Source organism: Staphylococcus sp. HMSC036D05 (genome assembly GCF_001836225.1).
In the GTDB taxonomy this organism is placed as follows: Bacteria; Bacillota; Bacilli; order Staphylococcales; family Staphylococcaceae; genus Staphylococcus; species Staphylococcus caprae.
This window is the reverse complement of sequence record NZ_KV827781.1, coordinates 292,825-350,495: the sequence shown is the minus strand read 5'-3', so window position 1 is coordinate 350,495 and position 57,671 is coordinate 292,825. Positions and strand designations below refer to the sequence as shown.

Annotated in this window: 55 protein-coding genes, 1 other RNA gene and 1 riboswitch (1 of these 57 running past the window's edge); of the genes, 7 read left to right on the top strand and 49 right to left on the bottom strand. The window is 34.1% G+C overall.

All coding sequences use genetic code 11. The features are described from left to right. The 9 genes from ebh to HMPREF2580_RS06380 all read right to left on the bottom strand — a co-directional run. On the bottom strand, positions 1-871 hold part of the coding region annotated (gene ebh / locus HMPREF2580_RS12455; RefSeq protein WP_083321674.1) for a hyperosmolarity resistance protein Ebh (this coding region is incomplete at its 3' end). Its footprint begins 12,459 nt before the window's first position; 871 of 13,330 annotated nt are visible. Between the two features lie 373 nt (positions 872-1,244). Further along, the gene (locus HMPREF2580_RS06415; RefSeq protein ID WP_002442914.1) at positions 1,245-2,123 is read right to left on the bottom strand and encodes a 5'-3' exonuclease; all 879 of its coding nucleotides are present in this window, start codon (positions 2,121-2,123) and stop codon (positions 1,245-1,247) included. A gap of 21 nt (positions 2,124-2,144) precedes the next feature. Further along, on the bottom strand, positions 2,145-5,585 hold the full coding sequence (locus HMPREF2580_RS06410) for a dynamin family protein (protein WP_070831313.1): 3,441 nt from the start codon (positions 5,583-5,585) through the stop codon (positions 2,145-2,147). 172 nt (positions 5,586-5,757) lie between these two features. Then, entirely contained in the window at positions 5,758-6,402 is a 645-nt protein-coding gene (locus HMPREF2580_RS06405; protein ID WP_256323980.1) for an SDR family oxidoreductase, read from the bottom strand. 152 nt (positions 6,403-6,554) lie between these two features. Further along, positions 6,555-7,691, bottom strand: coding sequence for a THUMP domain-containing class I SAM-dependent RNA methyltransferase (locus HMPREF2580_RS06400; protein ID WP_070831304.1), 1,137 nt, complete (start codon positions 7,689-7,691; stop codon positions 6,555-6,557). Between the two features lie 199 nt (positions 7,692-7,890). Then, positions 7,891-8,274: RNase P RNA component class B (rnpB, locus tag HMPREF2580_RS06395), an RNA gene on the bottom strand. Positions 8,275-8,325: 51 nt separating this feature from the next. Continuing rightward, the gene (gpsB, locus tag HMPREF2580_RS06390; RefSeq protein ID WP_037541446.1) at positions 8,326-8,664 is read right to left on the bottom strand and encodes a cell division regulator GpsB; all 339 of its coding nucleotides are present in this window, start codon (positions 8,662-8,664) and stop codon (positions 8,326-8,328) included. Positions 8,665-8,675: 11 nt separating this feature from the next. Further along, positions 8,676-9,242: an SLOG family protein gene (locus tag HMPREF2580_RS06385; RefSeq protein WP_070831301.1), complete on the bottom strand. Its 567-nt coding sequence runs from the start codon at positions 9,240-9,242 to the stop codon at positions 8,676-8,678. 11 nt (positions 9,243-9,253) lie between these two features. Then, entirely contained in the window at positions 9,254-9,586 is a 333-nt protein-coding gene (locus HMPREF2580_RS06380) for a DUF1798 family protein (protein WP_070831298.1), read from the bottom strand. A 708-nt stretch (positions 9,587-10,294) separates the two neighbouring features. Here HMPREF2580_RS06380 and recU point away from each other — a divergent pair. Beyond that, positions 10,295-10,921 carry a Holliday junction resolvase RecU gene (gene recU / locus HMPREF2580_RS06375; RefSeq protein ID WP_002442930.1) on the top strand — a complete coding sequence of 209 codons (627 nt, stop codon included), beginning with the start codon at positions 10,295-10,297 and terminating at the stop codon, positions 10,919-10,921. Then, the gene (locus tag HMPREF2580_RS06370; protein WP_070831295.1) at positions 10,918-13,164 is read left to right on the top strand and encodes a transglycosylase domain-containing protein; all 2,247 of its coding nucleotides are present in this window, start codon (positions 10,918-10,920) and stop codon (positions 13,162-13,164) included. Before recU ends, HMPREF2580_RS06370 begins: the two co-directional genes overlap by 4 nt. A gap of 310 nt (positions 13,165-13,474) precedes the next feature. On the opposite strand, the gene HMPREF2580_RS06365 is transcribed toward HMPREF2580_RS06370, so the two are convergent. From HMPREF2580_RS06365 to cmk, 25 genes are all read right to left on the bottom strand, one after another. Then, the gene (locus HMPREF2580_RS06365) at positions 13,475-13,810 is read right to left on the bottom strand and encodes a YpoC family protein (protein ID WP_070831292.1); all 336 of its coding nucleotides are present in this window, start codon (positions 13,808-13,810) and stop codon (positions 13,475-13,477) included. 4 nt (positions 13,811-13,814) lie between these two features. Then, the gene (nth, locus tag HMPREF2580_RS06360; protein WP_002442933.1) at positions 13,815-14,474 is read right to left on the bottom strand and encodes an endonuclease III; all 660 of its coding nucleotides are present in this window, start codon (positions 14,472-14,474) and stop codon (positions 13,815-13,817) included. Beyond that, entirely contained in the window at positions 14,464-15,156 is a 693-nt protein-coding gene (locus HMPREF2580_RS06355) for a DnaD domain-containing protein (protein ID WP_002442934.1), read from the bottom strand. Before HMPREF2580_RS06355 ends, nth begins: the two co-directional genes overlap by 11 nt. A gap of 97 nt (positions 15,157-15,253) precedes the next feature. Then, positions 15,254-16,546, bottom strand: coding sequence for an asparagine--tRNA ligase (gene asnS / locus HMPREF2580_RS06350; protein ID WP_070831289.1), 1,293 nt, complete (start codon positions 16,544-16,546; stop codon positions 15,254-15,256). Between the two features lie 126 nt (positions 16,547-16,672). Beyond that, positions 16,673-19,375, bottom strand: a complete 2,703-nt coding sequence (locus HMPREF2580_RS06345) for a helicase C-terminal domain-containing protein (RefSeq protein WP_070831286.1) — start codon at positions 19,373-19,375, stop codon at positions 16,673-16,675. Positions 19,376-19,400: 25 nt separating this feature from the next. After that, positions 19,401-20,372, bottom strand: a complete 972-nt coding sequence (locus tag HMPREF2580_RS06340) for a biotin--[acetyl-CoA-carboxylase] ligase (RefSeq protein ID WP_070831283.1) — start codon at positions 20,370-20,372, stop codon at positions 19,401-19,403. After that, on the bottom strand, positions 20,359-21,561 hold the full coding sequence (locus tag HMPREF2580_RS06335; protein WP_070831281.1) for a CCA tRNA nucleotidyltransferase: 1,203 nt from the start codon (positions 21,559-21,561) through the stop codon (positions 20,359-20,361). The genes HMPREF2580_RS06340 and HMPREF2580_RS06335 overlap by 14 nt, the downstream gene beginning before the upstream one ends. Position 21,562: 1 nt before the next feature. Beyond that, positions 21,563-22,693: an N-acetyl-alpha-D-glucosaminyl L-malate synthase BshA gene (gene bshA, locus HMPREF2580_RS06330; protein WP_037541450.1), complete on the bottom strand. Its 1,131-nt coding sequence runs from the start codon at positions 22,691-22,693 to the stop codon at positions 21,563-21,565. Positions 22,694-22,720: 27 nt separating this feature from the next. Beyond that, positions 22,721-23,038 (bottom strand): nucleotide pyrophosphohydrolase, encoded by a 318-nt coding sequence (locus tag HMPREF2580_RS06325; protein WP_002442946.1) that lies wholly within the window; start codon positions 23,036-23,038, stop codon positions 22,721-22,723. A 165-nt stretch (positions 23,039-23,203) separates the two neighbouring features. Then, positions 23,204-23,899, bottom strand: a complete 696-nt coding sequence (locus HMPREF2580_RS06320; RefSeq protein WP_002442948.1) for a zinc metallopeptidase — start codon at positions 23,897-23,899, stop codon at positions 23,204-23,206. Between the two features lie 44 nt (positions 23,900-23,943). Beyond that, positions 23,944-24,543, bottom strand: a complete 600-nt coding sequence (locus HMPREF2580_RS06315) for a DUF1405 domain-containing protein (protein ID WP_070831278.1) — start codon at positions 24,541-24,543, stop codon at positions 23,944-23,946. Next, the gene (locus HMPREF2580_RS06310) at positions 24,540-25,103 is read right to left on the bottom strand and encodes a YpiB family protein (RefSeq protein WP_070831275.1); all 564 of its coding nucleotides are present in this window, start codon (positions 25,101-25,103) and stop codon (positions 24,540-24,542) included. The genes HMPREF2580_RS06315 and HMPREF2580_RS06310 overlap by 4 nt, the downstream gene beginning before the upstream one ends. A 19-nt stretch (positions 25,104-25,122) precedes the next feature. Next, positions 25,123-26,367, bottom strand: coding sequence for a tetratricopeptide repeat protein (locus HMPREF2580_RS06305; protein WP_070831272.1), 1,245 nt, complete (start codon positions 26,365-26,367; stop codon positions 25,123-25,125). A 3-nt stretch (positions 26,368-26,370) separates the two neighbouring features. Next, a complete protein-coding gene (gene aroA, locus HMPREF2580_RS06300) occupies positions 26,371-27,672 on the bottom strand; it encodes a 3-phosphoshikimate 1-carboxyvinyltransferase (protein WP_070831267.1) in 1,302 nt (433 codons plus the stop codon). A 9-nt stretch (positions 27,673-27,681) separates the two neighbouring features. Beyond that, entirely contained in the window at positions 27,682-28,746 is a 1,065-nt protein-coding gene (gene aroB / locus HMPREF2580_RS06295; protein ID WP_070831252.1) for a 3-dehydroquinate synthase, read from the bottom strand. Positions 28,747-28,773: 27 nt separating this feature from the next. Beyond that, a complete protein-coding gene (aroC, locus tag HMPREF2580_RS06290; RefSeq protein WP_037541452.1) occupies positions 28,774-29,940 on the bottom strand; it encodes a chorismate synthase in 1,167 nt (388 codons plus the stop codon). A gap of 197 nt (positions 29,941-30,137) precedes the next feature. Next, entirely contained in the window at positions 30,138-30,587 is a 450-nt protein-coding gene (ndk, locus tag HMPREF2580_RS06285; RefSeq protein WP_037541453.1) for a nucleoside-diphosphate kinase, read from the bottom strand. Between the two features lie 145 nt (positions 30,588-30,732). Next, positions 30,733-31,692 (bottom strand): heptaprenyl diphosphate synthase component 1, encoded by a 960-nt coding sequence (locus tag HMPREF2580_RS06280; RefSeq protein ID WP_037541455.1) that lies wholly within the window; start codon positions 31,690-31,692, stop codon positions 30,733-30,735. 1 nt (position 31,693) lies between these two features. Next, entirely contained in the window at positions 31,694-32,419 is a 726-nt protein-coding gene (locus HMPREF2580_RS06275) for a demethylmenaquinone methyltransferase (protein WP_070831249.1), read from the bottom strand. Beyond that, positions 32,412-32,993 carry a heptaprenyl pyrophosphate synthase subunit A gene (locus HMPREF2580_RS06270; protein WP_070831246.1) on the bottom strand — a complete coding sequence of 194 codons (582 nt, stop codon included), beginning with the start codon at positions 32,991-32,993 and terminating at the stop codon, positions 32,412-32,414. Before HMPREF2580_RS06270 ends, HMPREF2580_RS06275 begins: the two co-directional genes overlap by 8 nt. 336 nt (positions 32,994-33,329) lie before the next feature. Then, entirely contained in the window at positions 33,330-33,602 is a 273-nt protein-coding gene (locus HMPREF2580_RS06265) for an HU family DNA-binding protein (protein ID WP_001043863.1), read from the bottom strand. 170 nt (positions 33,603-33,772) lie between these two features. Further along, positions 33,773-34,771 (bottom strand): NAD(P)H-dependent glycerol-3-phosphate dehydrogenase, encoded by a 999-nt coding sequence (locus HMPREF2580_RS06260; protein WP_070831243.1) that lies wholly within the window; start codon positions 34,769-34,771, stop codon positions 33,773-33,775. A gap of 20 nt (positions 34,772-34,791) precedes the next feature. Next, positions 34,792-36,102, bottom strand: a complete 1,311-nt coding sequence (der, locus tag HMPREF2580_RS06255; RefSeq protein WP_002442974.1) for a ribosome biogenesis GTPase Der — start codon at positions 36,100-36,102, stop codon at positions 34,792-34,794. Between the two features lie 218 nt (positions 36,103-36,320). Then, entirely contained in the window at positions 36,321-37,499 is a 1,179-nt protein-coding gene (rpsA, locus tag HMPREF2580_RS06250; RefSeq protein ID WP_037541457.1) for a 30S ribosomal protein S1, read from the bottom strand. A 409-nt stretch (positions 37,500-37,908) separates the two neighbouring features. Beyond that, positions 37,909-38,568: a (d)CMP kinase gene (gene cmk / locus HMPREF2580_RS06245; protein WP_070831240.1), complete on the bottom strand. Its 660-nt coding sequence runs from the start codon at positions 38,566-38,568 to the stop codon at positions 37,909-37,911. A gap of 77 nt (positions 38,569-38,645) precedes the next feature. On the opposite strand from cmk, the gene HMPREF2580_RS06240 reads away from it, so the two are divergent. Beyond that, on the top strand, positions 38,646-39,614 hold the full coding sequence (locus tag HMPREF2580_RS06240) for an asparaginase (RefSeq protein WP_070831238.1): 969 nt from the start codon (positions 38,646-38,648) through the stop codon (positions 39,612-39,614). A 145-nt stretch (positions 39,615-39,759) separates the two neighbouring features. On the opposite strand, the gene ypdA is transcribed toward HMPREF2580_RS06240, so the two are convergent. The 4 genes from ypdA to HMPREF2580_RS06220 form a co-directional block, all read right to left on the bottom strand. Then, positions 39,760-40,746, bottom strand: a complete 987-nt coding sequence (ypdA, locus tag HMPREF2580_RS06235; RefSeq protein WP_037541459.1) for a bacillithiol disulfide reductase YpdA — start codon at positions 40,744-40,746, stop codon at positions 39,760-39,762. Between the two features lie 155 nt (positions 40,747-40,901). Next, on the bottom strand, positions 40,902-42,473 hold the full coding sequence (gene ebpS, locus HMPREF2580_RS06230) for an elastin-binding protein EbpS (RefSeq protein WP_070831233.1): 1,572 nt from the start codon (positions 42,471-42,473) through the stop codon (positions 40,902-40,904). Positions 42,474-42,632: 159 nt separating this feature from the next. Next, on the bottom strand, positions 42,633-44,012 hold the full coding sequence (locus tag HMPREF2580_RS06225) for a RecQ family ATP-dependent DNA helicase (RefSeq protein WP_070831230.1): 1,380 nt from the start codon (positions 44,010-44,012) through the stop codon (positions 42,633-42,635). Continuing rightward, complete coding sequence (locus tag HMPREF2580_RS06220) at positions 43,999-44,961, bottom strand: YpbB family protein (RefSeq protein ID WP_070831227.1); 963 nt, start codon at positions 44,959-44,961, stop codon at positions 43,999-44,001. The genes HMPREF2580_RS06225 and HMPREF2580_RS06220 overlap by 14 nt, the downstream gene beginning before the upstream one ends. A 108-nt stretch (positions 44,962-45,069) precedes the next feature. Between HMPREF2580_RS06220 and HMPREF2580_RS06215 the strand changes: the two genes are divergently transcribed. After that, the gene (locus HMPREF2580_RS06215; RefSeq protein WP_002433578.1) at positions 45,070-45,318 is read left to right on the top strand and encodes a ferredoxin; all 249 of its coding nucleotides are present in this window, start codon (positions 45,070-45,072) and stop codon (positions 45,316-45,318) included. Positions 45,319-45,481: 163 nt separating this feature from the next. On the opposite strand, the gene HMPREF2580_RS06210 is transcribed toward HMPREF2580_RS06215, so the two are convergent. From HMPREF2580_RS06210 to HMPREF2580_RS06185, 6 genes are all read right to left on the bottom strand, one after another. Continuing rightward, positions 45,482-46,021: an ECF transporter S component gene (locus HMPREF2580_RS06210; protein WP_070831224.1), complete on the bottom strand. Its 540-nt coding sequence runs from the start codon at positions 46,019-46,021 to the stop codon at positions 45,482-45,484. A gap of 62 nt (positions 46,022-46,083) precedes the next feature. Continuing rightward, a riboswitch (FMN riboswitch) is annotated at positions 46,084-46,229 on the bottom strand. Positions 46,230-46,293: 64 nt separating this feature from the next. After that, positions 46,294-48,057, bottom strand: coding sequence for an ATP-binding protein (locus HMPREF2580_RS06205; RefSeq protein ID WP_070831217.1), 1,764 nt, complete (start codon positions 48,055-48,057; stop codon positions 46,294-46,296). Continuing rightward, a complete protein-coding gene (locus tag HMPREF2580_RS06200) occupies positions 48,041-48,766 on the bottom strand; it encodes a response regulator transcription factor (protein ID WP_002442993.1) in 726 nt (241 codons plus the stop codon). Before HMPREF2580_RS06200 ends, HMPREF2580_RS06205 begins: the two co-directional genes overlap by 17 nt. A 135-nt stretch (positions 48,767-48,901) precedes the next feature. Next, positions 48,902-49,639, bottom strand: coding sequence for a pseudouridine synthase (locus tag HMPREF2580_RS06195; protein WP_002442995.1), 738 nt, complete (start codon positions 49,637-49,639; stop codon positions 48,902-48,904). After that, positions 49,632-50,174 carry an SMC-Scp complex subunit ScpB gene (gene scpB / locus HMPREF2580_RS06190; protein ID WP_002442997.1) on the bottom strand — a complete coding sequence of 181 codons (543 nt, stop codon included), beginning with the start codon at positions 50,172-50,174 and terminating at the stop codon, positions 49,632-49,634. Before scpB ends, HMPREF2580_RS06195 begins: the two co-directional genes overlap by 8 nt. Further along, positions 50,167-50,898 carry a segregation and condensation protein A gene (locus tag HMPREF2580_RS06185; protein WP_037541465.1) on the bottom strand — a complete coding sequence of 244 codons (732 nt, stop codon included), beginning with the start codon at positions 50,896-50,898 and terminating at the stop codon, positions 50,167-50,169. Before HMPREF2580_RS06185 ends, scpB begins: the two co-directional genes overlap by 8 nt. Before the next feature lie 97 nt (positions 50,899-50,995). Between HMPREF2580_RS06185 and HMPREF2580_RS06180 the strand changes: the two genes are divergently transcribed. Continuing rightward, positions 50,996-51,529 carry a DUF309 domain-containing protein gene (locus HMPREF2580_RS06180; RefSeq protein WP_070831214.1) on the top strand — a complete coding sequence of 178 codons (534 nt, stop codon included), beginning with the start codon at positions 50,996-50,998 and terminating at the stop codon, positions 51,527-51,529. A gap of 52 nt (positions 51,530-51,581) precedes the next feature. Here the strand turns inward: HMPREF2580_RS06180 and xerD are convergent, their stop codons facing one another. The 3 genes from xerD to HMPREF2580_RS06165 form a co-directional block, all read right to left on the bottom strand. Further along, complete coding sequence (gene xerD, locus HMPREF2580_RS06175) at positions 51,582-52,469, bottom strand: site-specific tyrosine recombinase XerD (protein ID WP_070831211.1); 888 nt, start codon at positions 52,467-52,469, stop codon at positions 51,582-51,584. A 77-nt stretch (positions 52,470-52,546) separates the two neighbouring features. After that, positions 52,547-52,996 (bottom strand): ferric iron uptake transcriptional regulator, encoded by a 450-nt coding sequence (locus HMPREF2580_RS06170; protein WP_002433885.1) that lies wholly within the window; start codon positions 52,994-52,996, stop codon positions 52,547-52,549. A gap of 104 nt (positions 52,997-53,100) precedes the next feature. Beyond that, entirely contained in the window at positions 53,101-53,643 is a 543-nt protein-coding gene (locus HMPREF2580_RS06165; RefSeq protein WP_070831208.1) for an NUDIX domain-containing protein, read from the bottom strand. A gap of 82 nt (positions 53,644-53,725) precedes the next feature. Here HMPREF2580_RS06165 and HMPREF2580_RS06160 point away from each other — a divergent pair, with 82 nt between their 5' ends. After that, positions 53,726-54,634 (top strand): aldo/keto reductase, encoded by a 909-nt coding sequence (locus tag HMPREF2580_RS06160; protein ID WP_070831205.1) that lies wholly within the window; start codon positions 53,726-53,728, stop codon positions 54,632-54,634. A gap of 125 nt (positions 54,635-54,759) precedes the next feature. Here HMPREF2580_RS06160 and HMPREF2580_RS06155 read toward each other — a convergent pair whose 3' ends face one another. Beyond that, positions 54,760-55,515 (bottom strand): SDR family NAD(P)-dependent oxidoreductase, encoded by a 756-nt coding sequence (locus HMPREF2580_RS06155; RefSeq protein ID WP_070831202.1) that lies wholly within the window; start codon positions 55,513-55,515, stop codon positions 54,760-54,762. A gap of 181 nt (positions 55,516-55,696) precedes the next feature. Between HMPREF2580_RS06155 and proC the strand changes: the two genes are divergently transcribed. Then, the gene (gene proC, locus HMPREF2580_RS06150; RefSeq protein WP_070831199.1) at positions 55,697-56,512 is read left to right on the top strand and encodes a pyrroline-5-carboxylate reductase; all 816 of its coding nucleotides are present in this window, start codon (positions 55,697-55,699) and stop codon (positions 56,510-56,512) included. A gap of 54 nt (positions 56,513-56,566) precedes the next feature. On the opposite strand, the gene rnz is transcribed toward proC, so the two are convergent. Then, positions 56,567-57,487 carry a ribonuclease Z gene (gene rnz / locus HMPREF2580_RS06145; protein WP_070831195.1) on the bottom strand — a complete coding sequence of 307 codons (921 nt, stop codon included), beginning with the start codon at positions 57,485-57,487 and terminating at the stop codon, positions 56,567-56,569. Positions 57,488-57,671: the final 184 nt, after the last annotated feature.

Here is a 57,671-nt window from a genome sequence, read left to right as displayed (position 1 = left end):
CTCTTGCAGCTCTGTCAGAGTTGACACCTCGAGTTGAACGTTTAAGAGTATTACTATCTATAGAACGTTGTGGTAATGTACGTGCCAATTCTATTGCTTGTACTAACTCTTGATATACTAAAGTAAGCTCATCTGATGTAGCGTTATCTTCTTTACCTAATAATTCATTTACTTTATCAAATATAGCTTTCACTTTATTAAATTCAGTTGCGTTTGCTTTGTCTCTATCAATCATTTTGTATTCATGATATGAAGAGTCTAATAAAGCTTGGAGACTGTTTCTATCAATTGGTGATTGAGCTTGTCTATTTTTTGCTTTCTTTTTAACAGAATCTTTGTTTTTATCATCTTTATTAGCACGTTTTTCAGCTAATTGTTGCTTAATCATTTTATGGTTATCTTTTTTAGAAGAATCTTGATTTTCTTTTTCTTCTTCTTCTTGTTTCTTAGCATGAATCACGTCTTTGTTAATTCTTAAATCTTCTTGAGAAAGTAAAGATTGGTTATTGATATTGTTTTCATCGCTATTTGTCGATGCTTGCTCTGATTCAAGACTTTGTATTGCGTTTTGATTTTCGTCATTATTTGTTAATGTCGTTTTATTAAGTGCGTTTGGTTGATTGTTTTCGTTTGAACGACTTTGATTATTATCAACTTGTCTATTTAATTGATGAGCTTTAGAATTTGAATTGTCTTCATCAATTTGTGAATCTTCTTGTTGTTCGATTACCTTTTGACTTTGGCTCACTTCATTGGCATGTGCTTGTCCAGGATTGAAACCAACAAACACTAGTGTCGCAATGACTGTAGAAAATGTTCCAATTGCGTATTTGCGAATACTAAATTTTTGTAGTTTGTCTCGATTATTCAAAGCTATTGTCCACTCCTCTTCTTGATGTTTTGTCTTTGGTGTTTAATGTGACAGTCGAATCTGAGCAAATAAGTATTTCGAAGTTGTTTAAATGAAATGATATCGTTCAAATTGCACTCAATAAAAAAGAGCAATTGACGTCATTTCAAAATTAATTTGATATCGGTATGCCCTCTCATTTATCACAATAGCGTCTGGAACAATATTTTATTCGTTCTAAATAATAATATCATTTTAATATAGGATTGTGAAATTAATTAACATAACTTTTATAAAATAAAAGTGAATGTTGTTAGTGATTATCATTAAAATGTAAAAAAATAACCAAATGATACATCGGAAAGTTTTTCCGATGTATCATTTGGTTTATATTTTAAAAATTGCTTGCTAAATATTTTCCAGAAACGTATAACTCATGTTCGTTACAAATCGACAAGATATCATTTAATTCATGAGCGTATGTCATCTCTTCGAATAGCTTTTCTGTTTCAATAGGAACTTGTGTATGGATTTCTGCTAATGATTTAGATAGATGCAGATTATCAATGTTATCATTGATCTTTTTCTGTTGTGCAGGCGTTAACGTTGAAATATTTTCGATTACATTTTCAACTGTATGGTGATTCTGAATTAATTTGATCGCTGTTTTTTCTCCTATACCTTTAACACCTGGATACCCATCTGCTGTATCTCCCATGAATGCTTTAACATCTATTAATTGTTTCGGTTCTAATCCGTATTCTTCTCTAAAACGATTTAACGTATATCGATTGTAAATCGTGAACCCCTTTTTAGTAAGCCAAACTTCTACATTGTCATTAATACATTGAAGTATGTCTCTATCTCCAGTGATGATATAAACATTATTGTGTTCTGAGTATTCTTTGGCAAGGCTACCAATCACATCGTCCGCTTCATAATTAGAGACGCCTACATTAACGAATCCGAATTGTTGAGAGATTTCTTTGACATAATCGAATTGAGGGATGAGTTCGGCTGGTGGAGCTGGTCGATTCTGTTTATAACCTTCAAACATTTCATTTCGGAAGGTTTGTTGTCCCATATCCCAACATACTGCAACATGTGTAGGGTTGATTTCTTTAATCGCGCTAAAAATATGTCTAACGAACCCTTGAACGCCGTTTGTCGGTATCCCTTTAGAGTTGTACATAAATTGATTGTGTAAACTTGTCGCATAGAAATGTCTAAAGAGTAGCGCCATTCCATCTACAAGTAATACTCTTTGTTCCATTAAAGCGTCCTTCTTTCTTCTTTATAAGATTTCGTCTAGTTGTTTTGATTTTGTTTCGAGTTGTTGAATCAGTGAATCATCAAGTTTGAATGATAACAGTTCATCTATTTGTTCTTGAATATGTTGTTCTAATTCTTTAAATTGATCTTCGGCTTGTCGAGACATTTGATGTACATAACTATCAAGTTGTTGTTTAAACGCGCTCATGCCATTTTGCAATAATTTCAATGTCGTATCTGAAATTTGTTCTTGAATGTCACGTTGTGAATTTGGATTTAATAATTTACGTTTGGTTAATTGTTTCGGAAGTGCGTCGACCATCTCGTTTAAATCTATTCTTAAAAATGGTGCTTCTTCTACATCAGGTTCTATATTGAAATCCGCCTTAACTAACACGTGAATATTATTTAACTTCTTAATTATAGGAGCAACTTGTTCTTCTAATTGTGTATTAAAATATTTTTTAATTCTTTCAGTTATTAATGATTGTTCTAAATATAGACGTTGATGAATTTGGTCTAAGTACGTTTTAGATGAAATTTTCTTTTCTTCATTAAAGTCACTATTTTGAGTCATTTGACTGTTGTAAACCGATTTAACCTCATCTAGAAGTTGTAATTTTAAGCGACCATTTAAATGGTAAATTTGTTCTTCCACTTCATTAGATGTATGTTGTGACGTAGTGTTAATTAATTGTTGATTGAGTCTATCTTCATCTTTAATTTGTGATAATTTATTTTGTCTCGCTGCAATTTGATCTTTGTTGTTATGGAATTCTTCTATCATTTCTTTGTATGAATCATTCATTTGCTGAATTTGATGAACCATTTGTTGTTCTAAAATGGTTTTAGATTCTACATCAGCGAAACGTTGGATACTATTTCGTAAATCGTCTATGCCTTGATCGCCTTCTTTAAGCCCCTTACGACTTGAGACATTAAATATTTCAGAATGTAGATTCACTTGTCCTAGTGCATCAGCGACATAATCATGTACTGCGTTAAGGTCGTCCTCATTTTCAGCTAAATCAACCGCATTGATAACCATCTTAAAGGCTTGATTCTCATTTAATTGGTTCATATCTTTCATGTGTTCGATAAAGGCTTTGTCATTATCAGTGAATGAATGGTTGAAATAACTTACATATAGAATTAAATCTGATGATGTAAGAATTTGTTCAGTTTCATTAGTATGACGTTGGTTATTTGAATGTAAACCAAGCGAATCGACGACGATTTTACCTTTGAGCCATTCGAGTGGCAGATTAAGATGGACGGTCTTAACGAATGTCGCATATTCGTCTTCGGCACTCCATTTTTTAACATCATCTTGAGAAACGGTGTGAACTTCGCCTTCATTAAGCATATCTAGATACATATCGTAATGCTGCTCAACCGCATTTATAAATGCGAGTTGATTCTTCTCAAGTTGTGCTTTTAATTTCTTTAAATCACTATGAATGAAAGCTTCTAAAGAATCGAACGATGTATCATAATATTCTAGTACGTTGTTAATTTCTTCGAGTAATTGGTCGGCAGATTTTAGGGTAATTTGACTTTCATCGCCATATGACAATTCTGTAGTAGCGGCTGTTGTTGGATTAGGTGAACTTACTAAGTATTGTCCACCGAGTAATGCATTGATTAAGCTACTTTTACCTGCGCTAAATGTGCCAAACACACCAATTTTAGTGATTTGGTGATTGAGGCGATGCATCGTATCTTTAATATCTTTTTTAGTTCGATCAAAGAATGGAACGTCTTCGACAACTTCAAGTGCATTTTGAATATCAACTTGATTAGCTGTTTCTGCCTCAACTTGTTCTTTTTTTTCATGCTTTTGATGATAAGCTGTCGAGTTTTCTTCTTTAAGTTCGAAATTCGCTTCAGTTCTTCCGATTAATTTATCAAGAGAATCATCTAAATGAATGTAATAATGCTGATAGTTCTTCGTTGTCAGCGACTCTCTTAAGTTTTTGAATTCGATGAACTTTTCATATTCTTGTTTATCTTCATTGTCATCAGTAGTGAGCTCGCTAGCGTGTGCATGGTTCACTGCTTCTTTAAAGATTGGGTTGGATTCGTTTTCAATGAATTTATTTAAAGCTTTTACCACTTCATCTGAGAATGTTAAGACGTAAGTGTTACTAATACTTGTTTGCGGTTGGTATAAATCAGAAATAAGCGTGGGTTGAATACGATAATCCTGATTTAAAATATGTTCATTGACGTCGCTACTATTAATGAATCGCGTTAAGAACGACATATCTTCGCGAAGAGGCTGACGAATTTGTTGATCGACTTTATCTTGTAATTCTTCAGTCGCTTTATTTAAACGCTGTTCTTGTTCTTCTTCTTTTTTCTTTTTCTTATTGAACAGTCCACCAACTTTAAAATCATCAGACTTACTTTCTAAGTAGGATCTCAATGATTCGCGCATGTCATGCGTCATAATATATGCATTTTCTAAAATATCTTTACGCTTTTGTTTCAAATAATTGAGCAATTTATCGTCATCATTTAAAAGTTGTGCTTCTTCGCTCACTTCTTGATTCTGTTGGAACTTAATGTAGGCTTGCTCGAAGCCCTCTTCTTCGATGTCCAATGTGTCGAGAATATCTTGGATTTCATTTTGAATATAAGCGAGTTGCGCATCAGTAATGAATTCGACTGTACGATGAACATAATCTTCTACAGATTCACGGTTATTGTCCATTTCAACGAGATAGTTGGATAATTCATCAATTTGATTCTCCGGATGATCAAATTTAGAGACGTAGTATGTATCAGTAAGATGAATATCCCAATCATTGATTGATTTCTCAACACGTGCTTTAAATGTGTCGAATGTAATTTCTTCCTCATTGTGTTTATCAATCTGATTGATGACGAAAACGACAGGAATCCCTACTTCGTTAATGCGTTTCATAAATTTGAAATTTAATGCAGATTGCACGTGATTATAGTCAACTGTGTAAAATAAAATATTACTTGTGTACATAAATTGTTCTGTACTAGATTGGTGTGTTGCGACGTTGGAATCTACACCTGGTGTATCTTGAAGCGTGAATCCATTGTTAAATTTGTCGGATGGGAAATTAATCTCAACAGACTCCACATCGACATTTTGACGGTTCATTTGTTTCACTTCGTCATACGTTTTTAATTTTGTGTATTGTTGATGCGGTAGATTTGCGATGATGCCTGGCTTGTCAGCAACTGAAACAATCGCCGTGTTACTTGTCGTTGGCACAGGTGAACTTGGTAATATATTTTGTTCAAGTAATAAATTGATTAATGTTGATTTACCCGCTGAAAAGTGCCCCACAAACGAAGCGGTAAATTGATTGAGATATACCTTTTTTATAACTTGATTAATTGTATTAACTAATGCATCATTATTTGATTTCTCTACTTCTTTTTTTAATTTATATAAAATGTCTAATTGTTCAGTATTATCCATGTGTTTGAATCCCCTTTAGTTCCATCAATAAAAGATAACGCTTGGTTTATTATGTGAAAAAAATTAAAAAAATTAGGTTAGTCTCAATGACAAACCCTAATTTTCAAAAGTTATGATATTTTAAATTTTATCACATAGGCTGAATAAAACCTATGTTAAAATGCTAGAATTATTATTCAAACCATGCGGGTTTATCGCCTTCAGTACCAGGTTTATTCACACCGATGTTTTCTTTTGAGTGAAGTTCTGGATTTTTAGCGATTTGAACAGCTAATGATGCGATACTTTTTCTTGAAACTTCCGTACCTCTAAATGTTTCGTCTTTTGTTGTAATTTCAAAGACATTTTCATTTTTATCAGTTAACCAACCTGGACGAATAATTGTGTAGTCTAAATCTGAGCTTTCAATAATATCAGAAGCTTTACGGTAGAGACTTAATTTTTCTCCAAATTGTTGTTTATTCCATTCATTAAATGACTCTGGTAATTCATCATAGATGCCAGGAGCCGCAACGAAGATTAAACGTTTAACGTTTTTACTATCCATAGCTTGGACAATTGTTTCAGCTTGTTTATCTAAAGAGCCAGATAAACTTGCAAATACAACATCAACTTCATTTAAAGCTTTTTCGAGATCTTCTTTATTTTTGGCATCTCCTTCATACACTGTCACTCTATTAGAAGCATAGTCAGGGATACGATGTGCATTTCTTAAGAATAAGTCTACGTTAAAGCTAGAGTTTTCAAGAAAAATTTTAGTAGCTTCGATAGAAACTCTACCGTTAGCGCCGATAATTAATACAGTTTTCATATTGATATTCCCCTTTCTGGTCGTCTTATTTATTTTATATTATTATTTTTTAAAAAATTAAAACACTCTTATTCAACTGTACTACAGTAGCGATAAGAGTGCGAATGAATTGATTTACAAGGTTATTACTATTACACGAAAAGAACAAAAAGTAAACCTTATGATTTAGATTCAGGTTTTTTACCCCAATATTGATAATACGTACATTCAATATATCCATTAAATAATTTACGGCGTTTCGTCGCTTTACGATTGACTAAATACTCGAATTCCTTATTACTTGTCAAAATATAAGTAGATAAGTAAGGATGTTCTTTCATTAACGTTCCGATATAGCGATACATTTCTTCAACCTCTTCACGGTCGCCGATACGTTCACCATAAGGTGGATTTCCTACTAGGGCTACAGGTCCTTCAGAATCAATGGTTAACGTATTCACATCTTTAACTGAAAATTGAATAATGTCACTGAGTCCTACTTCTTCAGCGTTACGTCTCGCAATTTCAATCATTTCTGGATCGATATCAGAAGCATAGACTTCTATTTCTTTATCATAGTCAGCCATTTGATCAGCTTCGTCACGTAGTTTATCGTAAATATTTGGTGGCATCATATTCCACTCTTCTGATACAAAGTCTCTATTAAATCCTGGCGCAATGTTTTGAGCAATTAAACATGCTTCAATTGCGATGGTACCTGAACCGCAGAAAGGATCGATAAGTGGCGTATCTCCCTTCCAATTTGCTAAACGAATTAAACTCGCAGCTAATGTTTCTTTAATCGGAGCTTCACCTTGTGCCAAGCGGTAGCCACGTTTATTGAGTCCAGATCCTGAAGTATCAATTGTTAATAACACATTGTCTTTGAGTATCGCTACTTCAACTGGATATTTGGCGCCGGTTTCATTAAGCCAACCTTTTTCTTGATAAGCTTTCTTAAGGCGTTCAACAATTGCCTTCTTAGTAATGGCTTGGCAATCAGGTACACTGTGTAATGTTGATTTAACGCTACGTCCTTGCACTGGGAAGTTACCTTCTTTGTCGATAATTGTTTCCCAAGGTAACGCCTTAGTTTGTTCGAATAAGTCGTCAAATGTTTTCGCATCAAAACGGCCCATGACAATTTTGATACGGTCAGCCGTACGTAACCACAAGTTGCACTTGACGATTGCTGTTTCGTCTCCCTCGAAGAAGATGCGTCCATTTTCGACTTGTGTATCATATCCAAGCTCTTGTATTTCTTTAGCTACAACTGCTTCAAGTCCCATTGGGCACACTGCTAATAATTGAAACATGTCTTTACTCCTTTATACGTGTTGTCTGTATTTTATCAAATTTATATATCAATTTTAATACTTTCAATTTATTGTAATCATTTTACTGTTATTTAGGAAAATGTCTGCGTTGATTGATGTCGTTGAGATGTTTAATGGTAATTTTTAGAATTAAAAAAGCTCTCCATCACAATGGGGAGAGCTAAACTAGTCGTAATATTTCTGTAAGCCATGTTCTGTACCGTTGTACTCATAACGTGTACTAGTTACACTGGTACGTCGGTGGTAACCATCTGTCTACATACTTTCACGTTCGTATGAAAGTCGTCTCGTTTATACGTTGAATTCCGCTAAACAAGTGCTCCTACCAAATTTGGATTGCTCACTCGAGGGGTTTACCGCGTTCCACCTTTTATATTTCTATAAAAGCTACGTCACTGTGGCACTTTCAAACTATTCTAACCATATCAAATGACTTAGGTTATTTCGTTGCCGTCAAATTAATGCCTTGATTTATTGTTTCATCAAGCACGAACACTACAGTCATCTCAGACTGTGTGAGCATGGACTTTCCTCTATATTGCTATAGCGATTACCCGAAATATCACTTTTGCGATTATAACACAATTTTAAGTCGATAAGTAAATAAATTTGATTATTTACCGAATACCGCTTTTTCTAAATTAGAAATACGTTTTAAAATATCTACATTGTTTGATGAGTTATTGGCACCGTTAGAAGAAAAGTTTTTATTTTCTTGTGGTCTTGTTGTAGCAACACGAAGTCTTAATTCTTCAAGTTCTTTTTTTAGTTTATGATTTTCTTCTGATAGTTTAACAACTTCATTATTCATGTCTGCCATTTTTTGATAATCTGTAATAATATCATCTAAAAAAGCGTCTACTTCTTCTCTTCTATAGCCACGAGCCATAGTTTTTTCGAAGTCTTTCTCATAAATATCTTTTGCTGATAATTTTAATGAAACATCTGACATCTTTTTCCACCTCATTCGAAACTTTGATCTTGAGACCACTGCAAGTCGTTGATGAAGTCAGTGAGTTCATCAAACGTCACAATATCACAAGTATAGTTTGTTTTTTCGATAAATTCAACTAACATCCTTTTGAAGAACTTTGGGCTGGCCTCTTGTTCTTCGTCATAAATTAGAATGGTATAGTCTGTATGGTCTAGCATAAATTGATCAGCTTGTTTGAACTGATATGGACCTTGGTATTCTGAATGATGAATGCTTTCCGTAAAATCAGCTTGCTGTACTATGGATGTGTACTTGGCCTGATTCTGTTCATTCCATCTATTCGTATGGCCGAGAAAAGGAGTAATAATTCCTAACTTTAATTCTGGATAACTCTCTTTAAGTTCAATTACAACTTCAGCAGTCCATAATTCAATACCCATTTGTCCTTGAATCAGAACCCATTCTAGACCTTCATCTATTAATTGTTCTAATTTATGTGCTATGAATTTCTTTAAATATGAAACTTCTGGAGCATCATCTTTGAATATATTTAATTCAAAAGATTTGTATCCAGTAACATAAACAGTTTTAACCATATTCACCCTCATTAAACATGATGCGTTAAAATATTTTTTAAATCGTACTGTACACTTTTGATTTTCTCAGTGAAAAGTTTTCGACTTGTACGTTTAAAATGACATTCTACAGATAAAGATTGAATATTAGATATGAGTAAATTGAATTTTGTTGGTGTCATATACGGCATATTAATTATCTGTTTATCATAATTTTTTAAATCATCGAGTTTGCTATCGATTGATTCGGTGTAAGGTTGTACGACGTCGTAAAAATCGTAATCTATCTCTGATGATTTAACTCTTTCAAAACGATGATTCATTTCAGTGATTTCTATGATGAGTTGTTCTATTAAATGTTGCATAAGGATGCCTCCTACAAAATTAATTTAACACAATATGAAAGCGTAAGTCATGTAAATATATATTCTAATACTGTAGATTATCTTTTTTGTCGACTAAGCTGAGACAACAATACTGCGTATTGCTTAGCTCCCTTGCCGCGGGAATGGCTTGGGAGTGATACAGAATTCTAGAATTTAAGAATTCGTATTATCACCCCCGCAAGGATGATTAGATGTTGAGCCATTTTATGAGCTCAATATCAATCAGCTACTGCGGTAGCCTGTCTTTTAAAAATCAACTGACTAACAAGTTGTCTCAAGACGCATGCTATTCCTGCAGGCGTGTCGCCGTCAATACTCCGTTAAGCAATGGCGAATTCTTGTTTGATAAGGTTCTCTATCAGTCCATTTAATTATTTTTATTATGTCGACAAACTCATTTATAATTTCATTGAATGTTTTCTTTTGCGAGAGGATGTTAATAGATGTTGGAAAATGATAATTGAAAAATTATTGAGAGCGTCATTTAAATTATAAAAATTGAATAACTTAAAGGTTACATTTATCTTTCATTTGTGAAAGAAACCGTGACAGAATAACTTAATCACGTTAAAATAGTGAATGATGTATGTTTGTTTAATGACATATACATTCAAAAACTAGAGTTTGATTGAATCTTTTCTTATTATATAGCAGTTATTTTTTAATCAAACTTGTGTGGTGAATATAATGAATTATCCTAATGGTAAACCATACTCTAAAAATAAGTCTTTGGACGGACGCAACCCATCGCCATTTTCAAGTAACATTGAATACGGTGGACGCGGGATGTCACTGGAGAAAGATATTGAGCACTCTAATGCTTATTATCTTAAGAGTGGCATAGCAGTCATTCACAAAAAGCCTACCCCCGTTCAAATAGTGAATGTTCACTATCCTAAACGAAGTAAGGCTGTGATAAATGAAGCTTATTTTCGTACACCTTCAACAACCGATTATAACGGTGTTTATAATGGTTATTATATCGATTTTGAGGCAAAGGAAACGAAGAATAAAACTTCTTTTCCATTAAATAATATTCACTCGCATCAAGTTGAACATATGAAAAATACATATCTTCAAAAGGGAATTGTTTTTCTTATGATACGTTTTAAAACGCTTGATGAAGTCTATATTTTGCCTTATTCAAAATTTGAATTTTATTGGGAAAGATACATCCAAGAAATTAAAAAATCGATTACTGTTGAAGAAATTCGGAAAAATGGTTACCATATTCCTTATCAATATCAACCAAGATTGGATTACCTCAAAGCAGTTGATAAGTTGATATTAGATGAAAGTGAGGACCGCGTATGACGGAAAATAAAGGGTCTTCTCAACCTAAAAAGAATAATAGTAAAACTGGTGGGAAGTCCGACGGAAAAAAGAATAGGAATGTTAAGAGAACGATCATCAAGATCATTGGCTTTATGATTATCGCCTTTTTCGTTCTGTTGCTACTTGGTATTTTGTTGTTTGCTTACTATGCATGGAAAGCACCTGCTTTTACCGAGTCCAAATTAGAAGATCCAATTCCAGCTAAGATTTACGATAAAAATGGAGATCTGGTTAAAACATTGGATAACGGCCAACGTCATGAACACGTCAATATTAAAGACGTGCCTAAAAATATGAAATACGCCGTTTTAGCTACAGAAGATAATCGATTCTATCATCATGGTGCGCTAGATTATAAACGTTTATTTGGTGCTGTTGGGAAAAACTTAACTGGTGGATTCGGTGCTCAAGGTGCGTCAACATTAACACAACAAGTTGTTAAAGACTCATTCTTAACGCAACAAAAATCTATCGGTCGTAAAGCTCAAGAAGCTTACCTTTCCTACCGTCTTGAACAAGAATATAGTAAAGATGAAATTTTCCAAGTTTACTTGAATAAAATTTACTATTCTGACGGTGTAACAGGTGTTAAAGCTGCTGCTAAGTATTACTTCAACAAGGACTTGAAGGACTTAAACTTAGCTGAAGAAGCTTATCTTGCAGGTTTACCACAGGTTCCAAACCTTTATAACATCTATAACAATCCAAAAGAAGCTAACGATCGTAAAGATACAGTTCTTTACTTAATGCATAAACATCATAGAATTAGTGACAAGCAATATGCTGATGCTAAGAAGATCAATCTTAAAGCGAACTTAGTTGAACGTACTAAGAAAGAACGTCAAGTTAACGGTAATGAAAAAGATACAGAGTATGATTCATATGTTAACTTTGTTCAATCAGAATTAATGAACAACAAATACTTCAAAGACAAAAACTTAGGTAATGTCTTACAAAGTGGTATTAAGATTTACACTAACATGGACAAAGATGTTCAAAAAACGCTTCAAGATCGTATTGATAATGGTGGTTCTAACTACTATAAAAATGATGACCAACAAGTCGGTGCAACTATCTTAGATAGTAAAACTGGTGGACTCGTAGCTATATCTGGTGGACGTAATTACAAAAACGTAGTTGAACGTAACCAAGCTACTGATGCACACCCTACTGGTTCTTCATTAAAACCTTTCTTAGCTTATGGACCAGCTATTGAAAACATGCAATGGGCTACAAACCATGCGATTCAAGACGAATCATCATATTGGGTTGATGGCTCAGAATTTAGAAACTATGACACTAAGAGTCATGGTAATGTATCTGCTTATGATGCTTTACGTCAAAGTTTCAACATTCCTGCCCTTAAAACTTGGCAACAAGTTAAAAAATCAGCAGGAAACGATGCACCTAAGAAATTCGCTTCAAAAGTTGGCTTAGATTATAGTGGTAAAATAGGTCCATCAGAAGTACTCGGTGGTTCATCTTCTGAATTCTCACCTACTCAATTAGCTTCTGCATTCGCTGCAATTGCTAATGGTGGTACTTATAACAATGCCCACTCTATTCAAAAAGTTGTTACTCACGATGGTGACACGATTGAATATGATCATTCTAGTCACAAAGCGATGAAAGATTATACAGCTTACATGTTAGCTGAAATCTTAAAAGGTACATTTAAAGCATACGGTTCAGCGTATGGACACGGTGTTTCTGGAGTTAATTTAGGTGCGAAAACTGGTACTGGTACGTATGGTGCTGAAATTTATCAACAATATAACCTACCAGATAGTGCAGCTAAAGACGTATGGATTAACGGATTTAGTCCTCAATACACAATGTCAGTATGGATGGGCTTCAATAAAGTTAAACAATACGGTACTAACTCATTTGTCGGCCACTCTCAACAAGAATATCCACAATATCTTTTCCAAGATGTAATGTCAGATATTTCTTCTAAAGATGGCGAAGACTTCAAGAAACCTAAAGATGTTAATGGTAGCGATGGTGATAACTTATCTGTTGCAGGACATCCTGACAATAACACTACTAACCGCAGTGTTCACGGAGATAGCGATACTTCTTCATCAAGTTCAAGCAACGGTTCATCATCAAGCTCTAACAGTAGTTCAGGCAATACTAACGGCTCATCTCAAAGTAGCTCAGGTAATGCACTGACACGACTATTTAACTTAAATACAATTTTTGATGATAAAGCATCATAATTCATTTAAAAAGGAGGCTGGGACATAATTAATTGTCTTAGCCTTCTTTAACATATTGGCAGTAGATGTCTGAATTGAAAGTGCGCTTAAATTAAGCTTCTCTCAATCCTAGTCATCCTTGCCGGCGGGGCCCCAACATAGAGAATTTCTTTTTAAGAAATTCTACAAACAATGCAAGTTGGGTGAGGGACAACGAAAATAATTTAGCTAAATTATATTTCTGTCCCTCTCCCTCTTTTTGTATACAAAAACCCTCACTTATGCACTTTATAGGTCTAATGCCTTTTAGTCATAAGTGAGGGTTTATTTACTATTTATTGTTTTGTCGTTTCTTTCTTATTTGATAAGATGCATTCATTTTAATCAACTCAGATTTTAACGTTTTCATCTGGCGATACCCCATAAAATGATATTTTCTTGCGACCATATAATGATAACGTTCGTCAAAATTCATTGGTACTACAGGATATTCGCTAAGCTTATCAAAGTTGATGTGGTTAATTTCGTTAATTTGTTTAAAGTAATTCAGTATCATTTCAAAGTAATCATCAATAACTGGCTGAGCTTCTTGTGATTTTAATTTTTTCTGACTTGCATATACATCTAATTGTGTTTCAAGTTGTTCGAAATCACTTTTTTCAATCATGGAATCACGCTTCTTTCAAACTTGCTTTATAACGTTTCTGCCCTTCGCGACAATCATCTAACAAAGGACAAATATCACATTTTGGCTTTCTGGCTAAGCAATGATATCTTCCAAAGAATATGAGTTGATGATGACTTTTATTCCATCGTTCGCGAGGAATGATGTCACATAAACGATCTTCAACTTGTCTTACATTGTCTTTCCAGCGGTTAATACCTAGACGTTTAGATACTCTTTCTACGTGTGTATCGACAGCTAAAGAGGGTTCGCCAAATGCGACGCTCATCACTACATTCGCAGTTTTACGTCCTACACCAGCTAAACTTTCCAATTCTTTATGTGTTTGAGGAATTTCTCCGTCAAATTGATCTAGTAAAGAACGGCATAACTTTTTAATATTTTTAGCTTTATTGCGATATAAACCTATGGAACGAATATCATTTTGTAATTCTTCATCACTGACGTTTAAATAATCTTCCGGTGTTTTATACTTTTCAAAAAGCGTGCGCGTTACACGATTGACTAGATTATCCGTACATTGAGCAGATAATAATACAGCAATGGTGAGTTCAAATGCATTATCGTGTTTTAATTCGCATTCAGCATCAGGAAACATATCAGCGATGACATCTATCATTTCTAAACCTTTTTTCTTACTTATCATCTGGCTTCTCTCCATTTAACCAATCAAATTTGGGTACTTTTTTTACAACATGTTTCATTTTGGGTTGATTTTGATTAAATTGTTCTCTTATTTTTTTTGAGTCATCTACTGTTTTGACATTGTTCTTTTTCCAGTTTAATAGGATACGATCAATGTATTTAAAGCTTAGTTTATTCTGACTAAGTGCTTCGTCTAACGCTGCTTGAATCACAGATAAATCGTGTTGGTCTACATCAATCCATTGATTTAAAGTTTCTATTTCATATGGCGAAAGCGGTCTGCCGAAAGATTGTTCCATCAATTGAAATAATTGTTTAAATTGTTCTACACTATCCGATTCTTGATGATCTAAATTTTGCTTTTTCAGTATTTGACTTAACTTTTCATAAAATGGGTCCAAATTCATATATTCTGTGAATTTACCTTCCTCATCTTTCCTCACATTTAATTCCAACAGTTCGCGCTGAATTAAATTCTGGATGACGGAAGTGATTTGACGCGGTTGCATCGAAGACCCTTGTTGAAGTGTTTCTATAGAGGGTTGTTTATTAGACGTCTCTGAAGCATAAATGAGTTTGATTAAGATGACTAAATCTTGTTCGTCCATACCTAATTCTGCATAGTGATCCAACAATTCTCTTCGAATAACGACAGGACGCGTTTTAAGTTGAAACAAATCCAAGTGCGTTTCCCTCCTATTTAAAATGAACGCCCAGCCGTATGAATTGACTGGACGTTTCTGCTAATCCTTCTAAAATAAAGCGCAAAATTCGCTTCTATTATGGGTATAAACGATTTAATAATCGTGGGAATGGTGACGTTTCACGTACATGTTCGACACCTGAAATCCAAGCGACTGTTCTTTCTAAACCAAGACCAAAGCCACTATGAGGTACACTACCATAACGACGAAGATCTAAGTAATAGCTATAACTTTCTTCGTCTAATTCGTGTTCTTTAATACGTTCTTCTAGTAAATCTAAGTCATTAATACGTTCAGAACCACCAATAATTTCGCCATAACCTTCTGGTGCGATTAAATCTGCACATAGTACAGTGTCTTCGTTATCTGGGTTTGGTTGCATGTAGAATGGTTTAATACGCGTTGGATAGTTCGTAATAAATACCGGTAAATCGTAATGATTTGCGATAGCTGTTTCATGAGGTGCGCCAAAGTCTTCGCCCCACTCAATATCGTCAAAGCCTTCTTGTTTTAAGAATTCAATCGCATCATCATAAGAAATTCTTGGGAATGGTATTGCTACCTTTTCCAATTTAGTTGTATCACGATCTAATGCTTTAAGTTCTAAAACACAATTTTTAAGTACAGATTGTACGACATGTGTCACATATTGTTCTTGAATTTCAAGACTTTCAGCATGATTTGTAAATGCCATTTCTGGTTCAATCATCCAGAATTCGATTAAGTGACGACGTGTTTTGGACTTCTCAGCACGGAAAGTTGGACCAAACGAGAAGACACGTCCATGAGCCATGGCTGCTGCTTCCATATATAATTGACCACTTTGAGATAAGAATGCATCTTGATCAAAGTATTTAGTATGGAATAGTTCGCTCGTACCTTCAGGTGCGCTTGCTGTTAAGATAGGTGGATCAATTTTAGTAAAGCCATTTTCATTAAAGAATTCATAAGTAGCACGAATAATTTCGTTTCTAATTTTCATCACGGCGTGTTGTTTCTTAGAACGTAACCATAAATGACGATGATCCATTAAGAATTCAGTACCATGATTTTTAGGCGTGATTGGATAGTCATGTGCTTCATGAATCACTTCAATTGATTTCACTTGCATTTCATATCCTAAATCTGAACGATTATCTTCAGTAATTGTACCTGTCACATAGAGTGAAGATTCTTGCGTAATATCTTTAGCTAATTGGAATGTTTCTTCATCCACTTCAGATTTCACTACTACGCCTTGCATAAATCCAGTGCCATCACGTAATTGTAAGAACGCGATTTTACCACTAGAGCGTTTATTTGTTAACCAAGCACCAATTGTCACTTCTTGGTTAAGATGTTGTTTTGCTTGTTTAATCGTAGTCTTCATAACTAAACTCCTATTTTTCTATTCTTTTTTAATACTCATTTATTTTAACAAAATCTCCGTTTAACTTCTACATGTTGACTTTTTGAATCTTTTGCTGAAAATGTATGCCTCTGTAGAAATTCGAATTTATTTTTTCTTTTTCATGGACTTTTGGATTTGTCCGACTAATTTATTAAATTGTTTGATATTCCCTTTTTTCTGGCGATAATTCTCCAAGGTTTGGGCAAAGAAATTCTTGAAATTACTATTTACGAGTCGATCATCAAATGACACAATCAGTCCTTTGTCATCTTCATGGCGAATCAGACGTCCTAAGCCTTGTCTAAAGCGAGTCACAGCATCTGGAAGCACATATTCTTTGAATGTCGACGTGAATTCAGTGTCCATAAGCCAATATTTCGTATTATGTTTATTCATAAATGGTAATTTCGCAATCATGACACATTTGATACCATTTGCTTGAAAATCAAAGCCTTCGAAAAATGTTGAAGTACCTAACAATATCGATTTATCAAAGTTGTTAAATTGCTGAACAATTTTATAATTTTGATTTTGTTGTTGTGTAAGCACCACGTAGTCTTCAAATGGCGGTAATTCATTTAACATGTCTTGTACCATATGCATCATTTTATAACTTGTAAATAAGACAAGACATTTTGAATTGGTGATGGATACATATTCCACTAGATAATCCACAATTGAAGCAACATAGTCCTCGATATTCTTATAATTGTATGATGCAACATCAGTAGGAATGAATACGTTGGTATTCTTCGCTGCTGTCATCGAAGTTGAAACTTCGTAAGTGTTAAATTCTGTATGATCATTAAACCAATTTTTGAAGGCATCAAATGAATGATTAAACGTTAACGTACCTGAGATAAATGTAAGTGAATTAAATTTATCAAGCACTTGCTTTGTTAAAATATCTTTAACTTCATAGTCTTTGACTAATAAGCGAATGGTAGACTTTTGAGACAAGTTTTTAATTGAAATATAACTGGTATGATTATCTTTTAAACTTTGTTCAATTTGTTTAAATCGGTCATTGAGATATAGCAATTGCTTACGAATAGATTTGATTGTTTTATGACTAATACCGTTAAAAATTTCAAGCGTCTTATTCAGTTTATCAATAATCGCATGTAAATCTTTTAAAATATTGTCAGTTTCAAATTGATAGACATAATGGTATTTATGAACATCGTCATCGTAGACTTCAGAAGACTGAATGATTTCATAGATCGTATTGAATAATTGTTCGTTTAAATCATGAATTTCAGTGATATTTGTCTTTAATCCGAAGACGTCAATTGGTGCGATATCAAGTTTCTCTAATATACGTTGTTGTTCTAGTTTATCAACAGCTTTAAGAAGTTTTTCATTTTCATTTTTACCAATTAAACCTAATTGATACTTAATATCTGAATAATTCAACTCGTTTGTAACTTGGTTAAGTGCATAATCAGGTAAGCGATGAGCTTCATCAATAATACAATCATCAAAAAGTTGATAAATAGAATTTTCAGCGTCTGAATGTATTAAATGCGCATGGTTTGTAATACCAATTTGTATATTCTGAGCATTGCGCTTAATAAAGTTATAATAATGAATGTCATGACGAACTGGAACATACGTTTCAATCTTCTGATCAAAGTACATTTTTTGTCCGCCTTTTAAGTTTAATTCTTGAATATCGCCTGTCGCTGTTTCCGTGATCCAAATCAATAATTGCATTTTTAAAATACTTACTTCGTAATTACTTGTTTCGTCTTTAAGTATTTGACTAATTAGGCCTAATGAAATGTAATCATTTTTACTTTTGATTAGTGATGCATTAATTTTAAAGTTAAGTGCGTCATTAAGTGCAGGAATATCCTTTTCAAGTAATTGGCTTTGTAGCAACTTGGTATTGGTAGATATCATGACATGTCTGCCTGTCTCTATATTGTACATGAGTGCTGCAAGAAGATATGCCAGTGATTTACCGCTGCCTAGTGGTGCTTCAATCATTGCTTTATCACTATGCATCAGTTGATCAAGAATAATCTCAGATAAGTAAAGTTGTTGAGGTCTGTATGTCATACCGAGTGCTTTTATGGCTTTAGTGTAGAGCGTCTTAAGTGAACCGTCGAAACGTGTGACTGGCCCTTTCAAGTCAACTTGTTTACGATAAATAATTTGTTCAAATTGCCCAAATTTCTCATCTAGGGGTTTAGATTGATTGTTTCTTACCATTTCAAACAAAATATTGTATAAATCATACTTCAGATCTTTACTTAGATAGTAGAGTTGTTTTTGCGTATCTAAAGGTAGGTTTTCAAATTTTTCAAATGCTTTAATCATCAGTTTAGCTGTCGTCGTTGCATCTTCATCAGCTCGATGTGCATTGGTTAATGGAATATTGTGAGATTGTGCGAGTTCGCTCAATTGGTAACTTTTATCTGTTGGGAATGCAATTTTAAACAATTCAAGCGTGTCCATGACCTTTTTAGGTCTGAATTGAATGTTGCAATTGTCGAACGCATTTTTAATAAAATTAAGGTCGAACGAAATGTTATGAGCAACGAAAATGCAATCTTTAATTTGGTTGTATATATCCTCAGCCACTTCATTGAAATATGGTGCTTGCGCAAGCATTTCCTCTTCAATCGATGTTAAGGCTTGGATAAATGGTGGGATTTCCAGATCAGTGCGAATCATTGAATGATACGTATCAATAATTTGATTATTACGTACGAAAGTAATACCGATTTGAATGATTTCATCATAATCTAACTGATTACCAGTCGTTTCTAAATCTACAACTGCATATGTTGCTATTCCCATAGCGCTCTCTCCTTGTCTTTATCGTTTATAAATCTATATCTGCACTCATTAACCTATGTAAGTTACCTTCATCATCTTTCACAAGTAAAAATCCGTCTTGGTCTATATCAAAGGCTTCACCTATAAATTGATGGTCATTTTCCGTGAAGCGCAATTGACGGTTCCACATATTTGTCGCAGCAATGTATTCTTCTCGAATCGTCTCAAATGGTTGATTTAGGAATTGATTGTAACGTTTATTAATCTCATAAAGTAACGTTTTAAGAAAATCATATCGATTTATTTTATCGTCAGCATGCATTCTCATACTTGTGGCTCTATGACGAATCTCTTCATTAAAGTCGTCCTCAACATGATTCATATTAATACCTATACCACAAATAATGGCCTCTATAGCATCGTAATTAGCAACCATTTCAGTTAAGAAACCACAAATTTTCTTATTGTCTATGTAAATATCATTTGGCCATTTAATTGCCACACGGTCATTAGAGAATTGTTGAATCGCATCTCTAATGCCTAATGCAATAAAGAGATTGAATTTAGGTATGAGTGCAAATGGAACATTAGGTCGTAATACTAGGGACATCCACAGTCCTTTTCCTTTTGAAGAACTCCAATTGCGATTAAAGCGTCCTCGCCCTTCTGTTTGTTCATCACTTAAGATTAAAAATGAATTTTTGTTCCCAACGAGTGCTTGTTTCGCTTTTAATTGTGTAGAATCTACTGTGCTATACACTTCAATTTGATCGAAGGTATCTAATTCTTCAATAATTGGTTTAACAATACCGCTGTACCATTGATCAGGTAAGGCATTCAATTGGTGTCCTTTATGATTCACCGATTGAATATCGCAACCGTCATTTTTTAATTGATCGATAATCTTCTTAACGCCAGCTCTAGATATATGAAGCTGATCGGCGATAAATTGTCCGGAAATATGATTTGGTTGATTCTCATATAACATTCTTACAACATCTTGGCTATACTTTGACATTCGCATCCACCCATTCCAGTATTTCTAATTTAGTGTTATTCATTTGTTGTGTAATAATCGCAAGTTCTATTTGTCTCAATACATCTTTTAACCAAGGTCCTGATTTGACTTGGAGGTGTTTGATGATATCTCCCCCATTGACGTCCATTTCCTTTCGAGTGTGGATTGGTAATTGTGCATCGGTTTCCTTGATTGATGTCGCATTGATTATTAAAGGATTGGCAATTTCTAAACCGTTTTCCTTTAATGTGTCATTTGCTGTTAATACGCATTCTATGTCACTCAGATTGTAATCATAGACGACTGTAATTAAATCTTGTTTAGATTTTACCTTTGGCAAGATTTTGATGAGATTGACAAAATTTTGGATATTAGATTTTTCTTGATTACTAATTTTAAGTGCTTTGAGTGAGTCTTCAATTGGTTGTTGTGCTAACATCAATGCAATCCATATTTCAAAGGAAAGTGGTTCGTTTATGAATACTTTATTCATATTGAACGCCTTGAAAAACGGAATATAATTAAATGCCTGAATCTCTTTCATATTTTTAAAACTTTCAGAAACATTGATTCCGTTGATTAATTTTTTTAATTCAACAACAATTCGCTCGATTGATAAATATTGAATATCTGAGATTTGAGTGGCCATTGCTTCAAACGTTTCATTAACTATTTGAAAATTAAGCTGAGATTGAAAGCGAAGACCTCGAATAATACGAAGTGCATCTTCTTCAAAGCGTTCTCGGGCTACCCCTACAGTACGAATCTGTTTTGCTTTGATATCGTCTTCCCCATCAAAGTAATCATATGTGTTGTAATTCGTGTCCATGGCGATGGCATTGATTGTGAAGTCGCGACGTTGAACATCTTGATATAAATCACGTACGAAATGTACTTCACTTGGTCTACGATGATCGACATAGTCTTCTTCGGCACGGAACGTGGTTACTTCATAATTTTCATCGTTATAAACGACATTAATTGTGCCATGTTCTTTCCCGATAGGTATCGTCTTATCAAATATGTCTTCAATTTCATCTGGCGTAGCACTTGTCGTGATATCTATGTCATGAATTTCACGTCCCATTAAATAATCGCGCACAGATCCACCAACATAGTAAGCTTCAAAGCCGTGTTGTTGTATTTGATTTAAGATAGGTTTAGCACGTTCAAATAACTCGTATCTCATCTCAGTTTTCACCTTGTTCTAACATTTTTTGATAATAGTGCTCGTATTGATCTGTAATTAGTTCTGAAGCGAAGCGGTCACGTATATCATCAAGCATACGTGATTGCATCTCTGTATAAAGTGCCTCATCTTCTAATAATCGTATTGCATATTGTGCTGCTTGCTCACTATCGCCAATATCCACGATGTAACCTGTTTCTTCATGTTTAATCACTTCTTTAATGCCACCTGCATTTGTACCAATCGGTAATACACCTGTTTTCATTGCTTCTAATAATGTGAGACCAAAGCTTTCCTTTTCACTTAAAAGTAGCACAAGGTCAGATAATTGGTAGAATGCGCTGACATCATTTTGTTTGCCTAAGAATAACACATGTTCTTCTACATCGAGCTCACGCGCTTTTTGACGCATATCTAATAATTCTGGACCATCACCCAGTAATATTAATTTACTTGGTATACGTTCACGTACTTTCGCAAACGTTTCAATAATGGTATCGATACGTTTGACCTTTCGGAAATTTGAAACATGGATTAAGACCTTTTCTTCAGGTGCGATACCATAACTTTCTTTTAATTCTTCGTTATGACATGTTGGAAATTCATTTTCACGAACGAAATTATATATCGGTACAATTTCTTTATCTGTATCTATAATTTCATAGGTTTGTTGTGCGAGCGAACGACTTACACTTGTTACAATATCACTTTCTTCAATACCGAATTTAATGGCATTCTTCAAGGAATGATCGTAACCGAGAACAGTAATGTCGGTACCATGAAGTGTCGTCATTATTTTGACATCTTTTCCTGACATTTGTTTCGCTAAAATACCACAAACTGCATGTGGTACAGCATAATGCATATGTAAGATGTCTAAATCATACTCTTGGATAACATCTGATATTTTCGTGCTTAATGTAATATCATAAGGTGGATATTGGAAAACAGCGTACTGATTTACTTCAACCTGGTGGAAAGTAATATTTGGCAATGGCTTGCGGATTCTAAAAGGAATATTTGAAGTAATAAAATGAATGTCGTGACCGCGTTCTGCCAATTTGATGCCTAGCTCTGTAGCAATAATTCCAGAGCCTCCCATGGACGGGTAACAAGTAATACCAATTTTCATTTGCGCCCATCCTTTCTTTAACTTAACTTATTTTCTTTCGAAACGATTCTTATCACGTGTATTAAATTTATCCATTGTTTCATTAAAGCTCTCGGTCATGTCTATACCTAGTGAATTGGCGATACATAATAATACAAATAAGTTATCGCCTAATTCTGCTTTAATTGAATTGTCAGCTTCGGAATCTTTCTTTTTCTTTTCACCGTAATAATGATTAATTTCTCTCGCTAATTCTCCAACTTCTTCTGTCATTCTTGCAAGATTTGCGAGTGGCGAGAAATAACCAGCTTTAAATTGACTAATATATTCGTCGACTTCCCTTTGCATTTGCTCCATCGATTTCATAAATGACAATCTCCTTTAATGCGTTTCTCATATAGTATATTACAATTTAGTGGCTGATGCATTTCAAGTGCAATTTAGAATCATTTGTTATTTTGAAAAATAAAAAAACCTGGCAAGTGTTACATCGGAATGTAAACTCAACCAGGTTGAAGTGTTCGTATTTAATTAGTCGCTTGATCTTGCAAGTAAAATAATACGTGCAAGTTCAGCTAATGCTACTGCTGTAGAAGCTACATAAGTCATTGCAGCGGCAGATAGCACTTTCTTAGCATGTTTGTATTCTTTCTCATTTACGATATTTAACGCAGTAATTTGCTTCATAGCTCGAGAACTTGCGTTAAACTCTACAGGTAATGTCACGATTGAGAATAATACTGCAAGTGACATTAGCCCAGCACCAATCCAAAGTGCAGTTGAACCAAATACACTACCGAATGCAGTTAACACGATACCTAACATAATAACAATGTAGCTTAATGAACTACCGATATTTGCTAGAGGTACTAATGCACTTCTAAATCTTAATGGTGCATAACCTTGCTGATGTTGAATTGCGTGTCCAACTTCGTGGGCTGCAATTGCTGTACCAGCAACTGAAGGTCTATCGTAGTTTGCAGGAGATAAACAAACAACTTTTTTACTAGGGTCATAGTGGTCTGTTAAGAATCCGTCACCTTTAACTACATCGACATCGTAAATGCCATTAGCATGTAGAATTTCCTCAGCAACTTCTCGTCCAGTTTTACCACTTGTGGATCTCACTTGTGAGTACTTTTCATAATTAGATTTAACTTTGTGTTGAGCCCACATTGGGATGACCATTAATATTACGAAATATATAATCATAGATATTAAAGACAATAAACTCACTCTCCTTTAGTATTATTTTACTGTCAAATTAATGTTTAATCAAATGTTTTAACTTTCAAAAATCGCTTTAAAAATAAATATAAAATTAAAGCAATGAAACTGAGACATACTGATAATACCCCGATTTGTGCTGTATGTGAAGCAATAAAATCATAGTATGGGAATTGTCCGTAACCATAGTCTATGACATCGTTGATGCACACCCATATAAAACTAACAATAAAACCCAAAATAGTCACTTTAAATCTCGGATAAAAATAGATTGCCTCGCACGCCATTATGCCATGTGAAAGTATCAGCATCACACCATTGATTGTAGCTTCGCCTTGTTCTGCAATCATTAAAATATTCATAATCACAGCCCATACACCATACTTAAACAGTGTCACAAATGCTAAAGCATCAATGATAGCTATATTTCTATTAAATAGCATGAATAGGATGGATATACACAAGAATAGTGAAGCTGTAGGACTATCTGGTACAAATGGTTTGAAATAGTTTGGTGTGATAAATAGTTGTCCGCTATACCAATCATATCCATAGATGGTTCCTAATATATTACATATGAGCAGTATGATGAGTATCCATCTTTGGTAAAGGCTTGTCTCCCATATCCACTTGTACGTATTCATCGCTCTTCCTCATAAGTTGAATCCACATGTCTTGCTTTTAAGGCATTTAGTATTTGTGTGAGCTGATAAAACCGCTCAGGTTCATTCATTTGTAAACTTAAATCGATATTATCTTGAATATTCTCAATTAGTGACGTTTGCTTTCTTTGATTCATAGAAATGGCGTATAAATCTTGCACATAAGAAGAATAACTAGGCGAATGCATGAGTTGCGCTAATATTAAATCATCGAGACGTGGTTCTTGGTGGTTTTTTGCAAAATGAATCTGAATATCTAAACGAATAGTATGGTTTGCGATATAATCAAAGATTTCATTTGTATTAATATACGTTTCATCTTCTGTCGTAAATTGAATTGCAGAAGCGTGTGTGTTCACTTCTGCAATTTCTAATGTATGATGCTGTTTAATTTTGTCATTTACAAAATGTACCAAATTGAGTTTATCATGATTGGCTTTCAAATAGTTTAACACCCAAACGGTAATTCTCGATTTGAATCGATAATGAAACAACAGGTATTCTAGAAAGCTTTGTTTCATTCGTATGAGCGATTCATTCATTTATATTCACCCACTCCACTTACGATTGCATTCTCATAGCTTCATCATGCCAAGTTTCATTACTAGGATCAATGTCTAATAATTGATTTAAAATCGCTTTCGCTTCGTCTTTGTGACCGATTTCTAATAAGTAGAAGTAATAGTCACCTAAGAATTCCGATTGTGTCTGTAATGTCGGATATGCGAGTTCAAAGAAATGTTGTGCTTCTTTGTCTCTTTCTTCTTGACCATATGCATACGCTAAATGCCACATAAATACAGGGTCTAAATCTTCTTCATCCACGAAAGTGAGAAGTTCAATAATCGCTTCGTAATCTTCTTCGCTACGATATAAATCACTTAAGATTAATAACGGTTCATGGTACGCATTGTCAACTTCTAATGCTTGTTTTAATAATTCGACACCTTCATTGGCATCGCCATGTTCAATTTCCAAGCTCCCTGTAGAAACCATCAGTTCTTTATAGAATTGGCTAAGTCGAAGCCCTTCTTTACCAGTTTCGATCGCATCAGGGTAATTTTTTTCATTTTCGTAGAGAGATTGAAGATAGAAATACCCTTGTATAAAGTCTGGATCTTTAGAAAGTAAAGTCTTCATAATTTTAATTGCTTCTTGTGTGAGGTCATTCTTCTCATATGCAATAGCTTTCTTGAAATAATCTTCTGAAACCATTTCCTCTTCACTGATTTCATCGAATAAACCAATGGCATCCGTGTAGTTACCACTTTGTAAACTGCAATCAGCCATTCTTGAAAATAAATTCACACCATTGACTTGATATTCACCAGTTTCTAAAACAGTTTCATATTCTGTTGTAGCTCGTAAATATTGGCCATCGTAGTAAAGTAATTCCGCTAACGCAAAATGAATAATCGGATCGTTTGGTTCAAGTTCTAATGCATCTTGAAGTTTATCAATCGCGACTTCCAACATATTGATTTGTTGGTATAAATCAGCTTCGAGCATTAATTTCTCTGTAGAAGTTTCTACTTCAGCTAAGTATTCTAATGCTTCATCTGTTTGATTCTCAGACATGAGTCCTTCGATAAAGTAAATGAGTAACTCACTTTCGTCTGGATATTTATGATACAACGTTCTAAAAACTTCTAAACCTTGAGGTGTTAACCCGAAATTGTAGAGGGTTTCACCAAGAATGAATAATGCATCGTCATTGTTAGAACTTAATGCTTCATTCACACGAGAGTCTAAATTGTCTAATTTTTGTAGATTGATATCGTCTATTAATTTATAGATATCTTCCATGGTTTATTTTCCCTCATTTTCTAAAAGCTTTAATTTTGGTAAGAAACCTGGGAATGAGACATTGACAGCATCAAATTGCTCAATGGTTAAAGGCTCGGAACTTAAAAGTGAAGCAACTGCCAACATCATGCCAATACGGTGATCTGTTTGACTATCAACTGTTGCACTCGCTTTAAATTCAGATGGATGTATAATCAAACCATCATTTGTAGGTTGCAAACGAAATCCTAACATACCTAGCATATCTGCAGTCGTATCGATACGATTCGTTTCTTTGACCTTTAATTCTTCTGCATCTTTGATGATACATGTACCTGAAGCTTGTGTACACAATAACGCAATTACAGGTAGTTCGTCGATCGCTCTTGGAACGATATCGCCTTCAATCGTCAATGGCTTTAAATTCGGTGTATATTTCACGCGAATCGATGCTGTGGGTTCAGCTTCTTCAGTGACATGACTGAGTTCAATGTTTCCTCCCATTTGTTCAACGATGTCTATGATACCTGAACGTGTAGGGTTAATGCCAACATTATGAATTGTGATATCACTACCTGGAGTAATGAGTGCTGCAACAATAAAGAATGCCGCTGATGAGATATCTCCAGGGACGTGGAAATCCTTTGCTTTAATATGTTGGATAGCGTTTGGACATGTTTGTATTGTTTTGCCGTCGACTTTGATTGGTATATTGAAATGCTCGAACATTGTTTCAGTATGGTTTCTACTTACATCAATTTCAGTTACTGTGGTTGCTTCTTTTGAAAAGATACTCGCAAATAGAATCGCACTTTTTACTTGAGCACTCGCAACTTCCATTTGGTAATCGATACCTTTAATGGTTGATGGCTTAATAATTAACGGTGTGTAATTATCCTCTACTCCTGATATACGTGCATTCATTTTTAATAGTGGTTTAAGCACCCGATCCATTGGACGTTTACCAATTGAAACATCACCTGAAAGTACGCTCTCGATACCCAATCCGCTGAGTAACCCAGCGAGTAGACGCGTAGTTGTACCAGAATTACCAGTATATAACACTTGATGTGGCGTATGAAAATGTTGATAACCAGGTGAATCGATAACGATTGTGTCCTCATTTTCAGTGATAGAAACGCCTAATAATTTAAAAATTTCCATGGTTCTGCGACAATCTTCGCCTAACAAAGGTTTAAAAATTGTTGTTTGCCCAGTGGCTAGAGAGGCGAGCATTATCGCGCGGTGTGTCATAGATTTATCGCCGGGAACTTCAATTTCACCTTTCAGTGGGCCGTGAATATCAATGATTTCGCTTGTGGACATGTTGTTCACCTACCTTATATATGATTGTAATACATGAAATGCTTTAATATGTGTTGCCTTATTAACATGAACAACAATGGGTTTACCCCAATCTTGAAGTAAAACCATTTGGATACCTTCTTTATTGTTCTTTTTATCTAGTAACATGAAGCGATACGTGTCATCAAAATTAAGTTGAGATATGATGTCTAAAGGATAATTCAAACGTTGCATGTAATGGATAAAGTGTTGAACATCATAATTTGTACCCAATATCTCATTTGCAACGATAAATTGATATAAAATACCAATCATTACAGCATGACCGTGTGGTATTTTATGTTCATATTCAACTGCGTGACCAAAGGTATGTCCTAAATTAAGGAATTTTCTTGTACCTTTTTCTTTTTCATCTTCAACGACAATGTTTAATTTCGTTTGAATGCCTTTGAATAGGTAGTCATCTAAGTTCTTCAAAGATGATAAATCGTCGTGGGTATTGAAGTTGTGCTCGATGTGAGTGGTTGCTTCCTTACCATTCAGTAAGGCGTGCTTATAAACTTCTGCATATCCACTCAATATTTCGCTATAAGGCAAAGTTTCTAAGAAATCTAAATCATAGATGACGGCATTTGGACGATAAAATGCACCTATCAAATTTTTACCGTGCTGCGAGTTAATGCCTACCTTTCCTCCGACGCTTGAATCGTGCGCTAATATTGTCGTCGGAACTTGGATAAATCCAACACCTCTCAATAATGTAGCTGCAACAAATCCGGCGAAATCCCCTGTTGCACCGCCGCCTAATGCGATGATACATGTGTTACGTGTGAGCTGTTTGCTTAATAATGATTCAATCGTTTGTTGATATTGTGCAAATGTTTTTGATTGTTCACCAGCAGGTATGATGATGTGTTCAGCGTGATGTTTAGAAATCAGGCTATTGATTTTTTCGGAAAATTGATGATACACATTGTCATCAATAATAAAGAATACTTTGTCATAATCTTTAATATATGTGTTCAAATATTTAATAGCATGATGTTCTACTATAATTGGATAGTTGTTACTTTCATAAGTTGTTTCAAGTTTCATCTTATCACCTCTATTAGCATGATGGGGTTAAAATTCAATGTTCAATTGGCGACGTTCTTCAATTTGAGCTTTTAATTGGTCGATATGATTAGATTGGAATTCTTCCAGTAAAGCTTTCGCTAATTCGAAAGCAACCACATGTTCACAAACTACACTTGCAGCAGGGACAGCGCAGCTATCAGATCGTTCTATAGTCGCTTTGAAATCTTCTTTTGTGTTAATGTCAACTGAATTTAAAGGTTTATATAGTGTAGGAATTGGTTTCATTACCCCATTTACGATAATAGGCATTCCGTTACTCATGCCGCCTTCAAATCCTCCGAGATGATTAGAGCCTCTATGGTAACCTTTCTCGCTATCATAATGTATTTCATCTTGTATTTCGCTACCAGGTTTTTCAGCTGCTTTAAATCCTTCACCAAAACTGACCCCTTTAAAGGCATTAATACTGACGACACCCTGTGCGATTCGGCCATCTAGTTTACGATCATAATGAACGTAACTTCCCACACCTACAGGCATATTCTCTGCCATGACTTGGACTACGCCACCGATGGAGTCTCCTTCTTTCTTCGCTTCATCGATTTTGTCGCGCATGTGTTGTGCTATGTCTTCATTAATCACACGTACATCATTTTTGTCTATATTTGCTTTGAACGTCTCAGTATCATATAGCCCTTCGTCTTTAATACCACCGATTTCTACAACACGACTGTACATATGAATATCTAGTTGTTCTAGTAAAATTTTAGACACAGCGCCGACTGCAACACGTGCTGCAGTTTCTCTTGCGGATGAACGTTCTAAAACATTTCTTAAATCACGGTGATTATACTTCATTCCCCCAACAAGATCGGCATGGCCAGGTCTTGGTTTCGTGATTGTACGCTTCATGTTTTCTCGTTCTTCATCGCTGATTGGTGCGGCGCCCATTATTTTTCTCCAATGCGTAAAATCATCATTAGTGACGACCAAAGTGATTGGACTACCAAGTGTAAAACCGTTTCTTACACCAGATACAATTTCGACTGCATCTTTTTCGATTTGCATGCGTCGTCCTCGTCCGTATCCGCCTTGACGTTTAAACATTTCCTTATTAATATCTTCAGCTTTAATTTCTAAATTAGCTGGTACACCTTCAATGATGACTGTAAGTTGTGGACCATGTGATTCACCAGAAGTGAGGTATCTCATGAGCGCACACTCCTTTCTATTCTTTATTGCATTAAATTGTAATATGTTTAATATATTATCATATTCATTCACACAACATAAGTCTTGGAAGTTCTCATCGTCAATTATATTTTCCAAAAGAAAACACAAAAAGAACTGACTTAACATAAGTTAAATCAGTTCTATGTGGATAAAATGAAATTCATTTATATAAATTTTTATTCGTATAACCAATCTTCTCTTGGTGAAGTGTAGTCAGCAATTTCATTACTGCTAAACCATAATTTAATTTCACGTTGTGCAGATTCAACAGAATCAGAACCGTGAATAATATTTCTTCCTACTGTTAAACCAAGGTCACCTCTAATAGTGCCTGGTGCTGCTTCAGAAGGGTTTGTACTACCGATAATGTGACGAGATACTGCAACAGCGTCTTCACCTTCTACAACCATTGCAAATACAGGAGCTGAAGTAATAAATGAAATTAACTTTTCATAGAAAGGTTTTCCTTCATGTTCACTGTAATGTTTTTCAGCTAATTCTTTAGGAACTTGCATTAGTTTACCGCCTACAAGTTTTAGCCCTTTGTTTTCAATTCTAGAAACAATTTCTCCAATTAAATTTCTTTGTACTGCATCTGGTTTAATCATTAAAAATGTACGTTCCACTTTGTGCTTCCCCCTGTGAATATGTTTCATTCATTTACCGAAATATGTATAGGTAATAAATCCTATTTAACAAGATAAGCAATTTATCCTGCCACCTTTCCATAGTAACAGGATAGTAAAACGCTTTCAACTCTTGTCACAGAACTTACTTATTTCTACTGCCCATTTTTTTAATTAATTTTCTAAATAGTGCTTTATTTGGGTTGTCCTCTAACTCGTCAATAAGCTTAATTGCTTTATTTAAATATTTTTCGCTTATAACTTTTGACTCTTCAATGCTTTGTGATGTTCTGATCGTTTCGATACATTCATCAAATGCTGATTGTGGGCTTTCAGGGTTTAAATCAGCAACTTTTTGTTTGAACGCTTGATCTTTTCTCATTTCTAAAAGTACAGGCAAAGTAATATGACCATTCATGAGGTCACTCCCTACAGGTTTGCCTAATTTCTTTTCAGAACTTGTGAAATCTAATACGTCATCAATGATTTGGAAACTCATTCCAATATAATGGCCAATCATTTTTAATTTACGAACCACTTCGTCTGAAGCATTAGAAGTTAGAGCGCCAACTTCAGTGGCTAGTTGAATCAACAACGCAGTTTTACGGTTGATACGTCGCAAATAATTAGTGATATTTTGGTCGCTATTAAATTGATCTTGGAATTGGAACAATTCGCCCTTACATACATCAACGATAGATTTAGAGATGATGTTATGTACACGGCTATCTTTAATTTCAGATAAATGTTGAAGACCTAAAGCAAGTAAAAAGTTACCTGTCAAAATGGCTGTCGTTTGATCCCATTTCTTAGAAATCGTAGGACGTCCACGTCTCTTGTCGCTCTTATCTATAACATCGTCGTGAACTAAAGTCGCCATATGAATAAGTTCTAAAGCTACGGCAACGCGATACGTATTCTCTGAAGTGTCTTTACTATCACCGAATTGACTGCTTAAAATAACAAAAACAGGTCTTACCCTTTTACCACCTGAAGATAATAAATGGAAAGCAGCATCCTCTAAAGTTTGGTCAGAACTTTTAATCGCATGTTGTAGACGGTCTTCAACCTTTTTAATTTCGTTATTAATGTTTAACTTTGCCACGTTAATCACCTTTGGTAGAATCTTTTTCTTTATAGCCAAGGTGCATTGCAGCAACGCCACCTGTAAAGCTACGTACTTTGATATCGTTGAATCCTGCTTCAAAGAATAAACGTTTCAACGTTTGTTTATCAGGAAAATTAAATGTCGATTGTTGTAACCATTCATACTCTTCTTTTGATTTTGCGAACATTTTTCCGAAAATAGGCATAACAAATTTAAAGTAAAGACTGTAAACTTGTTTAAATACTGGTAATGTTGGTTGACTTGTTTCAAGACATACGACCTTACCGCCTGGTTTAAGCACACGGTGCATTTCCTTTAATGCGCCTAAATAATCAGGGACGTTTCTAAGTCCAAATCCTACAGTCACGTAATCGAATGTATTGTCTTCAAATGGTAAATTCATCGCATCACCATGTACAAGTTCAACGTTATTTAATGAAGCCGTTTTTTCCTTACCAACTTCGAGCATATTTTCACTGAAGTCTAAACCAGTCACTTGACCGCTGTCACCTACTGCTTTACTTAGCGCAATTGTCCAGTCTGCTGTGCCGCAACATACGTCTAGGGCTTTACTACCTTCTTCGACACGCATGTCTTTCATCACATGTTTTCTCCAAACTTTGTGCTGTTCAAAGCTAATAATATTATTTAATCTATCGTATTTTTGCGAAATATTTTGAAATACTGTATGTACTTGTTCTTTTTTTGCTTGATTTTCAGCCATGTTCATTACCTCTTCTTTTTGTATAGCTTTGATTAATATCTTTGAAAAATTGATCAATTGCATCTTTCGTATATTGTTTTAAATATGATGGATAATAACCCTCATATTTTGAAGTTAAGTCTTCAAATAAAACGAATTTATCAACGTCATCTTTGAAATGAGAAATTGTAATATATGGGAATAGCACTTCAATATCGATGATAGCTTCATTTATGTCTTGTTTAGGCAGAGCGTGTTGATGAAGCGAAGATTTAAGCTCATTCACTTTTACTATGGCTTTACTCATATTTAATTGATATGAAGGGTCATCCATTTCCGCTAGCAAGGTATAATAATGAGCACTTAATAAATCACCTATTAAAATTGCGTTCTTTGATAAGTTATTTTTAGTAATATCATCTAAATGACGCATTGAAGTGTCAATAGTGAGGCAAGCAAGTTTAGCTATCTCAGGAATTTGATATGAATCTAATAAAGCACTTAAAGATGAATTAATATGTATTGATTCATAATCATTAATCCCTTTAAGCTTATGTTCTATTTGTCTGTTTAGTTTGCTTATTGTCGTTTCCATGTTCACACCTCACGATATTATCATAACTAATAGTAACATTATATGTATGAAAATAAAATCTATAGGAGTTGTTCTTTTGTAGTAATTACGCATCTATTTATATGTTAGGTTGTAAAAAGCACATTTATCTTTAGTTATGTAAAAAAATGAACCTATTACATTGTGGGGCCTCATAGGTTCAGATTAAATGTTATATAATTGGAACGCCTATATAAAGAATGTAAAAAGGATTACATTAGTCTGATGACTAATGCATAAGAACGCCTATAATTTTTAAAAATTAGGCGTTCTAAAATAATTAAAAAAGCCCCTGAGGGGCTTTTTTAGTAAGTAAAATTATTTAACAGCATCTTTTAATGCTTTACCAGCTTTGAATGCTGGTACTTTACTTGCAGGGATGTCAATTTCTTTACCTGTTTGAGGGTTACGGCCTTTACGAGCAGCACGTTCACGTACCTCGAAGTTACCGAAACCGATTAATTGTACTTTTTCACCTTTAGCAAGTGAGTTTTGGATTGATTCGAAAACAGCGTCAACTGCTGAACCAGCTTCTTTTTTAGTTAAGTCTGCTTGTTCTGCAACTGCATTAATTAAATCAGTTTTATTCATTATGAATTCACCTCCTGAGGTTTTATAATGATATGCTTGATATCATTATGCTATGACTTTAACACACTGATTACTGTCATCGCAACGATTTATACAACAGAAACGTTGATTTTACGCGATTTGCAATTAAATTTATAAATATTCGCTCAAAAATAGTAATAATACACTAATTATTCAGCTTTTTTATCTCTTCCCATCAATTCTTTAACACTATCTTTAACAGGTATATCTTCGAATAATACTCGATACAATGCACTTGTAATTGGCATATCTACATTTTCTTCTTTAGCTAAGTGATAAACAGATTTTGTAGTGTAAACCCCTTCAACAACCATGTTCATTTCTTTTAATGCATCGTCCATTGTTTTACCTTGGCCTAATTTATAACCAAGTGTGAAATTTCGAGAATGTGTTGACGTACATGTAACTATTAAATCGCCTATACCACCTAAACCTAAGAAAGTCATAGGGTCAGCGCCTAACTTTTCGCCTAAGCGACTAATTTCTGCTAATCCACGTGTCATTAATGCAGCCTTAGCATTGTCTCCAAAGCCCATACCTGCAACAATACCACTTGCAACAGCAATAATATTTTTTAGTGCACCACCTAGTTCTACGCCGACAAGGTCGTTGTTTGTGTAGACTCTAAGATAGTCATTCATAAATAAATCTTGAATTAAAGCACTAATCTTCTCATCTTTAGAAGATGCAGCCACCGTTGTTGGTTGTTTAATTACAACTTCTTCAGCGTGACTTGGACCAGAAAGCACTCCAATACCAGCATTATGTTCTGGTGAAATAGAATCTTCTAACATCTCAGATACACGTTTGAACGTCCCATTCTCAATACCTTTAGCAACATGGATAAATGTTTTCTTCGATTCAAGCATTTCATCTATGTTTGAAGCGACTTCTCTCATTGCTTTTGTAGGTAAAGCCATAAGAAAAATATCTGAGAATTGAGTAGCTTGTTTAAGATCTGTCGTCGCTTGAATAGACTCTTCTAATTTCGCTTCTTTTAAATAGTTCTTATTCATGTGGTGTGTATTTAATTCTTCTACACTATCGTTATTTTTACCCCACATTAATACATCGTGACCATTTTGTGCTAAGACATTAGCTAGTGCAGTACCAAAACTACCCATACCAAATACTGTAATCTTTGTCATCTTTAAATCCCCTTTGTTGATTAATTTCTTTTTCTAGGAATAATATGGATTGGTGTTCCTTCAAATCCAAATGCATCTCTAATTTGGTTCTCTAAGTAACGTTTGTAAGAGAAGTGCATTAATTCTACATCGTTGACGAACACGACAAATGTAGGAGGTTCGATCGCAACTTGCGTCGTGTAAAATACATTTAATCTTCTACCTTTATCAGTAGGTGTTGGATTCATTGAGATTGCATCGGTTACCACTTCGTTAAGTGTTGAGCTTTGTACACGTTTCTTATGATTTTCACTTGCTTCCTTGATATATGGGAAAAGTGTTCTCAAACGTAAGCTCTCTTTAGCAGAAACAAATGCAATTTGAGCATAATCTAAGAATTGAAATTCATTTCTAACGTCTTCAGTAAACTTCTTCATCGTTTTACTATCTTTTTCAACTGTATCCCATTTATTTACAACAATGACGATAGCTTTACCTTCTTCGTGCGCATATCCTGCTACACGTTTGTCTTGTTCGATAATCCCTTGTTCAGCATCTATAACAACGAGGACTACATTTGATCGTTCGATTGCTTTTAATGCACGTAAGACGGAGTACTTTTCAGTTGATTCGTAAACTTTACCTTTCTTACGCATACCAGCAGTATCAATTAATACATAATCTTGATCTTCATATGTATATTCTGTATCGACTGCATCTCTCGTCGTACCTGCAACATTAGAAACGATAACACGTTCTTCACCTAAAATTGCATTAACTAGACTAGATTTTCCCACATTAGGTCTACCAATAATAGACAATCTAATTGTATCTTCGTCATATGGATCTTCAGTTTCTTCGCCAAAGTTCTCCACCACAGCATCTAATAAATCCCCAAGGCCTAGGCCGTGTGAACCAGAAATTGGATACGGATCTCCGAAACCTAATGAATAGAAATCATAAATATCATTTCGCATTTCTGGATTGTCGACTTTATTCACTGCTAGAACTACAGGTTTCTTAGATTTATACAACATTTGTGCAACCATTTCATCACTTTGAGTCAGACCTTCCCTTACGTTTACCATAAAAATGATAACATCCGCTTCATCAATCGCAATTTCTGCTTGTGCACGTATTTGTGTTTGGAAAGGTGCATCTCCAATTTCAATACCACCTGTATCGATGATATTAAATTCATGAGTTAACCATTCACCTGACGAGTAAATTCGGTCTCGTGTTACGCCTGGCGTATCTTCAACGATTGATACACGCTCACCGACTACTCTATTAAAAATTGTAGATTTCCCAACGTTTGGTTTACCCACAATTGCCACTATAGGTTTAGTCATAAGGTAACTTCCTCTCTTTCTTAATCTCTATAATTTTATCACATGAATGCGCGTATTCAAAACTGTAGTAAGTCGCATTGATGATATGTGAATATGTATAGTTGTTTTTTAATTTAAAAAAATAAAAACCCCAATTAATGTTCAAAGAACGCATTCATTGTTCTAAGACTTAATTGGAGTTTGTAACATACATTAGACAAGAAATTTAATTATTACTATTAGAATTTAAGGTCTTTAAATTTATCTCCGAAAACATCACCTAAAGTTGGATTGTCTTCATCGTTATCGTTGTCTAGATAAGATTGAGTTGTGGATTCATCACTTTCAATCACATCTTCTTTAGGTAATGTTGCTTTGATAGATAATGAAATTCGTTCATTTTCTTCATCAATACCTAAAATTTTAACATTTACTTGTTGACCTGGTTCTAATTTTTCACTTGGTGAACCGATATGTTTATGATCGATTTCAGAAATGTGAACTAAGCCTTGTACTGCAGGTGCAATCTCTACAAATGCACCAAAGTTAGCTAGACGTACTACAGTACCTTCAATCACGTCATCTTCGTGGAATTTACCTTTAATATTTTCAAAAGGTGTTGGTAAAGTATCTTTAATAGATAAAGAAATACGTTCAGAATCTTTCTCAACAGATTTAACTTTAACTTTTACTTCGTCACCAACTGATACCACTTCTTCTGGTGATTGAACATGTTCATGAGATAATTCGGATACGTGAACTAAACCATCCACACCACCAATATCAATGAAAGCACCGAAGTTAGTTAGGCGAGCCACTTTACCATCAATCACATCGCCTTCGCTAAGTGAATCTAATAGCGATGCTTTTTTAACATCGTTTTCAGCTTGTTCTACAGCTTTACGGCTTAAAATGACTCTATTGTTCTCAGGATCTAATTCTTCCACTTTAATGCGGATAGTTTGTCCATCAAATACAGAGAAATCTTCAATGAAATCAGTTGAAATTAGTGAAGCTGGTACGAATCCTCTTTGACCAACATCTACGACTAAGCCGCCTTTAACTACTTCAGTAACTTCAGCTTCAATCACTTCATCATTATCAAGTTTTTCTTGTAAGTATTCATATGATTTTTCAGTTTCAAGTTGTCTTTTAGATAAAATGTATGCACCTGAGTCATTTTCTTCATCGAACTCAATTTTAGTGACGTAAGCTTCAACTTCATCGCCGACTTTCACTACTTCACTTGGGCTCTCGATGTGGTGAGTAGAAAGCTGGCTAATTGGGATGATACCGTTAAACTTACCTCCATTAATGTGCACAACAACTTGTTTATCTTCAACTTGTTGAACTTCACCAGTGACTTTGTCACCCTCTTTAATGTCATTAATCATTGATTCATTGAATTCTTCAGTCATCTTGTTTGCCTCCTTAAACACTACATAATTATAACATCTTATAAACTGACAGAATTGTCAAGAAATTCTACTTTCAAACGGGCAATCTTAACATGGTTTACTTTATCTTAAAATTGCTTCTGTCTAAATTTGGTTCATTACCTAAAATTGATATAGTTTATTAACGAATTGAAATGCATCATTTTTAAACACGTAATTTTACTCGACTATATAGTTTGAATGACCATCACTTATTAAGATATGTTAAATTATAATTTTGAAAAAATATAGTTAGTAACTAATCACAGATGCAAATCTTATTTTCCAAGTTAATTATATATAATATTAATACTTAATTAAACCGATATGCTTAAAAAGACTATGATGACGTACCAATAAGATACACAATCATAGTCTTTAAGCTTTAAATTTATTTTAAGTTTTCAACCATATCTAAAATTTCGTTTGTAACTTCTTCGATTGATTTCCCGGTTGTATCTAAAGTAATTGCATCGTCTGCTTTCTTCAGCGGAGAAATTTCGCGATTCATATCATAATGGTCGCGATCTTCAATTTCTTGTTTAAGTTGTTCTAAATTAGACTCAATACCACGTAACTCATTTTCCTTTTGACGGCGTTCAGCACGTTCTTCAACTGATGCAATCATATAAACTTTGAGTTCGGCGTTTGGTAACACGACAGTACCAATATCCCTGCCGTCCATCACTATTCCTTTTTTAGCAGCTAAATCTTTTTGAATCTTAACTGCAAACGAACGTACAGGTTCTTTTGAAGCAACGTAAGAAACATGATTTGTGACGTCATTTTCTCTTAAGTAGTCTGTCACATCTTGACCGTCTAAAATTATTCTTTGACCTTTTTCTTTATCATAAGTCAATTCTAATTCAGTATTTTGAATTAATTCATCGAAATTTTCAGGTTTGCCATTTTGTAAATATTTATATGTAATGGCACGATACATTGCTCCTGTATCAACATATATCATAGTTAGACGACTTGCAACTTGTTTCGCAATTGTGCTCTTACCTGCAGCTGCTGGTCCATCTAATGCAATATTGATTGAACTCATTATTAATTAACCTTCCTTGTTGTTTTGTAAATCTTATTTTATCATAAAAAAGTAAAAAATTAATAGGAGGAAAGATCATGAAAAAACTCCTTGTTATACATACTGGCGGTACAATTAGTATGTCACAAGATGCTACAAACAAAGTTGTTACCAACGAGGAAAATCCTATTTCCCAACATCAAGATATTATTAATCAATACGCTGAAGTTGAAGAAATGCATTTACTCAATGTGCCTTCTCCTCACATGACGACAAAGAATGTCACTCGCCTCAGAGAAACGATTATTCAATGCGTGAATGATAATGATTATGATGGTTATGTTGTTACTCATGGGACGGATACACTCGAGGAAACGGCCTTTTTATTAGACCTATTATTAGATATTGATGAGCCTGTAGTTATTACCGGTGCAATGAGATCGTCTAATGAAATTGGGTCAGATGGTTTATATAATTTTATTTCAGCAATTAGAGTTGCCTCTTCAGATGCTGCTTTAGGAAAAGGAGTCATGGTCGTCTTTAATGATGAAATTCATACAGCGCGAAATGTAACGAAAACGCATACTTCAAATATTAATACATTCCAAAGTCCTAATCATGGTCCGCTTGGCGTATTAACAAAAGACCGAGTGCAATTTCATAATCATCCATATCGACAAACTTCCTTTAAATCAATTAATCATCAACTTAAAGTGCCACTTATCAAAGCCTATATGGGAATGGAAAGTGACTTATTAGATTTCTATGCTAATCAAGAAATCGATGGTTTAGTTATTGAAGCACTCGGACAAGGAAATCTCCCTGCGACATGCTTATCTGGACTTCAACATTGTCTTGATAAGAGCATCCCAATTGTACTTGTTTCAAGATCATTTAATGGTATTGTTAGCCCAGTATATGCTTATGAAGGTGGCGGTTTTGATTTGTTTGAAAAGGGTGTCATCTTTTCAAATGGATTAAACGGTCCTAAAGCACGACTTAAATTATTAGTTGGTTTAAGTCAAGATATGAATCATCAGAAACTTAAAGCATACTTTGAAGAATAAATTCTAATTTGTATAATTACTAAAAATCATGGCAACTATAATAATAAAATGTATGGAATAAATAAAAATAATCCCTCAGAAAATATTAAAACTTTCTGAGGGATTTGTTATACCTAAACGAATTGATGTGTGTAAATGATTTAACTTAAGTTTCTAGAGGTGTTTGTTTCTTACTAAGAATACTTTGAGTAATGATTCCACCATGATACTTACCGTTTTCAATGAAAATAGTATTTGCATCATTTCCTGCAGCAATCACACCTGCAATATAACAGTTTTCTACATTCGTTTCATACGTCTCACGATTGTAAACTGGTGCTGTACCGTATTCGTTCGTATTGATTTCAATTCCGATTGATTTTAAGAATTCATAATCAGGATGATAACCTATCATTGCAAATACGTAATCGTTATCGATTTCAATAGTACGGCCATCCTTTTCATAAGTGACTGTATCTTCAGTAATCTGAGTCACGTTCGCGTTAAATTCCATTGTAATCTTTTCATGAGTAACTAAAGACTCGAAATTTGGTAATATCCAAGGTTTAATTGCCTTTGGATATCTTTCTCCACGATAAATGACTGTCACATTTGCGCCTGCTTTTTCTAATTCTAGTGCAGCATCTACAGCAGAATTTTTACCACCAATGATTACAACATTTTGGTTGAAGTAAGGATGTGCTTCTTTAAAGTAATGGAATACTTTTGGTAATTCGGCACCTTCAACTTCTAAAGTATTATGTTGACCATAATAACCTGTTGCAACTGTTAAAAATTTACATTCATAGACATCTTTTGTCGTAGTGATTGTAAATTTGTTATCAATCTTTTTAACTGTTAAAACTTCCTCGAATGGATGGATATTTAATTGATGATGCTTCACTACTTCTCTGTAATAAACGAGTGCTTGATTACGTCTTGGTTTACTTTCTTCAACAATAAATGGAATATCACCAATGCTTAATTTGTCACTTGATGAAAAGAAAGTTTGATGTGTTGGATAATTGTAGATTGATTCTACAACGTTCCCTTTTTCAATAACTAACGTTTCGATACCTTTTTTCTTTTGCTCAATCGCAGCACTTAAACCACATGGGCCACCACCAATAATAATGCTTTCAACTCTTTGCATGATTTGCCCTCCTTTAATCACCAAATCATTATATCAGTTATTACTTAATTTAGCTAAGCATGAATTGTATAAAATCAGGAAAATTTCATGCAATATAAAAAACGTCCTCTCAGCGTGAACTAAGAGGACGTTAATCATTATCGATTAAAATCGTTTTATTGAGGAATAACTAATGTTTGGCCGTTATGGATGTTATTACTGTTTAATCCATTTGCACGTTTAATTTTGTCAACATTTTCTTGAGTACCACTACCATAATATTGGATTGCGATACGATATAGATTTTCTTGTCCATTTACAGTGTGTGATTGTTGACCTTGTTTATTTTGTTGGCCATTATTCCCTTGTGCTGCATTACCATTGTTTTGGTTTTGAGTACCTTGGTTTTGGTTATTAGTTGTGCCGTTTTGGTTATCGCTATTTGAGTTATTGCCATTTTCATCTGAACCAGATGCATTACTATTTGAGCTTGATGAATTGTTATCTGAAGATGATTTATCTTTATTTTTGTCTTTATCTTTGTCACTAGCTGCTTTATCTTTGTCATTATCTTTCTTGTCTGAATCTTTCTTACTTTGATCAGAAACTTTGTTATCATCATTTTTACTATCATTATGGTTATTTAATGCCATACCGCCAAAGATAGCAATGGCACCAATGATAAGTACAGCGGCGATAAGTGGTAATAATATTTTCATTAATCCACCTTTTTTCTTACCATCATGATTATCTTCGTGATGATGTTGACGACGTTGTTCATCTCTATGTTGGTTTCTATCATCGTGTTGTCTTTGATCACCACGTTTGTCACCATTTTTGTGTTTATCATGTTCATGCTTCGCTAAACCAGCAGCTCCGGCAGCACCTGCAGCGCCAGCGCCTACAGCAGCAGTTTTCTTACCTTTGCCAGACTTTTTATCATGTTCATGATTATCATGACTCGTTTCATCATTTCTATAACGGTCATTTTCGTTGTCATGATGCTGATCACGGCTCGTATTTCTATCAGAATGATTTTCTCCTTTTTTATCATGATGATGTTTAGCTGCACCAGCCACGCCTGCAGCGCCAGCTACACCTGCGCCAGTTGCTGCAGCTTTTTTGCCTTTATTAGAAGAATGGTTATCATCTTTTGAATCATGCGTAGCGTTTTCATCGCTACTTTCGTGATGATTATTAGAGCGACGTTCATGATCGTCTGTAAGGTCATTATTATGGCCTTCATTTACTTTTGGGCCAGGACGAGCTCCAGATTTTTTGTTAGCCTCTTTTGAAGCCTTTCCAGTAGCTCCTGCTCCAGCAGCACCTCCAGCAATTGTTGCATCTTTACCACTAACAAGTCTATCATCTTGAGCGCCTTGTTCGTTTTGCTTATCGTTACTAGAACGGTTTGCGTGCGCACCATTATCATTAGAACGAGATGCTGTGTCGTAATTATCATTTTCACCATTATGTAATGAAGTTTCATCATAACGGTCATCTAATGAATTATTGCTATTTTGTGAGTGTTCGTTATTATCATCTTCATGTTTGTTATGATTTGTTGCAACATCTCTGCGTCTTTTACGACGTTGCGCGTTTCTTGGAGGAAATTGTTGATTTGATTTATCCTCTACATTTTCTTTTGTTTCATCTTGTTGTTCTTCATTTGTACGATTATTGTGTTCTTCTGGATCAATAGATTGACGATTTTTTTCAAAATCATCTTTAAAATTATTGTTAGACACAAGCATCATCCTTTCTTTGTTTTATGAAATTATTAACGTTACAATTTCTATACCCACGTCATCACGTGAATATGTATGAATTTTAAAATTATTTAACACATTTATATTGGTATTACACATTAATTATAGCTTGATAAATTTCTTTAAGTAAAGCGATAGCTAGGGTTCAAACAAATTTTTGAGTTTTTCTTCATAAGTCATTTTTCTTTTCACTTTTTTACGATTAAAATTTTTAATTTCCTTCAAATCGGTATCATTATCACAACATTGATTTGGTTTGTCTGGATGTTCATTAAAGAATTCCAGTAAATAGTTGCGACGACATTGGTCTATATCTTTATATCCAAGCATACGCATATAGCCTAAACGTTTACGTTGGTATGACTTTTTGAAAATACTTCTAAGCTCACTCACAGAAAATTGTCGATACAACGTTTCCAAGATTTCTTTCTTATCAGGAGGTAAGAAATCACCTAATTCAAACATTGAAATATCTTCATCAGTAATCATATCTGTAAACAATAAAGTTTCTAATAAAAAGCGATCATCAGGTTGATATAAACTTATGGCCTGACTCAATTTACCATCTCGTCCAGCACGACCAATTTCTTGTAAATAGTTTGATGGACTTGAAGAAAGATGGAAATGAATCACGGTGCGTATATCTTTTTTATTAATGCCCATTCCAAATGCACTTGTTGCGACGATAACGGGTATGTCATTGTTTAAAAACTGTTGTTGTACGGTCTGTCGTTCTTGATAACTTAAATCTCCGTGATAAATCCCTGTTAAAAATCCTGCATCATATATTAAATTTGCGAGTTCTAAGCATTTTTTCTTAGAAGATATGTAGATAATTGTAGGGCCCGAATAATTTAGAAATGGAATAAGCCATTCTATTTTCTCATCATCATCATTAAAATTTCTATGTTGTAAAGAAATATTCTCGCGACTCATACTTGTCTTAATCACATTAAATTTCACATTAAGTATTTGAGTTAAATCCTCATCTAGATGAGGTGGTGCAGTTGCAGTTAATGCAAGCACACGAGCCTGCTTAAAATGTGAGATAATCTGACCAATTAAAGCATAATGAGGTCTAAAGTCATATCCCCATTCCGATAAGCAATGTGCTTCATCTAACACAATAAGACCAAAATCAATACGGGAAATTAGTTTAAAGTTTTGTGGTTGTAAAATGTATTCTGGACTCAAATATATAAAGCGACTTTGCGGAAGCCGTTTGATATTATTTCTTTTTTCAACTTCGTCCATTCCAGAATGTATATAGGCAACTTGCGATTCACCGTTTAACTTCATTTGCATCACTTGATCATCCATCAGTGAAATAAGTGGTGAGATGACTAGCGTTGGCTTTTCGATAAGATATGTTGGGAATTGATAACATAAACTTTTCCCACTGCCAGTTGGAAGTATGCCTAATGTATGCTTGCCTTCTAAGACGCTTTGTATAATATCTTTTTGGCCGGGCTTGAAAGTTTTAAATCCAAACCAGTCTTTCAGTTTATCCTCTAGCATTTAAATCGCCTCGCTCAATACCTACAATCACTAATTTAATTTGAAAATAAGTCAAATCTTCAAATTCGTTCTTATATTCTCTTAATCTTAATCCTTTATGATTATTATAATACGACACAAACTGTTTGAGTCTCGTTTCTTCTATATAAGTAGAATAATCTTTTTGGTAACCTTTGATGAAAATTTCTAATACATGGTCTTCGACTGTATTAATTTTAACATTTTGACGTTCAGCAATCTCTTTCATAGTTACTCCAGTACGCAGTTTTTGATAACTTAAATAGGTTTGATTTAACAAGGGTGGTAAAATCACAGTTTGGGACAGTATTGGATATCTTAACTCATGTTCAATTTCTTCTATTAAATCAATAAGTTGAACCATTTCAATTTCAAATAGTTCAGATTGCTTCATCTCTTCGATTAGACTAATTTGTTGTCTTGTATACATAGGTTCATCGTAACCTTGTAAATAATAATGAAGATAATTCGTGTTGTGCTTCTTTTGAATGGTCTCGAAAAGTAAGTAAATTTCTTTGATCAAATCTTCTTCTAAATGATTTGTCTTGATGTGACTATATAGTTGTTTAACTTTTTGTTGAATAAAAGTGTTTTGAACTGCGGGTATAAATTTAAAAGATTGTTTACGTGTATGTGATAAAGTTTGAATAAGCAGTTGTATACAACTAAATGTTTGAATTAAACTATCATATGTATAACGAGAATGTGTTTTAATTGTAAATTTACTTTCAAAATCATACATTTGGAGTATAAATCGCTCAAAAGTAGGATATTTTAAATTGGGTAAACTATGATATAATGACAAAAGTTGTTGGCTCGAAGCATCAAAAAACGTTTGATGAGACTTCTTGCCTATTAAAATATTATAAATGCTTTTATTTGTTTTGTAGTTATATGCATGATTAATGGCATAAAATAATATATGGTTCAAATTAAAACCTCACTCTATAAAACGAATATATTGAAATGAAAAATGTCGATGTCTACAATTGTATTAGCAATACTAGTGTAGCATTTTTATCAAAGGAGGCGAATGAAAATGGCTAAATATACAATCGTTGATATGGATACATGTATCGCATGTGGTGCATGTGGTGCAGCAGCTCCAGATATTTATGATTACGACGACGAAGGTATTGCTTTCGTAATCCTTGATGATAACCAAGGTACTGCAGAAGTGCCAGAAGAGTTGTACGAAGATATGGAAGACGCATTAGAAGGTTGTCCAACAGACTCAATTAAAATTGAAGACGAACCATTTGATGGTGACGCGCTTAAATTTGAATAATAGATATGCTCGGATTCTTAATTTTGTTTAAGGATTCGAGCTTTTTTAGTTTAATAAAAAATTTTATCTATGACCCTACTGATGATGTATTCAATATATGTATATAAAGAATGCTCTCTAAACTAAGAAACGTTGATTTAACTTAGAATAGAGAGCATGTGTTTTATTTTAAAATATTTTTAAGACGTCTATAGAGTAAAACAAAGATAACTGAAATGACGAGACCTTTGATAATATTAAATGGAATCACTCCAGAAACGATCACAATTTTGACGTTTTTCACAACGTCACCTAAATTGAAGATCATTCCATATAAAGGAAGTAACACGAAATAATTGAGGATACTTAATACAATTGTCATCACAATGGTACCAACAATTAATCCATTTATTAATGAACGTGAGGTACGTTTTCTCACATAAACATAGTAAGCAGATAACAAGAAACTTACACCTGCTAAGAAATTCGCTACTGGACCTACTGGGTCACTCATGTTAAATAGAAAATTTAAGATGTTTTTAATGAGAGCCACGATCACACCTGCGAGTGGTCCTAATATGAACGTAGCAAGTAGTGTTGGAACATCACTAAAATCTAATGTTAAATACGGCGGTAAGAAAGGTATTGGAAACTTAATGAAAGTTAACACAAACGCTACCGCACTTAACATACTAATGGTAATTAGACGTTTATTTTGTTGCATATTCAATTTTCTCCTTCCATTCATCTTGCACAGAAAAGGAGGAAATTTGCACAACAAAAAACCTCCATCTTCTCCCATCCAGACTATACTGTCGGCTTCAGATTTTCACTGAATCAAGAAGTGAAGTAAAATATATGTTTCTTACTTCACTTCGTCGCAGGCTTAAATTACTGCCGGTTGGGAATTACACCCTACCCCGAAGATGAATATTTATAATGATTTTATTTAAAATTTATATTACACGATAAAATCTATAAACTCAACGACTCTGCTTAGTTATTTTCAATGTGTGGTTGAGGCAATTTAATAATAAATGTCGTGCCTTTACCTAGCTCACTTTCAACTTCAATTTTGCCACCATGTTCTTCGATAATCATTTTACAAATAAAGAGTCCTAAACCTGTACCTTGTTTACCGCGTTTTCGGGAAGCGTCAACTTTGTAGAAGCGGTCAAAGACTTGTTGTAAATGTTCGGGTGCAATACCCGTTCCAGTGTCACTAATATATAAGATGTTATAACGATTATCTTTGGCAGTAGTTACTGCAATGGTATCACCAGGTTGCGTATATCTAGATGCATTGTCAATCAGATTGGTTAGAACTTGGTCCATGCGGTCCATATCATAATCCCACAACTGATTATCATTGCCTGAATTAAATTCCATTGTGAGATCTAAATCTTCAGCTTGCATTCGGTATTTGGCTTTCATTTTATTTAAAAGGTCATCAATGGGTTGAACTTCTTTCTCTACTGATAAACCTTCTGCATCCATGCGTGCAACATTTAGTAACTCGTTGACAAGACGATTTAAACGCTTAGATTCATCTAACACGACAGCAAGAGAATCTCGTATTTCGTCTGGTTCAGTTACAACACCATCAACAATGGATTCAGTGTAACCTTGTAACAATGATATGGGCGTACGTAATTCATGAGAGACATTTGCGATAAAGTCTTTCTTCATTTGATCCAAGTTATGTTCATTTGTCATGTCTCGTATAATCACCACGATACCGCTTCTGCCATTAGGTTGAATACGATTAATATAACTTGTGATAAAGACGTAATATCTCGTATTAATTTCTATTTCTTGGAATTCTGTACCTTCAGATTTAAATGTTTGTTCGATTTGTTTTTCGATTAATTCTTTTGAAAAGTCATCAATGTTATGGATGATATCATCAGCCATTTTATTTGATATTATGACATCACGTTGATCATTTATGCCTAGTACCCCTTCAACCATGGAATTGATAAGGCTATCTCTAATATTTTTAGAAGATGATAATGCTTCGATATGTTCTTGAATTTCATAATTCATATTATTAAAAGCTCTTGATAAATCACCTATTTCATCTTTGGTTTTGACTGATGAGATATGGCTATAATCACCTTCTGAAACTTTTTGAGCCTGTGTTTTTAATTGGCGAAGTGGTTTCGTTATTTTATTAGATAGGAAAAATGCGAAAATGGTACTTGCAGCAATAAAGATAATAGCTGTTATTAAGATGATAATTGTAATAGCATTATTCGTATCTTCGATAGATTTTAAGTCTTTATAGATAAATACACCACTATGTTTACCGTGTGCGTCTTTTTGAGCTTTCATCGGATAACCCAGGAGAATATAAGACTGAGTATCACCATGATTTTTTATAGTGACATTTTGAGTTTCAAATTCACCTTTTTGGAAGACCTTTTTAAAATTATCGTTATGCTTAATTTCTTTAAGCATTTGAATTTTAGTATTATTATACGATGATGCTGGCTTATCATTAAAATCTTTCATAATAATAAGTCCACCAGGCCCATCTATTAACTTTTGACTGTTTTGAATGGCAAGAGATTTATTTTTTGATTTCTCTACGAGTGAACTAATTCTTTTGGCATCTTCTTTGATAGAATTTTCAGTTTCTTGCGTGAAATAATATTGGATAAATGTGATTAGGGATACACTTAATAAAATTAAAACTGTCGCCACTATTAAAATAATAGTTAACCACAGTTTTATAACTACACTATTTAGTCGGTTCATCACTGGCTTTAACCTCGAATTTATAACCGACGCCCCAAACAGTTTGTATCATTTGAGCTGCATCGTTAGACACACGATTTAATTTTTCTCTTAAACGCTTAACATGTGTATCCACTGTTCGCAAGTCGCCATAAAATTCATAATGCCAAACCTCTTTAAGTAATTGTTCACGATCAAACACTTTATTTGGTGTCTTAGCTAAATAAATTAATAATTCATATTCTTTAGGTGTTAAATTCACCTGTTCGTTGTCTGCAAGTACTCTATGTGCGTCATTATCAATAACTAAATGATTAAATTCGATAATGTCTCGTGCATGTGGTTCGCTTTGTTCAGAGTTTGCAGACTGTGTACGTCTTAATAAAGCTTTTACTCTTAATACGACTTCTCGTGGTGAAAATGGTTTAACAATGTAGTCGTCAGCACCAGATTCAAATCCTTCAACGCGATTTGTCTCTTCACCTTTAGCCGTAAGCATAATAATAGGCGTTTCTTTATGTTCTCTTAGTTTAGAAGCAACTTCTATACCATCCATTTCTGGAAGCATTAAATCTAAAAGAATGCACGCATAGTTATTCTCCATCGCAAGCTCATAAGCCTCTTTCCCATTACTTGCTTCATGGATTTCAAAAGATTCTCTTTCTAAATATAATTTAAGTAATCTTCTGATTCTGTCTTCATCATCAACGATTAAAATTTCGTTAGCCATAATACTTTATACCTCCTACACATGCTGTTCAAATTCATTTGTTATTATAGCATAGGTTGAACAGATTAAGTGATTGATAGATAAAACTTTGTGAAAAAAATCTCAAACTTATTGGTAAAAACATATTATTTGTGTTTATTTACCATTTTCCGCTAAATGTCTTAACGTTTTTACTTCGTGCGGGGTTAAGACGCGTCCTTCACCAGCATTTAAACCTTTCAAATCTAAAGGCCCGAATTGAATACGTGTTAATTTATTCACTTGATGACCAAAATGCTCGAACATGCGACGCACTTGTCTATTTCTTCCTTCGCTAATTGTAATTTCAACTAAGGTTGTATTCTTTTCTTTATCTTGCTTTTTGATTTTAACTTGAGCAGGTTGTGTAAATCCATCTTCTAACTGGATACCTTTTTCTAGTTCTTTGACTTCTTCTCTCATTAAATAACCTTTGAGTTTAGCGACATATTTCTTTTTGATGTGATAACGAGGATGTGTCATTAAATTTGTGAATTCTCCATCGTTAGTTAAAAGTAAAATCCCAGACGTATCATAATCTAAACGACCTACTGGATAAATACGTGTTTCAATATCATCAAAATAATCTGTTACAACCGTGCGACCACGATCGTCTGAAACGCTCGTGATGACTTGTGTAGGTTTATAAAATAGAATATACATTTTATCTTCTTGTTCTATTTTTATGCCTTCAACTTCTACAGTATCTGAATTAGAGACCTTTGTTCCTAATTCAGTAACGACTTGACCGTTAACACTAACCTTTCCTTCAGTGATGAGTGTTTCAGCTTTGCGTCGTGACGTATACCCGCTATTCGCTATCCTCTTTTGTAATCTTTCTTGTTCTTTACTCATTTGAATCTCCTTTTTGGTTGACTAAATTACTGAAGAATTCGTCCATTTCTTCATCATCCTCTTCAGTAGTTGGTAATGCTTCAAGATTTTCTATTCCAAAAACATTTAAGAATAAATCCGTCGTAATTAAATGATGACTCCTAGAATGATCGACATCTTTAGCTTCTACTAATCCTCTTGCAATGAGTGTCTTAACTGCACCGTCAGAATTAATACCTCTAATCATTTCAATATCGCTACGTGTAAGTGGTTGGTTATAAGCGATAATGGACAGTGTTTCCATTGCAGCTTGGGATAATTTCATTTTAGATTTTTGCTCAATTAATTGTTCAATGTATGAAGAAGCATCTTTTTTTGTTGTTAAAACATACGTTGTACCGAATTTTTGGATAACCAAACCTGAAGATTGATAAGATTGAATTAAATTTTCAAGTTCATTTTTATCTACATCTAATATCTCCATTAATTGTTTTTGGTCTAATCCTTCGTCACCAGAAGTATAAAGTAATGCTTCTAATATTCCTTGGTTATCCAATGTTGTAATTCACTCCTCTAATGATATCGATGTCTTCAAATTGATGTTGTTGATTAATATTAACGATGCCAGATTTAGACATTTCTAAAATGGCTAAAAAGTGTGTGACCACTTGTTCCACAGGTTCATGAAACGTGAATAAACTAAAGAAATTAAATGATTCATGTTCTTTCAAACGGTTTGTAACTTGTTCAGTTGCTTGTTGAATCGTAAATGTTTCTTTTTTTATCTCAACAGATTTAGGTGTATTAAGCTCAACTCTATTTTTTACTCTTTGGTATGCAACGATGAGTTCTGTTAAATCAATCGTTTGATTAGGATCCCAAGATTCATCAGTTTCTAAATGAGATAAATCAGTAGGATACTTTGTGTAATAGCAATCACGTTCATTTTTCATATCATTCAATATTTCTGTATATTCCTTATAATTTTGATATTCGATTAATCGTCCTACTAAATCTTCACGCGGATCTTCTTCTATGTCATCTTCTACGCTTGTTTGAGGCAGTAATAACTTACTTTTAATCATTAAAAGTTCAGACGCCATGACTAAATATTCGCTCGCAATATTGATTTCAAGTTGATTCATCGCGTGTACATATTGCATATATTGTTCGGTTAAAGCTTTCATAGGAATATCATAAATATCAATTTCAAATTTTTGAATCAAATGCAATAACAAGTCTAACGGCCCATTAAATGCATCGAGTTTTACTTCATACATCGTATCTACCTCTATCTCATGTTGCATCTTAAGTGCATATTTCACACAAATATTATAGCATGAATACATATAACTTTTAAATTATGGGTGAATGATTATGGAAGATGCGTTAATTCATTTTTATTATCAATTTCATAAGAACCAACATTACTTTCTGTGTCATGATATTTTAGAAGAAGCTTGGAAAGCGTATCCCTCTTTTTCTAAAAATGACGCCGTCGTGAGTTTAATCCTCTTTGCGACAGCTTGTTATCATTATCGACGCGGTAATCATAAAGGTGCTTTGAAATCTTATGAAAAGTCTCTTTCTGTCATTAGCAATGCTGCAGATTCAGAACAATTACATCTCGACATCCACGATTATAAAAATTTAATTCGACATCAAATAACATCTTTAAGGGAAAATCAACCATTTGTCCCAGTCAAGTTGCCTTTAGAGACATCCTTTTATCAATATATCAAAAAGGTATATCCTAATTATATTTTTACATCATTTGTCATATCAGAGCCGTATATTGTTCACCATCATTTGAAAAGAGACCGTTCAGAAGTTATTCAAGCTCGGGAAGAAGCGAAACAACTTCGTCATAAAAAATTGCAACAACCTTATAATACATTAAAAGACCAATAAACGTTTGATGATGAGATGTTATCAATACGTTTATTGGTCTTTTAAATTAAGACTATGCTCTTGGATGGAATTGATTATACATTTTTCTAATTTGTGATTTAGAGACGTGAGTGTACAATTGTGTGGTAGAAATATCGGAATGTCCTAACATTTCTTGTACAGCTCTCAAATCTGCGCCATTTTCAAGTAAATGTGTAGCAAACGAATGTCGTAATGTATGTGGTGTTAATGTTTTATTAATATTGGCTTTGATACCGTTTTGTTTAATCATTTTCCAAATACCCTGACGAGATAGTGGTTTACCGTGCATATTGAGAAATAACACATGTGTTACTGTTTGTTTCAATAATTGAGGGCGAATCGTTTCGATATAAGTTGTTAAATATTCAATTACAGCATCACCTAACGGAACAATACGTTCTTTATTTCCTTTACCGAAGACTCTAACGAACCCCATCATTAGATTAACGTCTTCTACTTCCAATTGAATAATTTCAGATACTCGCATCCCTGTCGCATATAACAGTTCTAACATCGTACGATCACGGTAGCCATTATTCTTAGTTAAATCAGGTGTTTCTAGTAAATCTAAAACTTCTTGTACTTCTAGCACATCAGGAAGTTTCTTCTCATATTTAGGTGTCTCAATAAGAACTGTAGGGTCTTTCGCTGCATACTTCTCTCTTAATGCAAATTGGTGAAAGCTTCTTATTGTTGAGATAAAACGTGCTAATGATTTCGACGATTGACCTAAATCGATTAAATGTCCTAAACATTCTTGAATCACTTGGCGATCTACGAAATCAATATGTGTAATCTTTCGTTCCTCGAGATACGTTTTATATTTGTTTAAATCTCTACGGTACGCACCAATCGTATTACTACTCAAACCCTTTTCGATTTGGATGAAATTTAAATATTCTTCGATAATTGTATTCATGTCAGCACCTCTATTGAAGCGGTGGCTTCTTTCAAACTTAATTAAATACGCATTGCTTATTATGAAAATGAAAGGTCTTAGCCTTTACCTTTCGCTTGGCAATCTGAACAAACACCATGGAAAGTGAGTCGGTGATCTAAAATTTTAAAATTAAATTCATTCTCCACACGATTCTCAACTTCAGGCAAAAGGTCTTCATCGATTTCGTCTACTTTCCCACATTCCATGCAAACTAAATGATGATGGAAGTGTTTAGCCCCTTCTTTACGTAAATCGAAGCGTGCCACGCCGTCACCGAAATTGATTTTATCAACAACTTTAAGTTCTGCTAAGAGTTCTAAAGTTCTATATACAGTAGCTAAACCAATTTCAGGTGCTTTATCTTTTACTTTTAAATAGACATCTTCAGCACTAAGATGATCTTTCTCGTTTTCAATTAATACTCTAACTGTCGCCTCTCGTTGTGGAGTTAATTTATAAGATGATTGCTGTAATTGTTGCTTCACGCGATTTAAACGTTCTTCCACGGAGGCCTCACTCCTCTACTAAGAATTATAATCATTTTAATTTAATCTATGATTCACTAAATAAAATATCAATATTCTCAATAAAAAGCAAGGGATTACGATACTTATTTAGAATGATTATAATTTAATAATAGATGCTGTAAAGCGATAATCGTTTTAGCATCCTCAAGTTCCTTGTTTTCTAGCATTGTTTTCACATTCTCAATAGACACTTTATGTAGTTCTACAAATTCATCTTCGTCTAAATTCATTTCTCCTTCAGTGAGTTGATCTGTGAAATAGATTGATAATTTTTCGCTTGAAAATCCTGGAGAACCATACATATCTGTAACGAATTCAAGATCAGATGCAATGTAGCCCGTTTCTTCTTGTAGTTCGCGTTTTGCTGCTTCTTCTCGTTCTTCGCCCTTTTCAAGTTTGCCAGCTGGTATTTCGAGTAAAGGCTTTTCTGCAGGCTTTCTAAATTGTTTGACTAGGAGCACTTCATTTTCAGGTGTAACTGCACATACTGCAACTGCACCGTTGTGATACACTAGCTCACGTTTAGAGGTACTGCCATCGGGTAATTCAACATCATGTACTTCTAAATCGATAATCTTACCATTATATATTACAGTTCTATCAATCGTTTTTTCATTTAATCTCATATTAAAACACGTCCCTTTTATTTATATTTATTAATTGGTAAACTGAATGCGTCAGTTAAAGTGTATCGAAAGGAGAATGGACTTGCAAAAAAATATTTTGAAAAGTGGCATCGAAATTTCTGAACTTGGATTAGGTTGCATGAGTTTAGGTACAGATTATAAAAAAGCACAACCTATCATTGAAAGCGCAATTGAAAATGGAATCACGTATTTTGATACAGCGGATATGTATGATCAAGGTATCAATGAAGAAATTGTAGGAAAAGCATTAAAGAAATATCAAAATCGTGATGACATCGTTATCGGTACGAAAGTCGGCAATCGACTAACTGACGATGGAAACATAACATGGGATCCTTCTAAGAAACATATTAAAGAAGGTGTTAAAGGTTCACTTCAACGATTAGGTTTAGATCATATCGATTTATACCAATTACATGGTGGTACTATTGATGATCCATTAGATGAAACAATTAGTGCATTTGATGAATTAAAACAAGAAGGTATCATTCGTGCGTATGGAATTTCTTCTATCCGACCTAATGTCATAGATTACTATTTAAAGCATAGCCAAATCGAAACATTAATGTCTCAATTTAATTTAATTGATAATCGACCAGAAAATCTTTTAGATGCTGTTCATGAGAAACAAGTTAAAGTGCTTGCACGTGGACCTGTATTTAAAGGTTTATTGACATCTAATAGTGTGAATGCATTAGACCAGAAATTCCAAGATGGTATTTTTGATTATACGCATGATGAGTTAGGTGAAGTCATTGCATCTGTTAAAGAAATTGAAAGTAATTTAAGTGCCCTTTCTTTCAAATATTTAACTTCTCACGATGCACTTGGTTCAATTATTGTGGGCGCAAGCAGTGTTGAACAATTAGAAGAAAATGTGCGTAATTTTAATAAAGATGTGAGCTTAGACCAAATCAAATCAGCACGCGACCGCGTGAAAAATATAGAATATACGCAACATTTAAAATAGATAAATTAATAAGCGAAGATGTTCCGGTATGAACACACTGAGTAGAATTAAAAATATTACTTTTGTGGGCCCATGACTTAAGAACGTCTTCGCTTTTTTATATTTTAAGAACGGTGATTGTGCGCCTATTCTTTAGTTTTAAAGAATTTAGGCAATAACTTTTCAAGTGTTCGTGGTGCAAGTTGATAGAATTTCAGTAATTTATGCATCCATGCAGGCTGGTTAATCTCCGCTTTGTTCTTTAATATGCCTTCCACAATACGTGTAGCCAGTTGTTCTGAATCAATCATGATGAACTTATATTTGTTAAAGAATGAGAGTGTTGGATCTGCCTTTTCATGGAAAGGTGTATCAATTGGACCAGGATTGACAGTCATGATATGAAATTGCGGTTCTTCAATTCGTAAAGCATTTAACACGGCATTGAATGCTGCTTTAGATGCGCCGTAGTGTGCTGCGTTCGCTTGTGTCACAAACGCAGCTTGACTAGATATTCCGACAATATGTGCATGTTGAACGAATTGAGGTCGTAAAACTTTGTATAACAAATTAAAACCAATCAGATTGACATCATACGTTTCAATCATTTCCTCTGCAGTATAGTTATCGATGGATTTGAAGTAGCCTAATCCAGAACTGTAGATGAGCCCGTCAACAGGCGTTTTGATTTTACCTTCTAATTGCGAAATGTCTTCCCTATGTTGTAAATTGCATTGAATGCCTTTGACATGCTTCTGATCATTTTGAAAATCAATTTGATTAAACTTTTCTATATTTCTAGCTAGAACAGTTACATGTGCGCCTCTTTTTAGAAGTTGTTTAACAATGTCTAATCCTAACCCGCTCGTACCACCTGTAACTATGTAATGTTTACCTATCATTTTCATCGTCCTTTTTAAATGTTTAATTTATGTTTATTGCGTTAATTTTTATTAGAAAAATCAAGTAATATCAGGGCTTGAACGTGAGATATTACTTGATTAAGATATGTGTTAATATGTACTTATAATCTTAAGGCAAGATAAAACAATAATCAAAAATGACGAAGGTGATGTGGTTAAAATGAAACTTGTATTTTATGGCGCAGGTAATATGGCACAAGCTATTTTTACTGGAATTATTAATTCAAGTAATTTAGGTGCTGACGATATTTATTTAACGAATAAATCAAATGAACAAGCTTTAAAAGATTTTGCGGAACGATTAGGTGTGAATTATAGCTATGATGATGCAGAATTGTTAAAAGATGCGGATTACGTATTTTTAGGAACAAAACCTCACGATTTTGAAGCTTTAGCGGAAAGAATTAGAGATGACATTACAGAAGACAATCGCTTTATTTCAATTATGGCAGGACTTTCTATTGATTATATTAGAGAACAGTTGAATACTAATAATCCTTTAGCACGTATTATGCCGAACACGAATGCACAGGTTGGTCATTCTGTTACAGGTATTAGTTTCTCTAACAACTTTGGTCCTAAATCAAAAGACGAAGTGAATGAATTGGTTAACGCATTTGGTTCTGTGATTGAAGTTTCTGAAGACCATTTACATCAAGTAACAGCGATTACAGGAAGCGGACCAGCATTCTTATATCACGTTTTTGAACAATATGTTAAAGCGGGTACTGAATTAGGTTTAGAAAGAGATCAAGTTGAGGAATCGATACGTAATTTAATTATCGGTACAAGTAAGATGATTGAACGTTCTGATTTAAGCATGGAACAATTAAGAAAGAATATCACATCTAAAGGTGGTACGACACAAGCAGGATTAGATGCCCTATCTCAATATGATATTGTATCTATGTTTGAAGATTGTTTAGGAGCAGCCGTAAATCGAAGTGTTGAATTATCTAAAAAAGAATCAGAATAAATTAAAAAACGCTTTTCTCTCTATTATAAAGGTGTGATGAGAAAAGCGTTTGTTTTATATTTTATAAGTATCAAAATCTTTAACAAAATAAAAATTTGGTACATCTGATTGATTATTTAATGCTTCATAAATAGATTCAACTTCTTCAATGTTATAACGATTACTAATGTGTGTGATTAAACTTTTTCTTACATTCGCATTCTTGATTAAGTCGAATACATCATCTATATGACTGTGATGATAGTTGTTGGCGAGTGTCTTTTCACCTTCAATGTAAGTTGATTCATGAATCATGACATCAGCATCTTTAGCTAAAATATATTCATTGTCGCAAGGTTTCGTATCACCGAATATTGCTACGACAGGACCTGGTTTCGCTGCACCTTTGAAATCTGATGATTGATACATTAAACCGTTATGTTCGAAAGTATCTTGAACCTTAACTTCTTGATATTTAGGTCCAGGATCTAATCCTATCGCTTTTAATGCTTCCACATCAATGGTACCTGGTGTTGTGGGTGCTTCAATACGATAACCGTATGATGTGATACCATGATTAAGTAATTCGGCTTTAACCGTAAACCCTTCATGATGATATGTAAATTGTTGATTTATTTCGATGTACGTAATTGGATAATTGAGATGTGATTCGGATAATTTTAAAGAAGTTTCTATGTAATTTTGAATTCCTTTAGGTCCGATTAAAGTTAACGGTTTATTCTCCCCACCTTGGAAAGAACGACTTGTTAATAATCCAGGAAGACCAAATATATGATCGCCATGCATATGAGTGATAAAGATATGGTCTACCTTTCCTAACTTAATAGAATGATGTAAGATTTGGTGTTGCGTTCCTTCGCCCACATCAAATAACCATACTGAATTTGAATATGGTTCTAAGTTTAAAGCGATGGATTGTGTATTTCTCTCTTTAGTCGGTAGCCCTGCACTCGTACCGAAAAATGTAACTTCCATGCATGATCCTCCTCTTCTTCATATATTCTATCACATGTTGCGATCATTTTTTAACTGTCATTTATTTGTTGGATCATCTCTATTCATACGTTTTATTGAATTATTAGTTCCTTATGCTTGCTATTTCGGAGATTTAATTTGTATTGTTAAGGTATGAGGGAGTGAGACAGAAATATAATTTATC

Coding starts and splice junctions, on each gene's coding strand:
- HMPREF2580_RS06415 (WP_002442914.1), bottom strand. CDS start 2,123: ATGGAACAAAGAGTATTACTTGTAGATGGAATGGCGCTACTCTTTAGA.
- HMPREF2580_RS06410 (WP_070831313.1), bottom strand. CDS start 5,585: ATGGATAATACTGAACAATTAGACATTTTATATAAATTAAAAAAAGAA.
- HMPREF2580_RS06400 (WP_070831304.1), bottom strand. CDS start 7,691: ATGTTTCAATTATTAGCAGTGTGCCCAATGGGACTTGAAGCAGTTGTA.
- gpsB (WP_037541446.1), bottom strand. CDS start 8,664: ATGTCAGATGTTTCATTAAAATTATCAGCAAAAGATATTTATGAGAAA.
- HMPREF2580_RS06385 (WP_070831301.1), bottom strand. CDS start 9,242: ATGGTTAAAACTGTTTATGTTACTGGATACAAATCTTTTGAATTAAAT.
- HMPREF2580_RS06380 (WP_070831298.1), bottom strand. CDS start 9,586: ATGCAACATTTAATAGAACAACTCATCATAGAAATCACTGAAATGAAT.
- recU (WP_002442930.1), top strand. CDS start 10,295: ATGAATTATCCTAATGGTAAACCATACTCTAAAAATAAGTCTTTGGAC.
- HMPREF2580_RS06370 (WP_070831295.1), top strand. CDS start 10,918: ATGACGGAAAATAAAGGGTCTTCTCAACCTAAAAAGAATAATAGTAAA.
- HMPREF2580_RS06365 (WP_070831292.1), bottom strand. CDS start 13,810: ATGATTGAAAAAAGTGATTTCGAACAACTTGAAACACAATTAGATGTA.
- nth (WP_002442933.1), bottom strand. CDS start 14,474: ATGATAAGTAAGAAAAAAGGTTTAGAAATGATAGATGTCATCGCTGAT.
- asnS (WP_070831289.1), bottom strand. CDS start 16,546: ATGAAGACTACGATTAAACAAGCAAAACAACATCTTAACCAAGAAGTG.
- HMPREF2580_RS06345 (WP_070831286.1), bottom strand. CDS start 19,375: ATGGGAATAGCAACATATGCAGTTGTAGATTTAGAAACGACTGGTAAT.
- HMPREF2580_RS06340 (WP_070831283.1), bottom strand. CDS start 20,372: ATGTCAAAGTATAGCCAAGATGTTGTAAGAATGTTATATGAGAATCAA.
- HMPREF2580_RS06335 (WP_070831281.1), bottom strand. CDS start 21,561: ATGAGATACGAGTTATTTGAACGTGCTAAACCTATCTTAAATCAAATA.
- bshA (WP_037541450.1), bottom strand. CDS start 22,693: ATGAAAATTGGTATTACTTGTTACCCGTCCATGGGAGGCTCTGGAATT.
- HMPREF2580_RS06325 (WP_002442946.1), bottom strand. CDS start 23,038: ATGAAATCGATGGAGCAAATGCAAAGGGAAGTCGACGAATATATTAGT.
- HMPREF2580_RS06315 (WP_070831278.1), bottom strand. CDS start 24,543: ATGAATACGTACAAGTGGATATGGGAGACAAGCCTTTACCAAAGATGG.
- HMPREF2580_RS06310 (WP_070831275.1), bottom strand. CDS start 25,103: ATGAATGAATCGCTCATACGAATGAAACAAAGCTTTCTAGAATACCTG.
- HMPREF2580_RS06305 (WP_070831272.1), bottom strand. CDS start 26,367: ATGGAAGATATCTATAAATTAATAGACGATATCAATCTACAAAAATTA.
- aroA (WP_070831267.1), bottom strand. CDS start 27,672: ATGTCCACAAGCGAAATCATTGATATTCACGGCCCACTGAAAGGTGAA.
- aroB (WP_070831252.1), bottom strand. CDS start 28,746: ATGAAACTTGAAACAACTTATGAAAGTAACAACTATCCAATTATAGTA.
- aroC (WP_037541452.1), bottom strand. CDS start 29,940: ATGAGATACCTCACTTCTGGTGAATCACATGGTCCACAACTTACAGTC.
- HMPREF2580_RS06275 (WP_070831249.1), bottom strand. CDS start 32,419: ATGGCTGAAAATCAAGCAAAAAAAGAACAAGTACATACAGTATTTCAA.
- HMPREF2580_RS06270 (WP_070831246.1), bottom strand. CDS start 32,993: ATGGAAACGACAATAAGCAAACTAAACAGACAAATAGAACATAAGCTT.
- HMPREF2580_RS06265 (WP_001043863.1), bottom strand. CDS start 33,602: ATGAATAAAACTGATTTAATTAATGCAGTTGCAGAACAAGCAGACTTA.
- HMPREF2580_RS06260 (WP_070831243.1), bottom strand. CDS start 34,771: ATGACAAAGATTACAGTATTTGGTATGGGTAGTTTTGGTACTGCACTA.
- der (WP_002442974.1), bottom strand. CDS start 36,102: ATGACTAAACCTATAGTGGCAATTGTGGGTAAACCAAACGTTGGGAAA.
- rpsA (WP_037541457.1), bottom strand. CDS start 37,499: ATGACTGAAGAATTCAATGAATCAATGATTAATGACATTAAAGAGGGT.
- cmk (WP_070831240.1), bottom strand. CDS start 38,568: ATGAGTTCAATCAATATTGCATTAGATGGACCAGCAGCTGCAGGTAAG.
- HMPREF2580_RS06240 (WP_070831238.1), top strand. CDS start 38,646: ATGAAAAAACTCCTTGTTATACATACTGGCGGTACAATTAGTATGTCA.
- ypdA (WP_037541459.1), bottom strand. CDS start 40,746: ATGCAAAGAGTTGAAAGCATTATTATTGGTGGTGGCCCATGTGGTTTA.
- HMPREF2580_RS06225 (WP_070831230.1), bottom strand. CDS start 44,012: ATGCTAGAGGATAAACTGAAAGACTGGTTTGGATTTAAAACTTTCAAG.
- HMPREF2580_RS06215 (WP_002433578.1), top strand. CDS start 45,070: ATGGCTAAATATACAATCGTTGATATGGATACATGTATCGCATGTGGT.
- HMPREF2580_RS06210 (WP_070831224.1), bottom strand. CDS start 46,021: ATGCAACAAAATAAACGTCTAATTACCATTAGTATGTTAAGTGCGGTA.
- HMPREF2580_RS06205 (WP_070831217.1), bottom strand. CDS start 48,057: ATGAACCGACTAAATAGTGTAGTTATAAAACTGTGGTTAACTATTATT.
- HMPREF2580_RS06200 (WP_002442993.1), bottom strand. CDS start 48,766: ATGGCTAACGAAATTTTAATCGTTGATGATGAAGACAGAATCAGAAGA.
- HMPREF2580_RS06195 (WP_002442995.1), bottom strand. CDS start 49,639: ATGAGTAAAGAACAAGAAAGATTACAAAAGAGGATAGCGAATAGCGGG.
- HMPREF2580_RS06185 (WP_037541465.1), bottom strand. CDS start 50,898: ATGTATGAAGTAAAACTCGATGCATTTAATGGGCCGTTAGACTTGTTA.
- HMPREF2580_RS06180 (WP_070831214.1), top strand. CDS start 50,996: ATGGAAGATGCGTTAATTCATTTTTATTATCAATTTCATAAGAACCAA.
- xerD (WP_070831211.1), bottom strand. CDS start 52,469: ATGAATACAATTATCGAAGAATATTTAAATTTCATCCAAATCGAAAAG.
- HMPREF2580_RS06165 (WP_070831208.1), bottom strand. CDS start 53,643: ATGAGATTAAATGAAAAAACGATTGATAGAACTGTAATATATAATGGT.
- HMPREF2580_RS06155 (WP_070831202.1), bottom strand. CDS start 55,515: ATGATAGGTAAACATTACATAGTTACAGGTGGTACGAGCGGGTTAGGA.
- proC (WP_070831199.1), top strand. CDS start 55,697: ATGAAACTTGTATTTTATGGCGCAGGTAATATGGCACAAGCTATTTTT.
- rnz (WP_070831195.1), bottom strand. CDS start 57,487: ATGGAAGTTACATTTTTCGGTACGAGTGCAGGGCTACCGACTAAAGAG.